Consider the following 56,559-nt stretch of genomic DNA (forward strand, 5'->3'; position numbering starts at 1 on the left):
GCGAGGCGCAGGTGGTCGCGCAGCACCGCTTCGGCGTCGGCAGCGTCGTTGCAGTCGATCATCACCATCAGACTGCCCTTAGGCAGCAAGATTCCGCCCATCACCGCGAACGTACCCGGCGCCTTGGGGTCGGTCGCGATCCAGATCGCCAGCTGCACCGGCTTTTTGCCGTTGCCGCTGCCCAGTGCAATGATCTTGCTATCGACGACCGTCAGACCTTCGAGAAAGCTGGGGGGCTCTTCGCCCGCCAGCATATCAGTGATATGGTCCTGAATGTCGTCCAGGGTCAGGATCTCGCCGCCGTCTTCGATTCGGTCGGTGGCGATGAGGACATCGACATAGTGGCCATCGTCCTTCAGGCCGTAGGTGAAAAAGCGCAGATCCTGGTCGATATCGGTAGCGTCGTCTGGCCCCAGCGTCATGGTGTAGGTGCCATCGGCGGCAGTGAAGGTGCGCACGCCGTTGATGTCGACCAATTGGCCGCGGTTGGCCGTCGGCGCCGGGACGACCTCATAGGCGGTCTGGGCAAAAGACGGAGAGGCGATCAGCACAAGGGTGGCGGCGGCAAGGCCGGTCAGCAGGCGCATGGCTTTATCCTGAAGAAATTACTTGGTTTCCGGCGCCTTGGTCGGCGGGCCTTCGGCAGGCGCCGGAGTCGCCCCCTCGCTACCGAACTTGGCCAGGAGATCGTTTGGCACCTCGACGCCGAAGATTTCGGTCGGCGCTTCCTTGGCGCCCATCTCTTCCCGAACGAAGTGCCAGGCCTTTTCGTTCGCGCAGCCGCAGACGCGCAGCTGGTCGTTCTTGTCGCGCCAGATCAGCAGCGGGTAGCTGGTCGTCACCTTGTTGCGGCGGAGAAGCTCATTGAGTTGATCGTTGAAACCGCGGCCGGCACCGACCACGGCGGTGCGAGCCAGGCTGTCGTCCGCCACCGGCAGGCCCTCAGCCGTCCAGGTCTCATCGGTCGACATGCGCCAGGCCTTGTAGAAGTTCCAGTTCCGCGTCAGCCACAGCTCAGCAATCGTCGAGCGTTCGGCCGGAGTCGAACGGATGGCGCCAGCCTGGTCGGGCAAGGCAAAAACAACGATGCGGGTTTCGATGTTGGCCGCCTGGAACTTGGGCAGTTCTTTGTCTTCGTAGTCGTTGCAGGTCTTGCAGCTGCGGTAGGTGATCAGGTACATCGACTTGTCCTGGGCGCCCGGAGTCAAGTAGTCGACTTGATTCAGCAGCTTTTGGATGCGTGGCAGGTCCTCGGCGCTGGTGACTGTGACCGGGGCATAGCGGATGAACTGGTCCCAATAGATCCAGTAACCCGTCCCGATCACAGCCGGGACAAGCACCACCAAAGCCATAAGCCACAACAGGACTTTCCTGTTCATTCAAACCCCCGAAGCACTTCTGCCCGATGTGCAATCCGGCGACACTATAGTCGCTAAAACCCCCGCCGCATAGCTTAACCATATTGCAGCAAATTCATACAGATTTACAAATGGTTAATGTCAAAAATCCATTATTTTCTGCTGCCGCGCCGCTTCAGGCCTGAATTAGCATGGCAATCAGTGCAAAAATCACACACAGCAGGGTGACGGCCCACAGCATCAGGTAGGGCACCATCGCCTTGGGCCGGCGGCAATCTTCGCTGGGCGTGGTGTGTGTCGGATCGGTCATGCAAGGAGGTTAGCACCGCTGACCCAACTTGCCAAGCCAGGCAAACCCGTTCACATCGAGCAGTCATGGCCAAGCTGCATATCATCGATGAACTGATCTATGAACGCGCGCCGCGTCTGGTGGCGTCCCCGCTGTGGCCGGTCGTCAGGCCCGTGATGTATACAATTTTGGGTTACCCCAAGGCGCGCAGCATGGCCGATGCCATTGCCGCCATGCCGGGCGCCCAGGCGCTCGACTATGTTTCGAACCTGTTGTCGCTGGATGTCCATGTCCGCCACGCAGAACGTATTCCGGCTTCGGGGCGTTGTGTCGTGGTGGTCAACCATCCGACCGGGATTGCCGACGGGCTGGCGGTCTATGATGCCCTTCTCAAGATCCGGGACGATGTCATTTTCTTTGCCAACGCCGACGCCTTGCGCGTCAATCCACGTTTCGGCGAAGCCCTGATCCCGGTAGAGTGGGTCGAGGCCAAGCGGACGCGCGAAAAGACCCGGACCACCCTGGCCGGGGCCAGGGCCGCCTTCGAAGCGGAGCGCTGCGTGGTGATGTTCCCGGCCGGGCGGCTGGCGCGGCGCAATGCTCAAGGTGATTTGGTCGACCCGCCGTGGGCGCCAACGGCGGTGTCACTGGCCCAGAAGTATCTGGCACCGATCGTGCCTATCCATTTAAGCGGGCCGGAGTCTTTCTGGTTCCACCTGTTTAACCGGTTTTCGCAGGAGCTGCGCGACATCACCCTGTTCCATGAATTGCTCAACAAGGCGGGCAAACGGTTCGATCTGACGGTGGGCCCGGTAATTGCTCCAAATACGGATGGATTGGCTATCGACAATCTGAAAGCCTATGTGGAGAGGACGTTGGCGGGGTCTGTGGATATTGCCTATGGCTGATGTGTTTTTGGCTGACGAAGCGGCAACCTCGGCCTTGGGGGCGAAAATCGCTCCACAGCTCAAGACCGGGGATGTGGTGTATCTGACGGGTGCGCTGGGTATTGGCAAGTCGTCGCTGGCGCGCGGTTTGATCCGCGCCCTGACATCAGCCGACCAGGACGTGCCGTCGCCGACCTTCACCCTGGTCCAGGCCTATGAGGCGGCCGATTTCACCCTGCTGCACCTCGATCTGTACCGGCTGGAGTCGCCGGACGAGGCCTATGAGCTGGGCCTCGATGACGCTTTGCCGTCGTCCGTTCTCGTAATCGAATGGCCCGACCGGCTTGGGCATCTCGGCTACGACGACCGTCTGGACATAGTGCTGGAACTGGCCGATAAGACCAATCCTTCTGCGGGCCGGGTCGCCAGACTGATTCCGCGTGGTAAATTCGGGAGTTAGGATGACCGCTGCTGTACCGGACCGCGAGGCGATCAAACAGCATTTTCTGACCGCTTCGGGCTTCGGCGCGGCCGAGCGACAACCCCTGCCGGGGGACGCTTCGACGCGCCGGTATGAGCGCCTGATCAGGGACGGCCGGTCCTACATGCTGATGGATCAGCCACCGTCGGTGGAGACCCAACCCTGTCGGCCGGAGCAGGTGCAGGCGGATCGCGTGCAGTCGGGCTACAACGCCATGGCGCGTCTGGCCGCCGGCCGGATCGAGGCGTTTGTTGCCGCCGCCGGATATCTGCGCAGCCAGGGTTTATCGGCGCCGCAATGTCATGAGCTGGATGCTGAGCAGGGCCTGCTGATTTCGGAAGACCTGGGCGACGATCTGTTTGCCGCCCTGATTGCCAAAGGCCAGGACGAACAGCCATTGTATATGGCGGCGATCGAGGCGTTGGCGCAACTGCATGAGCTGACACCGCCGGCGGTGTTGCCCGGGCAGTTGGGGACCGAGGGCTGGCCGTTACTGAGCTATGACGATCTGGCGCTGAAAACCGGCGCCGGGCTGTTTACCGAATGGTACCCACGCTATGCCGGTGGTGACAACTTGTCGGATAAGGCTTTGGCGGAATGGGAGGCGCTGTGGTCGCCGCTGCGTCAGCGCGCCGAGGCGGGAGCGACGGCTTTTGCTCATCGCGATTATCATGCTGAAAACCTTATGTGGTTGCCGGGCCGCACCGGGGTTGCCCGGGTCGGCATGATTGACTTCCAGGACTGCCTGCGCGCCCACCCGTCATGGGACCTGCTGTCGCTGCTGCAGGATGCCCGCCGCGATGTCTCGCCAGAATTGGAGCGGTCAGCGCTCGATCACTATTTCAGCCTGCGCCCGCATATCGACCGTGCGGCCTTTATGGCCGACTATAACGCCTTGGCGACTTTGAACGAAGCGCGGATCCTGGGCATTTTCGCCCGGCTTGTGGTACATTTCAAAAAGCCGCGTTACGCGCAGTTTATTCCGCGGATGTGGCGCCATATCGGCCGCAATGTTGAGGCGCCCGGCATGGAAGGTCTGAAAGACTGGTTCCATGCCTACGGATTCAGCGATAAGCTGGGCGGATGATTCCTGAGACGGCTTTTATCCTCGCCGCGGGTCTGGGTACCCGTATGCGCCCGCTGACCAACGACCGGCCCAAGGCTTTGGTCGAGGTCGGAGGCAAGACGCTGATTGACCATATGCTGGACCGGCTGGCGGCGGCCGGGGCAAGGCGGTTCGTCATAAATGTCCATGCCTTCGCTGATCGGCTGGAGTCCCATTTGCGGGCGCGTAGCGATCTCGACATCGTCATTTCAGACGAACGCGAGGCCCTGCTGGAAACCGGTGGTGGGTTGAAGAAGGCAAGGCTGCTGCTGGGGGAAGATCCGATCTGGGCGGCCAATATCGACAGCGTGTGGCTGGAAACCGCACCCGACGGTACGGCGCTGCGAGCTCTGTGCGACTTGTGGAGTCCGGATGAGATGGATGTGGCGCTCCTGCTGGCGCCGATGCAACGGACCGCCGGCTTCGATGGCGCGGGGGATTTCTTTATGGATGAACGGAGCCGGTTGCGGTTCCGGGGCGAGGCCTCAGCAGCGCCGCTAAACTATATGGGCGTGCACATCACCAAGCCGCAAATCGTCGATAGTGTAGGAGACGCAGTCTTCTCGCTGGCGAAAATATGGCGCGAGCTGGCGCCGAGGGGCCGGATTGCTGGGGTGGTGATGGACGGCGACTGGATGCATGTCGGCGATCCGATAGCACGTGACAACGCCGAGGCGCGGCTTGCTGTTGGATAAGCTTTTTTCTGAATCTGCCGCGTAGCGGCGACGGTATAGGGGTGGTTCCACAGATTTCTATTAAATGCCGCTTCGCGGTGGCTTCAGATGCTTAATCGAACAGTGTCGCCAGGCCGATGATTTCCAGTTGGTTCGCCAAGGTCTTGAACACCGGAATTTCGGCGACATAGCGGCTGAGACGGCCCTTGTCAGTGTAGCGCTCGCAAAAGGCGTCGGCGTCGAACAAGTCGCCGATCAGGTCCATCAGGTCACCGGTGAGGTAGATCCCGCCGCGCGCCCCTAAGATCAGTCCGACATCCGATGCCATGGCCGCCAGCCAGCCCATGCTTAAACGCACCGCTTCCTGGGCACGTGGGTCGCCGATACTGGCCAGGGCCACGATCTCTTCTGGCGCCTTGCGTACGACCTCGTCGCCTTCAAGTTCACTCAGGGCTTGCCATACCTGGACAAGCCCTTCCAGCGAGATGGCAGATTCACGGGCGACATGGCCATGGTGCTTGGCCATCATGTTGCGGACCTGCCACTCGCGATCGGTGGTGACAGGCAGATCGGAATGGCCGCCTTCGCAGGGAATCGCGGTCCAGCTGCCGGCGCCGTCAGGCGCAAGAGCGGCCAGGCCAAGCCCGTGGTGCGGACCCAGGACGGCGATGACCTGTTCGTCCATGGCGTCATCGCCGCAGATTTTTTCGACCTCGTTGGGCTTCAAACGGGGAATGGCCAAGGCGCGGGCAACAAAATTGTTGACCAGATTGACGCGTTGGACGCCCAAAAGCGCCCGAATATCGTCACGGACGATCGACATGCCCTCATGCGGCAGTTGCAGAACGCCCTTGCGTTCCCAGCCGCGCGACGAGATCGCTACCCCGATAAGATGGGGATGACCATTCTGGCCGAGAAAATCGAGCAGGGCGTCGTCGAAAGAGGCTCTGTCGGGACAGGAATAGGGGGTTGCCTCTGGCGGGCGCACGCCCGGCCGCGTCAGGGCCATTTCGACTTCAGCGCCGATGGCGAAATCACACAGCAAGAGGTGGTCTGACATAGGTTATCCTAAGCGCTTGTTGAAAAGTAACTGCCGACTGCCGGCGGCAAAGGTCGCAAATCGCTTGAAGGTCACCATGCTAGCCGATTTAGTTGTTTTTCAACGGGCTTAATCGAAAAGGGTGGCCAGGCCGATGACTTCGAGATCACGGGCGGTGGCGCGGTAAACTGGGATTTCACGAACATAGGTGCTGAGCCGACCCTTGTCACTGTAACGGGTTACAAAGGCGTCGACATCGAGTTGGTCGCCAATCATGTCCATCAGGTCGCCAGCCAGATAAACACCGCCACGTGCCCCCAGGATCAGAGCGACGTCAGACGCGAAGGCAGCAAACCAGCCCATGCTCAGATCGACGACCTGGCGGCAGCGGGCGTCGCCGATACGGGCGCGACTGACGATCAGTTCAGCTTCCGGCACGGTGGCGCCGTCTTCGCCGTCGAGCCTGGCCAGGGCTTGCCAGAGGTCGCGCAGTCCTGGGATGGAAACGACACGTTCGCGCGAAACATGTCCGTTGTATTTTTCGTGCAGGATCTGCCACACCCGCCACTCCAGGTCGGTGACCGGGGTCAGGTCCGAGTGGCCGCCTTCGCACGGCATGGCCGTCCAGTTGCCCATGCCATCGGGCGCGAGGGCCGCCTGGCCGAGTCCTCGATGCGTGCTGATGACGGCGATCACTTGTTCTTCCAGGGCTTCGCCGCCGCAGATCTCAAGGCGTTCGCTGCGATCAAGGCGCGGAATCGCCAGGGCCTTGGCAACGCAGTCATTGACCAGGTTAAGGCGCTGAATATTCAGGAATTCGCGGACCTCGGCGCGATTAAGGGTAAACCGGTGGTTTGGCATGGCCATGGTACCGCGATGTTCCCAACCGCCAGCCGAAATCGCTGCTCCCATCAGGACCGGATTGTCATGTTTTTTGAGAAAATAACGAATGGACGCCTGGAAATCGTCCCAGGTCTCGCACGGAAACTGCTCGGCGCCGTCCGGACGCTCGCCCCGGCGTGCCAAGGCGAGCTTGAGACATATTCCATTGCTGATATCGCTCAGCAGCACAAACTCGCCCATGTTGTCGCGTCCCTCAAAACACTTTTGACAACTGGCTGTTGCGCGCGCCAGCTTTGTTAATAGACAAAATTAAAATCGATTTGTTGATTTTTGCTGAAGGTTTGACCTACAGCAGGGAATTATGACTGTTTTGTCGAAAATATGCGGGATTTCTTCGCTTGGGGCTGCAAACGTGGCCGCACAAGGTGGCGCGGATTACCTCGGCTTCATCCATTTCGCGAAAAGTCCGCGCCATTTGACACTTGAGTCAATGGCACAGCTGATGCATGCGATTCGCGAAGAGGGTATTTTAACACCGCTGGTATGCGTCGTTGTTAACCCTGATGATGAACTATTGCGGACAATTACGGATTCGGTCCGGCCGGATATGATCCAACTGCATGGTCATGAGACGCCCGAGCGGACGGCCGAGGTGCGCCGGCGCTTTGGTTTGCCTGTGATCAAGGCGATCAGCGTCGAAACGGCCAGGGACATAGCCGCAGCTGCGGCCTATGACACCGAGCATCTGCTTTTTGACGCCAAGACGCCGAAAGACGCCGCCCTGCCAGGCGGATTGGGAATAAGTTTTGACTGGAGCCTGATGCGCAGCTGGAGGGGGTCCCGGCCGTGGTTCCTGGCCGGGGGCCTGACGAGCGAAAATATCGCCGATGCTCTCCAATTGAGTGCAGCTTCGATGGTGGATGTCTCCTCAGGGGTTGAATCCTCGCCTGGCGTTAAGGATGAAGAGCTTATTTCCGTCTTCCTTAAGACCGTAAAGTCGCTATAAACCCTTCTTTCTTTAAGCCGGAACCATGCCTCGCTTGATCTGATGGTGCGTGACAGACGTATCCGCCAGAGTAAATGTCGAGCCAAGATAAGGACCCTTTGCAGTGAACGATCTGCGTCTCAACACCTATTCCCAGCCGGATTCGAAAGGCCGGTTCGGGGAATTCGGCGGTCTCTATGTGCCTGAGACCCTGATGCCGCTGGTGCTGGAGCTGACCGCCGCCTGGCAAAGCGCCAAGAGTGATCCGGGTTTCTGGGCGCAGTATCACAGCCTGCTGAAGCACTTTGTCGGCCGTCCGTCGCCGCTGTATCTGGCTGAGCGCCTTACCGCCCACCATGGTGGCGCAAAAATCTACTTCAAACGTGAAGAGCTGAACCACACTGGCGCGCACAAGATCAACAACTGCATCGGCCAGATCCTGTTGGCCAAACGCATGGGCCGGACCCGGATCATCGCCGAAACCGGCGCCGGCCAGCACGGTGTCGCTTCGGCGACCGTGTGCGCCAAGTTTGATCTGCCCCTTGTCGTCTATATGGGCGCGACCGATGTCGAGCGGCAGGCCCCCAACGTTTTTCGCATGAAGTTGATGGGGGCTGAGGTTACGCCGGTCACGGCCGGCAACGGCACGCTAAAGGATGCCCTGAATGAAGCCCTGCGTGACTGGGTGACAAATGTCGACGACACCTATTACATGATCGGAACGGCGGCTGGCATGCATCCCTACCCGGAAATGGTCCGCGATTTCCAGACCATCATCGGCAAGGAAACCCGCCAGCAGATCCTGGAACAGGAAGGCCGCCTGCCCGATGCCGTCATCGCCTGTATCGGCGGCGGGTCCAACGCCATTGGCATGTTCCACCCCTTCATCGACGACGAAAGCGTAAAAATCGTCGGCGTCGAAGCCGCAGGCCATGGGCTTGAGGTCTATAACGGTCACTCCGCTTCGCTGAACGGCGGCCGTCCGGGCGTGTTGCACGGCAACCGTACCTACCTGCTGCAGGACGACGACGGCCAGATCCTGGAGGGCCATTCCATCTCGGCCGGGCTGGACTATCCCGGCATCGGGCCAGAGCATGCCCACCTGTTCAAGACCGGCAGGGCCCGTTACATCACGGCGACCGACGCCGAGGCACTGGAAGCTTTTCAGCTCACGTCGAAGCTGGAGGGCATCATCCCGGCCCTGGAATCGGCGCACGCTATCGCCCGTGTGGGTGAGCTCGCGCGCGAGATCGGCAAGGACGGCATCATTGTGTTGAACCTGTCTGGTCGCGGCGACAAGGATATCGCCACCGTGTCGAAGCATCTTGGCCTGGGAAGGATCAGCGCATGACCGTTTCACGTATCGATGCCGTCTTTGCCGGTCTGAAAGCGAAGAACCAGGCGGCCTTTATAGCCTACATCATGGCGGGGGACCCCGACCTCGACACGACGTTCGAGATCCTGAAGGGGTTGCCAGCGGCCGGCGCCGACCTGATCGAACTGGGCTTCCCGTTTTCCGATCCGATGGCCGAAGGTCCGACCATTCAGCACGCCGCGGAACGGTCGCTCAAGGCCGGAACCAAGATCCGGGACGTCTTCGAACTGGTCCGCCGTTTTCGTGAGGTCGATGAGACCACACCGCTCATTTTGATGGGTTACATGAACCCGGTCGAATTTCTGGGCTACGAAGCCTGGGCGGCGAAGATGGCTCAGGTCGGGGCCGACGGCATGATCGTCGTCGACTGTCCGCCGGAAGAGGCCGACGGACTGGCGGACGCCCTGGATGCGCAGGACGTTGCCTTGATACGCCTCGTCACGCCGACCAGCGATACCGAGCGTCTCAAGACTCTGGTCAAGCGGACACGCGGCTTTGTCTATTACGTCTCGGTCACCGGCGTGACGGGCGTCAAGGCCGTTGATGCCTCCGCGATCGCCGGCGAGGTCCGCAAGGTCCAGGACGCGGCGCAACTGCCGGTGGCGGTTGGTTTCGGCATTCGCTCGCCCGAGCAGGCGGCTGCCGTGGCGCGAATTTCAGACGCCGCTGTCGTCGGTTCAGCACTTGTTGACGAAATCAAGTTAGCGCTCTCAAGAAGCGAAGCGTTAGAGCATACCAATGCGCTCTCAGGGAGCGAAGCGCTGGAGGCAACAAAAAAGTTACCCGAATCACACGTCGCCAAAGCGAAAGTGCTGGAAAAGGTCGCAATTTTGGCTCAGGCTGTGCATTCGGCGCGTTAAGGAGTAGCAGATAGTATGGCTATGGCTGACACGACCAAGGGTCCAAAACTGCCCATGACGGCGAAACCACCTGAACGCCGCGAACGCGGAGGCTGGCTGGCCAAGATCGCCCCTGGCGTCTCCAAGCTGGTCAGCCGGCGCGAAACGCCTGAGAATCTCTGGGTCAAGGACCCCGACACCGGCGATATGATTTACCGCTCGGACCTGGAAGCGGCCATGTGGGTGACCCCTTCGGGCCGCCATATGCGCATCGGTCCCGACGCGCGGATGAAGTTCACCTTTGACGACGGCCGCTGGGAAGATCTGCCCCTGCCGGGAGTCCACGAAGACCCGCTGCATTTTTCCGACGGCAAGCCCTATTCCGAACGCCTGAAGGCGGCGCGCGCCGCGACCGGCGAACAGGACACCATGGCGGCCGGCTTCGGTGTGGTTCAGGGCACGCCCTGCGTCGTGCTGGTCCAGGATTTCGCCTTTATGGGCGGGTCGTTGGGCATGGCGGCGGGTGAAGGCTTTATCGCCGCCGCACGCCAGGCCGTGGCGCGCAAATGCCCGATGGTAGCCTTTACGGCCGCCGGCGGTGCCCGCATGCAGGAAGGCGCCTTGTCTCTGATGCAAATGGCGCGCACCACCCTGGCGATCCAGGAACTGAAGGCGGCGCAACTGCCCTATATCGTTGTTCTGACCGACCCGACCACCGGTGGGGTGACCGCTTCGTACGCGATGCTGGGCGATATTCACCTGGCCGAGCCGGGCGCCCTGATCGGTTTCGCCGGTCCGCGCGTTATCGAAACCACTATCCGCGAAAAACTGCCGGAGGGCTTCCAGCGTTCGGAGTACCTGGTCGAAAAGGGTATGGTCGACCGTGTGGTGCCGCGCTCCGAACTGCCGGAAGTGCTGGGTGCGCTGATGTCGATGCTGATGGGCGGCCGTCGTAAGGCGGCCTAAGCGGAGCGGCCGGGGGGCGATGGCGATAGAGATCAAAGCAACGCGCGTGCTGAAAAGCTTGGCCGGGTTGGGTTTGGGCGCTGTGCTGAGTACGGCGGTTGCGCTTCCCTTTACCGGCCTGGTCTCTGAAAATCCCGATCCGGAATTGAATGACGGTTACGGCACGTTGTTGTTTTTTGGATCTTTCATAGTCGCCTTGCTGGCGGTGCCGGTCGGTCTGCCCGGACACGCAGTGCTCTACGCGCTCAAACGGCACGGTCTTGTGTCCTACACACTGGCAGGTGGCTGCGCGGGACTTGCCTACATCCTGCTGGTCAGCCTGGGTGGCAATCCGGACCTGGTCAAGGACCTGATCCTGTATAGTCTTTGGGCGGCTGGGTGTGCCCTCGTGGCCTGGCTGATCCGCCGGCCGGACAAGGATGCTGTCGTCGCGCTCGACACGCACTTCTAATCGTCCTAAACCGGCGTCATGACCGATCGCCTGCTGCCGTTCGATGCGCCGCTGGAGCGCCTGAAAGCCTTGCATCCCAAGCGGATCGACCTGAACCTCGACCGTATGCTGCGGGTGTGCGAGGCCTTGGGCAATCCGCAGGACCGGCTGCCGCCCGTGGTCCATGTCGCCGGTACCAACGGCAAGGGTTCGACCCTGGCCCTGCTGCGCGCCATGGCGGAGGCGCAAGAGCTTTGTGCCCATGTCTATACGTCACCGCATCTCGTGCGGTTTGCCGAACGCATACGCCTGGCCGGGACGCTGATTTCCGACGAGACCTTAGCCGATGCGCTGGACCGCGTTGAAAAGGCCAATGGTGGCGAACCCCTGACCTTCTTCGAAGCTACGACGGCGGCGGCGTTTCTGGCCTTTTCGGAAACACCGGCCGACCTGTTGCTGCTGGAGACCGGGCTGGGCGGGAATCTGGACGCGACCAATATTGTGGTCCGGCCGAAGCTGACCTTGATTACGCCGATCGATTACGACCACAAGGACTTCCTGGGCGAAGAGTTGTCCCAGATAGCCCGGGAAAAGGCGGGTATCTTCAAGCGCGGTGTGCCGGCCGTGTCGGCGCGCCAGGCCGATGAGGCCCGCGCCGCGCTGGAGCGGCAGGCTTTGAAATTGAATGTAGCGTTGGAATTTGCCGGTGAAGGTTTCGACGCCTGGCGCGAAGGCGATCGGTTGGTGTTTCAGGACGAGGACGCCCTGCTGGATTTGTCATTGCCGCGTTTGCCAGGCGAGCATCAGATTGGCAATGCCGCGGTCGCCATCAAGGCGGCGCGGCTGTTGGACTGGTCGCCGGAAGCCATTGACGCGGGATTGCAGACCGCGGTGTGGCCGGGACGGTTGCAGGCACTGAAAGCCGGGCCGTTGTTCGACGCCCTGCCCCACGGGTCGGATCTGTGGCTGGATGGCGGGCATAACCCCCATGCAGCGCGGGCTTTGCGCGATTTTTTAGACCGGATGCAGGCGCGGGATGCCAAGCCGTTGCACCTGATCTGCGGGCTGATTAACACCAAGGATGCTGGTGAGTTTTTCGCCGCTTTTGCCGGGGTGGAGGCCGACCTTGCCTGCGTTGGTTTCTCCAGCGAGGCGGTGATCGCGCCTGACGTATTGGCTCAGGCTGCGAGAGCAAAAGGGCTCAGGGCGTTTTCCGCCGAGAGCCCTTTGCAGGTTATCAAGTCTTTACCAGCTGAGCCTTGCCGTGTGTTGATCTGCGGTTCGCTGTATCTGGCGGGGGATGTGCTGGCCATGTCGAAGAAGACGTGGCCGAGATGAGCGCTGTAGAAACCCCTCTCCCCGTTCTTCACGGGGAGAGGTTAGGGTGAGGGGCAGGGGCGTCTTCCGAGAACTCCGTCCTCTACAGGCCCCTCAGGCTCGCCGCCCCTCACCCGATCGCGTTCACTTCGTTCCGCTCTCGTCCTCTCCCCGCAGGCGGGGAGAGGTAAAATAAGGCTTAACCCACGCCTGATTCGTTAAGCCATTCCAGCAGCTTGGCCTTCGGCAGGGCGCCGACCTTCATCGCCGTCATCTGACCGTTCTTGAACAGCATCATCGTCGGAATGCCACGGACGCCGAAGCGCGACGGCGTCATCGGGCTGTCCTCGATATTCAACTTGACGATCTTGATCTTGCTGCCCAGGCCTTCCGCCAACTCTTCCAGGATAGGGGCAATCTGCTTACACGGCCCACACCATTCGGCCCAGAAGTCCACCAGAACCGGCGTATCGGATTTCAGCACATCGGCCTCAAAGCTCTCGTCGGTAATTTTATGCGTCGCCATAGTTGGCTCCTTTCAATCTTTGTCACGAATGTAGGAGGTGTCGCAGGTGAAATCAACGCAAGCCTCAGCGAGAAAGAATCTCTTCCAGCCTCAGTTGGACTAATGTCTGCGACATCGGCGTCAGGCGCGGCCCGTCGGTCCACAGCAAGGCGGCTTCGACCGCCCGGTCGGCATAGACCTGACGTAGCAGGGCGACATAGCCAGCCATTTGGCGCTGATAGGCTACCGCGGCATCTTCGGCGCGGTCGGGCGCCGGGCGATTGGACTTGTAATCGATGATCAGGACGCGATCGGCGGTGACAACCAGACGGTCGATGCGGCCCGACAGCATGATGGCCTCGCCACGCGCATTGAGCCCGATCTGACCCGCCAGAGCGACTTCCGGTCGTGATTGCGGCCCGAAGGCCTCGGCAAAGCGGGCATCGTCGAGCACAGCCATGACCGCGCCCATCATCTCGCTGCGCTGGTCGTCGCTCAGGTCGGCCTGGCGATTGAGATAACGGCCGGCGACGGCTTCACGGTTGTCCGGTGCGATATCGGGCAGGATTTCGAACAGCTTGTGGATCAGGTTGCCGCGACGGTACCGGCTCAGATTCCCCAGGGACTGCAACGGTGATGGTGCGATTTCGGCCTCAGTGCGGTCCTCATCGCCCATCTGCGAAATGGCTGCCCAGCGCTCGGTCTCGATATCGTCATGGGTGACCATGGCCAGGACAAATTCCGGCAGGGGGATTTCGCGCTCACGAATCCGCGACTCAGCCGGCAAGGCCTCGCTGTGTTCGCCGTAAACCCGGACCAGGGCCTCTTCATATGCTTCGCCTTCGTCGAATGGATTGACCAGAGGCATCACCTCGGAGGTGGTCTCCAGCCGATCAAAGGCGTCCGACGCCAGGTCGTACCATGACGGGAAGTTGCCGGCGGTCGCCGGCTTGGTGCCCGTATAGGCGCAGACCGTCAACCGGTCGCGCGACCGGGTCAGGGCGACGTAGAAGAGCCGCAGGCTTTCCTGCTCTTCCCGCAAAGCGCGGCTGTCGCGGATATCGGCCGTCACCGCCGTATCGGCCTTCTTGCCGCCGGCGCAGAGATACATCTGGCCGTCTTCGCCAGTCAGGATCAGATCTTCCTTGCGCGCGCCATACTGCGGCCCGATCGGGACGATGACCCAATGCGCTTCCAGCCCCTTGGAGCCGTGCACCGTCATCACCCGGACGGCGTGACCGCCCTCCTCCTGTTCGCGTTTGATCTGCGAAGCCTGAAATTCGAACAGGTCGAGACAGGCGCTCAGGCCCACGGCCCCGGAGCCCTCGCCTTTCAGCGCCAGGGCCAGGGTTTCGTCCAGCACGTCTTCGCATTCGTCGCCCAGTCGTGTCAGGAAGCGCTGGCGAACGCTGCGGCCGGCAAGATCGCGGCGGTTCAATACACGCGCCAGAAAGTCGAAGGCGGTCAGTTGCCAGGCGGCCTTCTGCGCCCACAGCAGGAAGATACGGGCGTCATGAACCGGCCCTTCCGTGGCCGGGTGGTGCAGCAGGGCGGACCAAAGCGGCATTTGCCGGTCGTGGGCCAGGTCGAACAGGTCCTGTTCCGACAGGTCGCAGAGCGGCGAGCGCAGGACGCAGGCCAGGGACAGGGCATCCATCGGCTGCAGGCACACCCGCAAGAGCGCGCGCAGGTCCTGGAAAGCGATGTGGTCGCCCAGCTTCAGCCGGTCGGCGCCGGAAACGGCAACTCCGGAGACCTTCAGTTCACGGATGATATGCTCGAACAGGTGGTCGCGCTTGCGCACCAGGATCAGGACATCACCGGCATGGACGGTGCGGCGGCGTTTTAAGTCCTTGTCATAGATGGTGCGTCCGGCGGCGATCTCGGACCGGATGGTGGCGGCAATCTGTTTGGCCAGGCGCTTGGAGGGTGGGTTGCGACCGGGATCGTCCAACGCCGCCTGTTCGTCCTCATCATCAGCGGTGGTTTCCGCGGCAGCGATCGGCCGGGCCATGGGCCACAGCTCCACCACGCCCGGCGCATCGCTGCGGCGCGCGATATGTTGGATCGGGTCGGAAGAAAAATTCAACGCGCGCTGGACATCATCGGCCTTGAAAACCGCATCGACAAAGCCCAGGATTTCCGGCAAGGACCGCCAGGAGTCGATTAATTGCGGCTCGACCAGATTGGCACCGCCGTCGTGGGCGCGCTGGCTGATCTGGGCGCGGGCCTTGAGGAACTCGCGCGGGTCGGCGCCCTGGAAGCCATAGATGGACTGCTTCTCGTCACCGACGGCGAACAGGGTGCGAATCGCGCGTGTGACACCTTCTCCGGAAAAGAAGTCCGACGACAGGGCATCGACAATGATCCATTGTTCTTCCGAGGTGTCCTGAGCCTCGTCGACCAGGATATGGTCGAGGCCGCCGTCCAGTTTGTACAACACCCACGCTGCCTGGTCCGGGTCGCGCAGCAGATCTTTAGTGCGGTTGATCAGGTCGGTGAAATCGAGCGCGCCTTCACCGCGCTTTTCGCGCTGGTACACAAAGCTGAAAATTTCAAACAACCGCAGGGCATCCAGCGTGTTGCTGGCGATTTCCACCGCCTTCAGCCGGTCGGCAAGGGCCACAACCTCCTCGGCCATGCGGTCGAGATAGCGCGCATCGGCCGGGGCGGTACCCTTGGTGTAGATATTTTTGCGCGGCGTGCCGGCTTGCGTCAGGAAGATGCCCCGGATGTCTTCGAATTCGAACGGCCGGCCGGAAATCTTGCTTTCATACAGGTCCAGGAAGGCCTGGCCGGCCTTTTGGTTGGTGGCGGTAGTCCCGCTCAGAAGCGTCTGACCGAGATCTTCCAGGAGGTGCCATTCCAGGGTGTCGGCGTAGGCGTCGAGGCATTCTTGCGTCGTGCAGACACCGTCCAGACCCAAGCTGTGAAACAGGGCGGTCTGCCAGTCCTCCGATTGGCTTTCGAGATGTCTATAACGCTCCTGCAGGGCATCGTGCTGATGGATGAACTGGCCCAGCAGCTTCTCGAAACCCATGACCTTCAGCTTACGGATCAAACGGTCGCGCGTCTCAGCGACAGCTTCGAGACCGGGCGCGTCCAGGGTCAGGACGGCGGTGCTGGCCTTGTCCGCCAGGTCGTCGGCGAGCAGATCGTCCAACACCTTGAAGGCCGGCGACAGCTGCGCTTCGAGCGGAAACCGGCGCAGTAGCTTTTCACAAAAGGCGTGGATGGTCTGGATCTTCAGCCCGCCCGGTGTCTCCAGCGCCCTGGCGAACAGGGCCCGGGCGCGCGGCAGATCGTGGGTCGGCTCACCGATGCGTTCCAGGTCGTCGATCAGCTCATCGTCCTCGGCAACGGCCCAGCCTCCCAACTGTTGGAACAGGCGATCCTGCATTTCGGCGGCGGCGGCCTTGGTGTAGGTGACGCACAGGATATGCGCCGGATCGGCTCGGCTGAGCAGCAATCGCGCCACGCGGTTGACCAGGGTGGAGGTCTTGCCCGATCCGGCATTGGCGGTCAGGAAGCACGACGCCTTCGGATCGGCGGCTGTATTTTGCGGATTGGCATTCATACCTCCTCCTCCGCGGTGTCTTCGGCGTCTTCCGTGCCCAGAACATACCATTCGTACAGCCGCGCCAACTGGTCGTAGTCGCCGGCTCGGGTCTTGAGGAACTGCGGCGCGGTCCACGACAGATAGCCCTTGTCGACTTCGGCATAGGCGAAGATTCGCCGGCGCAGGCTGCTGAGCGCCGCATCGGCCAGATCATGGGCGAAGAGGCCCTTCTGTACGGCCGATTGTGGCTTGGTGACATCCGGCGCCACCCGGACATAGAGCAGGTCGCCCAAGGGGCGGTCGGCGCGGATGTCGGCAAAGCCACCCTGTTTCAGGATGGCCGCCGTCAGGGTGAGTTGCGGATAGAAGCCGGCTGCCACGGCCTTGGCAGAGGGGGCGGGGCCGGTCTTGAAATCGAGAATATCGACGCCATCGTCGCGCAGTTCGATGCGGTCGGCCTTGGCTACCAGCGTGAAGTCGCCGATCTTCAGTTCGCCGCGCTGTTCGATATGCAACTTCGGGCGGTGGGCACGCCGATCAGCTTCGAAGCGGATAAATTCAGCCGCCATGCCGGGCAGCAGCGGCTTTTGCAGCGCCATCTGCGCCGGCGAGAGGCGGGTGGCCGCCAGTTCCTCGTGCAGCAGGTCGCACAGGCGGTCGATGCCGGCCTTACCAAGCTGGGTATCTTCGGTGACGAAGCGCTCCAGGCTCTTGTGGATGGCGGTGCCGCGCTGACGCCCTTCGACGGGCTCGTTGGGCCGATCCAGCGGCCTTAGGGCCAGGACGTGCTTGGCGTAGATGGCGTAAGGGTCGCGGATGAAGACCTCGACCTCGGTGACCGACAGCTTTTTGGGCCGCGCCTCGACCGGCGGCTTGGGGTTGGGCCGCACCGCGGGTTTCAGCGCCGGCGGTTTGTTGCTCAGGCCACGATCCAGCGCGCGCGCCCAGTCCAGCCACCTGCCATCGCTGGGGATATCGACCTTGGCGCCTTTGCACAGGGTTTGCAGCCGCCATAGCCAGCGCGACTGCACCTGGGGTTCGCCCTCACGGCGGTGGCGGGTCACCAGGAAGGTTTCCGGCGCCGAGGCGGCCTGGACGAAGTCGTGGGCCGACAGGCCGGTACGGCGCTCCGGCGAGGGCAGGCCAAGGGCTGCGCGCATCGGCCGCGACAGGAAGGGGTCAAGATCGGGCGCCTGGGGCCACACACCTTCTTCCAGCCCGGCCAGGATCAGCCGATCGGCCGTGACCATGCGGGCCTCGATGGCCCCCAGGATGAGCAGCCGCGGATGGGTGTTGCCACCGGTGCGGACCTTGCCGTTGCGGATCAATTGACCCAGGATATCGGCAACATCGCGCAGGGTTTCGACGGTGTAGCCGGTACCTTCACGGATCAGCCCTGCCAGCAGTTCGGCGGCGCTGGCCCCGGCCGCCCCCGCCCACAGGGCCTGGCCGTCGTCGAGACTTAAGCTTTCCGCCAGGCGGGTAATGCGGGTCGCGGCGTCGCCGAGGTCGGAGATCGGCATCTTGGCGACCGGCAGGATGGCCGCGGCGTAGCGATCCCACAGGTCGGTGTCCTTGTTACGCTCCACCAAGGCGGCGCGGACCGAGTCCATATCGTTGGGTGTGGCGCCACGCAGACCGTACATCTCGACCTGGGTGCGTCCAGGTTCAGTGGCGAAAATGCAGGCGGGATGGCCCCATAGCGACAGGATGGCGACGGGGTCGCACGGGGTTTGCAGCAGGGTCATCAGGTCGAGGAGGAAGCGGCCGGTGAGACTGTTGGCCAGGGGCTCACCGGCGGAGGAATCGGCCTGCAGGCCCCATCGTGTCAGCCGCGCCGACACGCGCCGCGCCAGGGTCAGATCGGGCGTCACCAGGGCCACCGTCTTGCCCGGCGTTTCCAGTGTCTCGCGCATCAGCAGGGCGATGACGGTAGCCGCTTCTTCGTCGCGGGCGGCGTTGATCTCGGTCAGACCATCGAGGCCGTCGCTGATCGCGGCGGCGCTTTCGGCGCGCAGGGCGGCGATCTGGTCGCGCCAGTCCTTGGTGGCCTCGGCCGGGCGCAGGGCTTCGTTGAGCAGGCGGCGACGGGCATTGGACTTGCGGCTGTCCGTCTCCAGCGACACCGGCCAGACGCGGACAGTGGCGCGTGGGACGTGGTGGCGGTCCAGCAACCGCTTCATCGTGCCCTGGGGGTGGGACTCCTCGATCTGGTCCCAGGCATCGTCGGCCAGGGACAGATCGAGCCCGGGCAGGACCACGGCACCCATAGAGGCCGCGGCGACGACCTTGGCCAGATCGGCGGTGGACGGCGCCGATCCAGTGGTGCCGGCCAGGATCAGGGGCGTTTTGGGCGGATGCTCCGTCCACTGATCAATCAGGCGGCGTATCAGCGTCACCTGGCGTTGGGATGGATCCATCATGCCCAGTTCGTCGAGTCGTTTGGGCCAGGCTTCGACAGCGATGGACAGGAACCGTGCCGAGACCTGCCAGTGCTGCGCCCAGCTATCGAGGCTGTATTGATCACCGCCCTGGCCGGTGACCAGGCTGTGCAACCGATCGGTGGCGTCGACCTCTTCGAGGGCCAGGGAGTCGAAGAACTTGGCCAGGCTATCGGCCAGTTCCAGGGCCAGCTTGCCCGAGACATTGCGGCCTTCCAGACCCCTGTAGTGTTCGGTGATCAGCCGGGCCAGCTCGAAGCGGCGACGCAGGGACGAGATGGCCGACGGCAAGTCCAGACCCAGGGCTTCGAGGTCGAAGGGTGGTTCGCCTTCGTCGAGATCGCCGATGGCGCGGATCTGGGGCAGCAGCAGGGCGCCGCCGCGGGTCTGTGTGGAAAAGGCCCGGGCCATGGCGCGGGCGCCGCGCCGGGTCGGGGTAAGAATCTGGGCTTCGGGGAGGTCTTTACCCAGCGACCGGCACAGGCCACGCGCCAGGTCGTCGAGGAACGGCCGTCCCGACGGAATGGTGAACCAGCGCGGGTCCGCTGACGGCGCAAAGAGATCATCGCTCATGGCGACTAAATGGCGTGAGTCGGTGTTGAGATGCACCGCTTTTTACCTCTCCCCGCTTGCGGGGAGAGGACGAGAGCCGAACGAAGAGAAGGCGATCGGCGCGGGGCGGCGAGCCTGAGGGGCTTGTAGGATGATTTCGAGAAACCGTATGGTCCGCATGCCCCTCACCCTAACCTCTCCCCGCGAGCGGGGAGAGGGGCTCTACCCCGCGTTCTTTTTCTTCAGCTCGGCCAGAATGCCGGCCAGCAGTTCTTCCTGTGACGGGCCGGTCGGGGCCGGGGGAGCCGCCGGCGGTGGCGGCATCAGCTTGTTGATCGCCTTGACCACCAGGAAGATGGCTGTGCCGACGATCAGGAACTGGATCAGGGTGTTGATGAACAAGCCGTAGGAGATAGCGGCTTCGGTCGCGCCGGTGGCGGCATTGGCCGGGACCAGGACCCATTTCAGGTCGGAAAAGTCAACACCGCCGGTAACCACGCCGATCGGCGGCATGATGATGTTTTCGACCAGAGAGGTCACGATCTTGCCAAAGGCCGCGCCGATGACAACACCGACCGCCAGGTCGATGACATTGCCGCGCAACATAAAGGTCTTGAATTCAGAAACAATACTCATGGCCTCAGTCTCAGTCTGGAGTTAGTCCTCGTTATCGTCGCCGCCGAGGTTGAGGCGCTCTCGCAGCTCCTTACCGCTCTTGAAGAAGGGAACGTGTTTGGCCGGTACGTTGACCGCCTCGCCGGTGCGGGGATTGCGACCCGCACGGGCCGGCCGCGAGCGGACCGACAAGGCGCCGAAGCCACGCAGTTCGACGCGACCGCCCTTTTCAAGGGTGGAGATCATCGATTCGAGAATAAGATTGACCGCCCGCTCGACGTCTTTTTGCGTCAGGTGCGGGTATTCGGAAGCCAAACGTTCAATCAGTTCCGATTTCAGCATTGGTCTCTCCCCCAGCAAGTGAACCTGGAATAATGAGCATGATCGAAAATTAAAGCATGTTCAAGGGGTTGTCGATAAATTAACGTGCTGATACCGCTACCAAACTGAAGTTTTTTCAACTTTTGGGAAGATTGTGCGCGGATTCGCCACGCGTCAAACCACGACGCATATCACCTAAGTTTCGCATCTGCAAACAATTCGAAAAAACCTTTTGATCCTGTGACTTAAACGAAGCAGCCGCAGCATTAACTACGTCGTCTGCCAAAAAGGAATAGATTGGTATTTTTCCGGTAGCGAAGAGGGCTCAGGTCGTTTTCTGCGGCTCGTTGAACGCCCAGTGGACACCGTAAGGGTCCTTTAAGGTGCCGAAGCGATCGCCCCAGAATTCGACCTTCAGTTCCGATACCACCTCGCAGCCGGCCTCGACGGCGCGGGTCCACCAGGGGTCGATCACGTCGTCGACAATCATCATGGTGAAGCTGTGCGACGGCTGGTGCGGATAGCCGAACTCGGGGAAGGCATCGGAAAGCATGAGCGAGCCACCATGGATCTTGAGATGGCAGTGCATCAGGCGACCATCGTCGGCCGGCATGCGGTTCAGTTCCTCTGCCTCGAATGCCTTCTTGTAGAACTCGGCGGCGTCGGCGGCGCCGACGACATTAAGATAGGCGATGACGCCGTTGTACAGGGCGGGATCAATAACGGGGGTGTCGGTCATGATAAGCTCCTATGTGTTGGCTGCTGGCTGAGAACGAACGCGCCCGGCGCAAGCTACATAATCCCCCGATAAAAATCTGACAGCAGGAAACTGGGCCTCGGGAGGGACATTCGTACATAAAAAAACCGGAACCTTGCGGCTCCGGCTTCTTATGAGTTTATAAGTTATCGCTTTAGGGCGGGATGAGTTTTGATGGAATCAAAACCCCGCTCTAAGTTTTTATCTTGGCGCAATTTTTCCGAAAAGTGGTGCCCACTTTATCGGATTGCGCTTTAGTGCGTAAACACCGTAGCGATTCCGGGTGCTAGCTCCTAGGACCCTTGCTTGTCGCGCAGGGCGGCGCCCAGGATGTCACCCAGCGAAGCGCCGGAATCCTGCGAGCCGTACTGTTCGATGGCTTCCTTTTCAGCTGACATTTCCAGGGCCTTGATCGAGACGGAGACCTTGCGGGCCGCCTTATCGATATTGGTAACCTGGGCGTCAATGCGGTCGCCGACGGCGAAGCGCTCGACACGCTGTTCGTTGCGGTCGCGCGAAAGGTCCGACTTGCGGACGAAGGCAGACATGGGCGCGTCATCTTCGCCGAACCTGACCTCGATACCGCCCGTGGTGACTTCGGTCACAGTTACGGTAACGGTCTGGCCCTTCTTGAAGGTGTCGCCCGTCATCGGATCGTTGCCGAGCTGCTTAATGCCCAGCGAGATGCGCTCCTTGTCAACATCGACATCCAGAACCTTGGACTTGACGACATCGCCCTTCTTGTAACGGCCGATAGCTTCTTCGCCCGGAACATTCCAGTCGAGGTCGGACAGGTGCACCATGCCGTCGATGTCGTTTTCGAAGCCGACGAACAGACCGAATTCGGTCGCGTTCTTGACTTCGCCTTCGATGGTCGAGCCGATCGGGTGCTGACGCAGGAACTGATCCCAGGGGTTTTCCTGGGCCTGCTTCAGGCCGAGCGACACGCGGCGCTTGGAGGCATCGACTTCGAGGACGACAACCTCAACCTCTTGAGAGGTGGAGACGATCTTGCCCGGGTGGACGTTCTTCTTGGTCCAGGACATTTCCGACACGTGGACCAGGCCTTCGACGCCCGATTCCAGTTCGACGAAAGCGCCGTAGTCGGTGATGTTCGTGATACGGCCCGAGAACTTGCCGCCGACCGGATACTTGGTGTCGACGTTTTCCCACGGGTCGCTCTGGAGCTGCTTCATGCCCAGCGAAATGCGTTGTGTGTCCGGATTGATCTTGATGATCTGGACACGGACCGCGTCGCCGACGTTGAGGACTTGCGACGGGTGCGAAACGCGCTTCCACGACATGTCGGTGACGTGCAGCAGGCCATCGATGCCGCCCAGGTCGACGAACGCGCCGTAGTCGGTGATGTTCTTGACAACACCGTCGCGGATTTCGCCCTCGGCCAGCTGGCCAACCAGTTCAGTGCGCTGTTCGGCACGGGCTTCTTCCAGAATAGCGCGGCGCGACACGACGATATTGCCGCGCGGGCGGTCCATCTTCAGGATGGCGAAGGGCTGTTCCTTGCCCATCAGAGGCGCGACGTCGCGCACCGGACGGATATCGACCTGGCTGCCAGGCAGGAAGCCGGAAGCGCCGTCCATATCAACGGTAAAGCCGCCCTTGACGCGGCCGACAATGGTGCCCATGACCGGTTCGCCTCGGTTAAAGATGGCTTCCAGACGAGTCCAGGCTTCTTCACGACGGGCCTTTTCGCGTGAGATAACGGCTTCGCCCATGGCGTTCTCGACGCGTTCCAGATAGACTTCGACGGTGTCGCCGACCTTCAGCGCCGAACCTTCGGTGCCGAATTCCTTCAGGGAAACGCGGCCTTCGGTCTTCAGACCGACATCGACCGTGACATAGTCCTTATCGACTGCGACGATCAGGCCGTGGATGACCTGGCCTTCGAGCATGTCGCGGCCGTGCATCGATTCGTCGAGCAGGGCGGCGAAATCTTCACGCGAGGGGTTGTATTCGCTCATGTAATCTCTTGGTGTGTTGGCGCGTGTCCGTCAAACGGGAGTCCCTGCGCACCTTTTGAGGCAAGGGCGCAGAGGCGTTCGCACGGGGTGCGGCTTTGGATTTTTCAAAAGGATATTTGGGAGGCAGGCTTATGCCGGGCCCCAAGGGGTAGACTGCGAGCTTCCACCGTTAGTGGTCGCACTTCTTATCCGAAAAGTGGTAGCCACTTTTCGGGAAGTGCTTGCGCTCCAAAGACGTCCCTGTTGTGTGTGCCTCAATAGACCGACGTTGGAATTTGGCGTCAGATGTCGCCACAACGGTCTTTCACAAGGGATCGCGCAGCCGCGATGGCCGCTTCTATACCCAAGTCGGAGGTGTCCAGCAAGAGGGCATCGCCAGCTTTTTCCAGGGGGGCACTTGACCGCGACGAATCACGTTCGTCGCGAATTCGGATATCGCTCAGAACGTCTTCGAACGTCAGGCCTGGATTGCTTTTGACCAGTTGCTTCCAGCGGCGGTTAGCCCGTATCTCCGGCGTGGCGGTGACGAAGAGTTTCACCGTGGCGTCCGGAGCGATGACGGTGCCGATATCGCGACCATCAAGGACGGCGCCCGAAGGCTGATAGGCGAAGTCGATCTGGAACTGTTTCAGCGCCGCGCGGACGGCGGGAAGGGCGGCGACCTGGGAGGCGCGCTCTCCGGCCACACGACCACGCAGGGCCTCGTCGGCCAAAAGTTCAGGGGTAATACGCGCAGCGGCCTGCGCCGGGTCGATGCCCTCGACGTCTGCAAGATAGCCAGCAGCCCGGTACAGCAGGCCGGTATCCAGGAACGGCAGGCCGTAGTCAGCGGCAATCACCGAGGCCAGGGTGCCCTTGCCCGAAGCGGCTGGTCCATCGAAGGCGATTATGAGCGGGTGGGACATGGGCCGCGTTTAGCCCGATGGCCTCCCGGCCGCAAGGCCTTGCCAATCCAGACGAGCGGCATAAGATTCTGGGACGAATGTTAACTACCTGCACCTGATGGTTTCCGATGCTTCCTGAAATGCCGGCGCCTTAGAGCGGAATGTGATTTGATGGAATCAGTATTCCGCTCTTAGTTATTGTTTTGTCCCGCACGTTATCCGAAAGGTGCTGCGCAATTTGTCGGATTGCGCTCTAGCTGGCGGAAACGGCCTGAACATATCCCGCCTGAGCGTAGGTGAAAATGGTGTGGACTTCGGTTACCAGAAGTGCGTTCAGATGACGGGCAGTCACAACGATCATACGATCGGCAGGGTCAGCATGGAAATCGCCAGGCAAGCGGTTACTGGCGACTGAGATTTCCGGCGACAGTGGCACGACAGTAATGCCAAGCCTATGTGCGGTCGCGTTGATCCACTCACCCACATCCATAGGCAAGGCAAGGCGGCCCTTTGCGGTCAGTATCGCGATTTCCCAAGGTGTTATGGCCGCAACGCCAAGCTCATCGCGATTGGCGGCCTGTTGAATGCGCTCGCGTTTTGCGGGGGAAAGGCGGTCGACGCCTTGGATGAGCCACACCAGGACATGGGTGTCGAGCAGAACAAAACTCAATTGGCCGCGTCCCAGGGCGCGTCGATCGGGGAAATAATATCACCCTCGTAATAGACGCTGCCCTTTAACGCGCCAAACAATGCGCGTTTGGGCTCCACAGGGACCAAACGCGCAACGGGTTTGCCGTGTTTGGTAATCGTAAGCGGTTGCCGCGTTTCGACGACCTGATCCAGCAGCTTCAGGCACTTCGCCTTAAAGTCCCCGGCGCCGATTGAAGACGAATTATCCATTTTTATGTCCATGGTCACGTACTATGGTCATAATGGCCCGCGAAACGTGACAATCCAAGCTCAACCTGGCCCTAAACCGCTTCGTATGGCTGCCACAGTTAGATCGGGTTAACTTCCGGATCATGGCTGCGGGCAATGCAGCCCACGCCCGGCATATCCACTCCGACTTCGTTACCTAGATCCCAGCGAGTCGACAAACTCAGTCGAATGCCATCTCAACACCCACGCTGTGCAGGTCGCGCCAGTAACCGGGATAGGTCTTGGCCGTGCAGCCGGGATTGAGAATACGCAGGCCGCCGATGACCAGGCCCGCCAGGGCAAACGACATGGCGATACGGTGATCGTGATAGGTCTCGACATCCACCTCGACCGTGCGGCCGATCAGGTTCCGATCCGGCGTAATCAGCAGATCGTCGGTGATTTCCTCGGCCAGGCCGGGCTGGATCCGGTTCAGCTCAGAGGCGACGGCGTTGATCCGGTCGCATTCCTTGACCCGCAGGTTGGCAATACCAACAAAACGGACCGGCCGGTTGTTGAAGGCGGCCAGGACGGCGATGGTCGGGATGGCGTCCTGCATCTGGCTGCCATCGATTACCGCCGGCAGGTCGGGAAACTGCTTTATGACATCATAGGCCTTGGCGTCCGGCTGCATCATGGCTTCCGGCGCAATGCCGATATCGAGGCTGGCGCCGGTCAGAGCATTGATCCCCCAGATATAGGTCGCCGCGCTGGCGTCGGGTTCGACCCAATAGTCGCGCGCCCTATAGGGGTGATTGGCGATGTCCCAGCTCAGGGGGCCGGTTTGGGTGATATCAGCACCAAAGTCGCGCATGCAGGCCAGGGTGATATCAATATAGCCACGCGCACCGATGTCGCCGCCCTTTACGCGCAGGCTGAACGGGGTGTCGCCCCCCGTTCCCGCCATCATCAGGGCGGAGACATACTGGCTCGACAGGCTGGCATCGACATCAATCGACCGGGTTTTGAACCCGCCTTCGCCGTTCACCGTGACGGGTGGGCAGCCGGTGGAGGCCTCAACCATGACGCCGGCAGCGCGTAGCGCCGCGACCAGAGGTGCGATCGGACGTTTTTGCATGTGGGCATCGCCGGTAAGCACGCTTTTACCGTGGATGTTGGCCGTTGCGGCGGTAAGAAAGCGGACCGCTGTGCCGGCATTGCCAAGAAACAGAGGGTTTTGGGACGCGATCAGTGTCCCGGAGCTCTCGACCAGGAACTCCGTATCACCGGTATCGCCGACCTTCGCGCCCAGTTGTTCCAGAGCTCGCGCCATATACTGGGTGTCGTCGCTCTTGAGCGCGCCGGTTATGCGGCTGGTGCCGCATGCCAGTGCTGCTATCAGCAGGACCCGATTGGTGATCGATTTTGACCCTGGAAGGGCGATCTTTCCTGTGAGCTTGTCGCGCGGAGGTACAAGTCTTACGGCAGTTGGGGGGTCAGGTATCATGAAACGTCGGCAGAATGGTCTGGGTTCGGACAGCAAAAAATTCCGGCGAGAAAATTTGATACCGGGCGGGATTTAACCTTTTGACAGGAGGCCTATCTAGTGGCAAGGGGGCCAAACGCAAACGCTTTTTTTCTATTCTGAATGATTAAGGAAGACACGTGGCTGATCCCGCCCTTGGCACCAAACAGATTTGCCCTAATTGTACAGCCAAGTTCTACGATCTTGGCAAACGCCCGGCGCACTGCCCGCGCTGCGACTTCGAATTCGATCCGGAAGAAGCCATCCGTACCCGTCGTTCGCGTGTTCGCACCGCGGCGCCCGACTATGAGGATACCGACGAGGAAACCGAAGACCTGGCCAAGGCCAAGGCTATCAGCGAGGACGAAGACGAGGAGCCTGAAATAACTGCCCCCGAAATCGACGAAGTCGTGGTCGACGATACACTGCTTATTGACGAAGATGAAAACCTCGACCCGGCCGATCCAGCGCGCGTCGGTGCGCCTGGCGATGCCGTTGATATGGATATCGAAGACGCAGACCTGGTCGACGATGACGACACCGATGACGTGCCGTTCCTGGAAGACGATGACGACGCCGACTTCGACGAGGAAATCGACGGCCTGCCCGGCGCCGATGACGAAGACCGCTAACGCATTAAAGGTCGCCGGATGATCCGGCGGCCTTTTTTACTTATGGAAACTGTAAAGTTTTCGCAGCGTGCGCGGAACATCGCCCGACCGTACCGGACGACGCATCATCAGGATCAGGGTCGCCAGGTCGACGACGAGCGGCACGCCAATCCCACCCGTCCGACATAGGCGAAAAGCGAACAATGGGCTGCCTGCGTCGTCATCTTCAGTGTCGACGGGTGCTGTTTGGCCGTTGGCAGGGCATCAACAAGAAATCGGAAAAATGTTTGAAAAAGGGGCTTGCGTGGCGGCGAGGCTTGACATAAAAGTCGCCGCCTTAACGGGGGTGCCCCCGTCAGACCATCGCCAAGATGGGGCTATAGCTCAGTTGGTAGAGCGCTTGAATGGCATTCAAGAGGTCAGCGGTTCGACTCCGCTTAGCTCCACCATCGCGCCCCGGATGGTCATAATTTTCCACCCCTCCCGTCAAACAGATCCGGATACGCCGCAGGTCCGGTTACACTTGTGCCATTGGACTTGAGCGCCATCTGAATTTCGTGCCGTCCGGATTCGTGCGATAGGGGTGAAGGTAACGCATGACATGGGGATGAGATGACACGGTATTGGATCGCGAGGTATTCCCGTCCTTCGATCCGGCCACCGGGACCTCATGCCTGACGTCGTGGCTGTATCTGGGGGCGTTGCGTGACGCCGCCGACCTGGAAACGGCCGTGGGCGAGCCTGTTCGCGCCCACGACGCTAAGGCCAAAGCGGAGCGGCGCCGGGACATCCTGATGCGCGTTACGCGGGCGCAGGGTATCGAGGCCCCGATGGCATGCTGGAGACAAGCTACTATTTCTCTTGGTATCTCGTTCGCGCTTTCGAACACGCCGGTCTCGAGGATCGCTACCAGGGCATGTTGCAGACCTGGCGCGGTCTGACCGCCTTAAACTTCAGCACAGGGCCGGAGCAGCAGGGCCGGAGCAGCAGGGCCGTACCCGCTCTGACAGTCATGCCTGGAGCGCCCATCCCACGGCCGACCTGATCAGTTTGGTGGCAGGAATAAAGTCAGGCGCGCCCGGATATCGGTGCGTGGTTGTCGAGCCCCGTCTGGGTGGTCTGACGCAACTGGACGCGGCGGCGGCCACACCGTCGGGCCTGGTGTCTGTGTCTTACAGCTACGACACTGCCAAGAGGCTGAAGGTGACGATTGCCAAGCCGGAGGGGTTACCGGGGGTGTTCGTCTGGAAGGAGCGAGACGGCGCAGATAGAATCGCCATCTTGCTCCGGGTATTTGCTTCGCCGCGCAGTTTTTCCGAAAAGTGGCATCCACTTTATCGGATTGCGCTAGGCACAGCGGCGAAAAAAAGTCTAACCTGAGCGCCATGCCGGCTCCAAAACCCATATCCCAACGCGCCATCGCCTCAGGGCTGCGCAATCCGCAACTGATGCAGGCGGCTTTGGCCTTGCACGATAACCGACTGGGTGAGGCCGAGCCGATCCTGAAACGCCATCTGCATGCCCATCCGCTGGATGTAGCCGCAATTCGCATGCTGGCCGAGCTGGCAGCGCGTATCGGCCGGATGAAGGATTCCGAAGGCCTGCTGCGCCGGGCGCTGGAGATTGCGCCAGAATTCGGCGCTGCCCGCGCCAACCTGGCCACAGTACTCTACCGTCAGAACCGCCCAGGCGAAGCGATCATTGAGCTCAACCACCTGATCGTCGATGATCCCGACCATATCGGCTACAGCAACCTCAAAGCGGCGGCATTGGGCCGGATTGGCGAGTTCGACGAGGCTCTGGTCCTTTACCGCGAGGTGCTGAAACAGTGGCCACGCCAGCCCAAGGTGTGGATGAGCTACGGCCACATGCTGAAGACGGTCGGCCAGACCGCCGAGGGTGTTACCGCCTATCGTACGGCGCTGGAGCTGTCGCCGCATTTGGGCGAGGTATGGTGGAGCCTGGCCAACCTGAAAACCGTCAAGTTCACCGCCGAAGATGTCACCGCCATGCAAGCGGCGCTGGAAACGCCGGATCTCAGCGACGAGGACCGTTTTCACCTTGATTTTGCGCTCGGCAAAGCGTTGGAAGACGCCAAACAGCCGGAGGCCGCCTTTGCGCACTATGCCGCCGGGAATGCCCTGCGCAAGAGGGGGCTGGACTATGACGCCGGCGACATCGAGCGTCTGGTCACGGCAGGCTGTAATCTGTTCACGCCGGAGTTTTTCGCCGAACGGGCCGGAAAGGGCTGTCCCGCACCGGATGTGATCTTCGTCGTCGGCATGCCGCGCGCGGGCTCGACGCTGGTAGAGCAGATCCTGTCAAGCCACAGCCAGGTCGAAGGTACGTCGGAACTGGCCGACATCCCCAACCTGGCCAAACGCTGGAACGACTATCCGCGCCGTCTCGCCAGTCTGACGAGCGACAATCTGCGCGAACTGGGGGAGGAGTACCTGGAGCGTACCCGCATCCAGCGCAAGACCGACCGGCCGTTCTTTATCGACAAGCTGCCGAACAACTGGCTTCACACCGCCTTTATCCACCTGATCCTGCCAAATGCCAGGATCGTCGACGCCCGCCGCCACCCGCTGTCATGTTGTTTCTCCAATTTCAAACAGCATTTCGCCAAGGGCCAGGCCTTCAGCTACGACCTGACGGACCTCGGTCGTTACTATCGGGACTATGTCCGGCTGATGGCCCACATTGACAACGTCCTGCCAGGTCGCATCCACCGCGTCATCTATGAACGCATGGTCGAGGATACGGAAAGCCAGGTCCGCGGCCTGCTCAGCGCCTGCGGTCTGGACTTCGAGGAGTCCTGCCTGCGCTTTCATGAAACGGAACGAGCCGTGCGCACGCCGTCGTCAGAACAGGTGCGCCAGCCGATTTTTAAGGATGGCACAGAGGCATGGCAGAGCTTCGAGCCGTGGCTGGAGCCGCTGAAAACGGTGTTGGGTCCCGTATTGCACCATTACCCGGATACCGCCAATCAGTCGTTGTAACTCTAGGGAAACCTTACCGTTCTGTAATCGATTCCGTGACAATTCCGTCACGTTGTCTAAGCCAATTCTCGCGTCGCACCATTGCCGATTGACGCGCAAGCCCATCAGTCACAATCATGTCACATTCCATCTTTCCGGGAGACAGACATGAGAACGCGGATTTTGTCGGCAACCCTGCTGACCACCACCATGCTGACGGCCCTGCCGGCCGTCGTACAGGCTCAGGATACATCACCCCGTAACGAAGATACGGTCGAGGTCATCGTTACCGCCCAGAAGCGTAGCGAACGCCTATCCAATGTGCCGATCGCGATTACGGCCCTTACGACCAAGAAGCTGGACCAGCTGAATATCGGCAACTTCAACGACTACGCGTTGCAGCTTCCCAGCGTGTCGTTCCAAACCTCCCAGCCGGGGTCGACCAATGTCTATATGCGCGGCGTCGCCTCCGGCGGCGACGGCAACCACTCCGGTTCGCTCCCCAGCGTCGGGGTCTATCTCGACGAACAGCCGGTCACCACGATCGGCGGCGCGCTCGATGTCCACATCTATGACGTTTCGCGCATTGAATCCCTGGCCGGGCCCCAGGGCACACTGTACGGCGCCTCGTCCCAGGCCGGCACCATCCGCATCATCACCAATAAGCCGGACCAGTCCGGTGTCTACGGCCGCTTCGACGCCGAGGCCAACAGCATTACCGGCGGTGAGACCGGCGGCAAGCTGGAAGGCATGCTAAATGTTCCGCTCAGCCCGGGCGTTGCCCTTCGGGTGGTTGGCTGGACCGAAACGACCGGCGGCTATATCGACAATGTGCCGGGTTCACGTAGTTTCCTGCCGGCCGCGGGCGGTATCACCGTCAACAATGACGATCTTGTTGAAAACGACTTCAACGATCTTAGCCTGTCAGGCGCACGCGCCGCCTTGAAGATCGACTTCTCGGAGGACTGGACGGCCACGGCCTCGCTGATGGGTCAGACTCAGAAGACGACCGGCATTTTCGGTATGGATGAAGATCTCGGCGACATGAAGGTTCAGCGCTTCTATCCCGACTACGCCAAGGACCGGTTCGCGCAGGCCGCCTTGACGGTAGAGGGCAAGATCGGCAATTTCGATGTCACCTATGCCACCGCCCATATGGATCGCAAGTCGTCGTCGAACTCGGACTATACCGACTACGCCGAAGCCTATGATGAAATCTACGCCGGCTCCGGCGGACTGGCCGGCTACTTCTATCTGTACGACTCCAATGGCGACACAGTCGACCCCCGTCAGTACATCAACGGTTCTTATGACTATGGCAAGACCAGCCATGAACTGCGCATCGCCTCGCCGTCGGACGGCAAGCTGCGCTGGATCGCGGGCGCCTTCTATCAGGAACAGACCAACCATATCTTCCAGAACTATATCATCCCGGATCTGGCGGCGGACGTGTCGGTCAATGGCTGGCCGGAAACCCTGTGGCTGACGCTTCAGGACCGTGAGGACAAGGATACGGCCGTCTTCGGTGAAGTCACCTATGACTTCACGCCCACCCTAAGTGTAACCGCTGGTCTGCGTCTCTATGAATATGAAAATTCGCTGATCGGCTTCTTCGGCTTTGGGCGCAACCCGAACGGTCCGCCCTGGAACGGTGCCGGATCTTCACGCACCGGTGTTGCCGCGTGCTTCACCACCACGGGTACCGTCCGTGACGACTATAATGCCAACAGACCCAGCACGCTGCTGACCTCGGGTGGTGTTGCAGGCACCCCCTGCACGAACTTGGGTGAAGTCAGCGGCAATGCTGTTGTACCGAAAGTCGCCAAGGGAGACGGCTCGACCTATCGTCTGAACCTGAGCTGGAAGCCGAAGGCCAACCGCCTGTATTACGCGACCCTGTCAACTGGCTTCCGGCCGGGCGGCATCAACCGTCGTGGCGACTACGATTACGAGCCCGACTACCTCACCAACATGGAGGCCGGGTGGAAGGTTAGCCTGGCGGACGGCACTTTGCGTTTCAGTGGCGCTGTTTATCAACAGAAATGGGAGAATTTCCAATTCTCCTTCCTGGGTGAAAACAGCTTCACACAGATTCGCAACGGTGTTGACGCCACGATCAACGGCGTGGAAATGGAAGCGACGTGGGCTCCGACCTCGCAACTGACCCTGACGAGCAGCGCAGCCTTTACGGACGCCAAGACCGACGAACCCCTGTGCTCCGATATCTTCGCCGACTGTCAGAACCCGGGCGATCTGGCCCCCTCCGGAACCCGCCTGCCGGTCACACCGGAAGTCAAGCTGAGCGGCAGCGCGCGCTACACCTGGACGAACAACGAGTTCCGTCCCTACGTTCAGGGCGTCTTCGCCTATCAGAGCAAAGCCAGTTCGGATCTGCGTCTGGCGGATGCGGCCACCGTCGGTGAAATGCCCAGCTTCGCCACCATTAATCTGTCGGGCGGCTTCGAATGGACGACCTGGACGGTGGAAGCCTATGTCAGCAACCTGACCGACGAGCGCGGTCAACTATCGCGGTATGTCGCTTGCTCCGTCTGTACCCGTCCGTATGCGGTTATCATCCAACCGCAGACCGTCGGTATCCGCCTCGGCTCGAAGTTCTAAGACATAGAACACGTCAGTCCAAAATGGATCGCCGCGCATCATCCGATGCGCGGCGATTTATTCAACAATTTCGTAACGTTGTTCTTAAACATTTCCTCATCGTATTTTGATATCCTGAAACAGTACATAGCTGTGTGGCCGGGCCGGTGGGTCCGGTGATTCAGAACGACCATGATGGGTGTCACGTGATGATTAAGGTCAATGCCGTCAATTGGATTGCTGCTGCCCGGCAATTCGCTCCGCAAGCTTCCCTGCCCGTTTCGTCGGCAGCGTTTGCCCGCCCGGTGACGCAGAAACCCGACCTCATCGCCAAGCGTTTAGCCTGAAAGAGTCTGGCTTGAAAGATTCTGGCTTGAAAGAATCTGGCCTGATCCCCGATCTGGAGCGCCACTGGTTCGACCTGGCTGCCCGGCTTGGCTTGGCTGAGCCAGGTTTCCTGTGGGGCGACCTGTCGGCTGCCTATAGCGAGCCGCATCGCCATTACCATACCTTAACTCACATCGCGGCGACGGTGGTGCAGTTCAATAGTGTGCGTGACCGTTTCGACGAGCCTGACCAGGCGTTGCTGGCCCTTTTCTATCACGACATTGTCTATGATCCGGCGCGGCGCGACAACGAAGCCCTGAGCGCTGATCGTCTGCGCGACAGCCTGCCCGGCAAGGATACGATACGCGCCTGCCGCCACATCCTGGCGACCCAGGCCCATCTCAAATCAGATGACCCCGACACTAACCTGGTGCTCGACATCGATATGTCGATCCTGGGGGCGCCCTGGCCGGAGTATCTCGCCTATGCCCGCGGGGTGTGGCGCGAATATGCGCCGGTGTACGGGCCCCTTGCCTATGCAGCCGGCCGCGTGGCCATCTTTCTGACTCCCACCCTCGAGCGCGACCACATCTTTCTGACGCCGGCGTTTTCCGATCTTGATGCCACGGCGCGGCACAATCTCGGGGCTGAGCGCGACCTGTGGCAGAGCGGTGAATTTGAGGCTATAGATGCGGGCCAGACTCAACGGAGGCCCCCATGGGACAGATGATCAGCCTGAAACGCCCGGACGGCAGCGGACTTGACGCCTACCAATCCGATATCGACGTCTCCCGCCCCGGCGTCATCGTCCTGCAGGAGTGGTGGGGCCTAAACGACCATATCAAGACGATCGTCGACCGCTTTGCCGGCGAAGGCTTCAACGCCGTTGCGCCAGACCTGTACCATGGTCGCGTGACCGGGGATGCCGACGAGGCCTCACACATGATGAACGGTCTCGACTTTCCGGGCGCGGTCCATCAGGACGTCGCCGCGACTTTCGATCATCTGAAAACAGTCAATGAACGGGTAGCGGTGATGGGCTTCTGCATGGGAGGTGCCCTGGCTCTGGCCTCGGCGGCGCGGTTGGAAGGGTTTGCCGCGGCGGTCTGCTTCTACGGTGTACCGCCCAAGGCTTTTGCCGACCCGGCCGATATTCGCATCCCGTTCCAGGGCCACTTCGGTACCCTGGACGATTGGGTGACACCGTCGGTGGTGGCCGACATGGAAGCTGCGATGACGGCGGCCGGCAATTCACCCGACTTTTATAGCTACGACGCCGACCACGCCTTCTTCAACAAGACGCGGCCGGAAGTCTACAACCCGGAAGCGGCCGAGCTGGCCTGGAAGCGGATGATGGCCTTCCTGCGCGCCAGCCTGTAGGGAAGCCCAAAGATTGACCTTTACCTCGTTCGGGTTTAGCGAAAACCAGCACCGTTCAAAATCCAGGGTACCGACAAATTGACCGTATTTTACCACGAAGGCGATCTGCCGGCCGCCCTTGACCTGGGCAAGAGCGTCGCCATCGACTCCGAGACCATGGGCCTGCGTTTTGGCCGGGACGACCTGTGTGTCGTCCAGCTGTCCGCCGGCGACGGCCACGCCCATGTCGTCCGCCTGAACCGACCGGCCTATGACTGCCCGAACCTGAAGGCCCTTTTGGTCGAACCTTCAGTGCTGAAACTGTTTCACTACGGTCGGTTCGACATCGGCATGTTCGCCCTGCACCTGGGCGTGGCGACGACGCCGGTCTATTGCACCAAGATCGCCTCGAAACTGGCGCGGACCTATACCGATCGCCACGGCCTGAAAGATCTGGCGCGCGAACTGCTTGGCGTAGACATGTCCAAAGCCCAGCAGAGCTCGGACTGGGGGGCGGCCACCCTGTTGCCGGAACAACTGGCCTATGCGGCCTCGGATGTTTTGCACCTGCACGCCCTAAAAGACCGGCTGGACGCGATGCTGGCGCGCGAAGGCCGCGCCGCCCTGGCCCAGGCCTGTTTCGAGTTTTTGCCGCAGCGCGTCAAACTGGATTTGGCAGGATGGGAAGATTGCGATATCTTTGCCCATAGCTGGATATAGTTTTGCTTCAACGCGCCCTTCCAGGGCGCCAGGCCAGCCTAGGACACCTTGAATGGATCTGACAGAGATCAACGCACGGCTTGCGCAGGACGATGCGACCATCGAGGTCGATGAGCGCAATCAACGCCTGGGCAAGCAGGTCGCCGCCGTGCGCCGCCGTTCACGCCTGATCCATAGCCTGCGTACCCTGTTTCCTGCCGCCATTATCGGGCTGGTCGTCCTCAATTTCGGCTGGATCATTGTTACCAGCGTCCTGAATTCGATGAATGTCTATAGCGGTAATTCCAATGAAATTCGCATGACCAATCCGCGTTATCACGGCCAGACCGGCAAGGGCGAGCACTATACCATCAGCGGGCTGGAAGCCGTCCGCCGCGGCAAGGACTCGACCACAGTTATCCTGAAATCGCCCGTGATGGAGTTCAAGGGCAACAAGGATGGCACCACGCGCATGGCCGCGACCAACGGCGTCTTCGACCAGCAGACGCGCAAGTTCACCATGACCGGCAATGTGGTACTGATCACCGGCGGTGCGGACTTTACCTTCAAGACGCAGGAAGCCATTGTCGATCTGAACAATTCGACCGTTTACGGCGACAAACACGTTGAAGGAAACAGCTCTGTCGGTCATATAGTGGGCGAATCCTTCGTGATTTCCGACAATGGCAACTCGGTCCGCTTCCAGGGCAGGGGCGCTGCCCAAGTCAAGGCAGAGATGAAGTAGAGGGTTAAAGCGATGACGACGAAACTTTTCCTGGCTGCGATCTTCGCTGTAGGTGTTGGCTTGACGAGCCCGGCCATTGCCCAGGTGGCGCAGGAAGGTGGGCCGGTCATGGTCGGCGGAGACAGCTGGCATGCCGATGAGAACGCCCTGACCCAGACCTGGGAAGGCCGTGTCGAGGTCGTGCAGTCCAATTCCCGCCTGCGCGCAGACCATGTTGTCATAAGCCATGCCTCGGGCGGCGAGGGCGAGAACAAAGGCTGGGGCGAGGTCACCCGGATCGAAGCCACGGGCAACGTCTATTACGTTACGCCGGAAAATACGGTGAAGGGCAATACAGCCGTCTATACCAAGTCCGACGACACCATGGTCATTTCCGGTGACGTCGTGCTGAAGCAGGGAAAGAACGTCATGTCAGGGACGCGGCTTGTCGCTGCGATTGGCGCCGGAACGACCACAATGGACGCCGCGCCGGGCTCGACGAACAAAGGCCGCGTCAAGGCTGTGCTGTATCCGGACGAAAAGCAGGCCAACCAGGCGGCCGGTAACTGATCCCATGGCTGTAGCAGAAGACGTCATCACCACAGCGCCCAAGCCGGTGGCGGGCGGCGGTATCGTCGTCGAAGGCATCGGCAAGACCTACAAGGACCGCGCCGTCGTCAAGAGCGTGTCGCTAAAGCTGGGTCGTGGTGAAGTGGTCGGTCTGCTGGGGCCTAATGGCGCCGGCAAGACAACCTGCTTTTACATGATTACAGGCCTGATCGAGGCCGACTACGGCACCATCGTGCTGGATGGCCAGGACATTACGCGCCAGCCGATGTATCAGCGCGCCCGCATGGGGATCGGCTATCTGCCCCAGGAGGCCTCGATCTTCCGTGGCATGTCGGTCGAGCAGAACCTGCTGGCGGTGCTGGAGTTGAACGAAAAGAACCCGGCCAAGGTCCAGGAGGACGCGACGAAGCTCCTCGAGGACCTGCGCATTACCCATATCCGCCAATCGCCGGCGACAGCCCTGTCGGGCGGTGAGCGCCGCCGTGTCGAAATCGCCCGCGCTCTGGCCGGTAAGCCGTCCTTCATGCTGCTGGACGAGCCGTTCGCGGGTATCGACCCGCTGGCTATCTCGGACATCCGCGAGGTCATCATCTATCTGAAAAGCCGCGGCATCGGAATTTTGATCACAGACCACAATGTCCGCGAAACGCTTGAGATTGTCGACCGCGCGTCGATCATCCACTCGGGCGAGGTGCTGTTCGAAGGCACCGCTTCTCAGATCACCCACGATCCGGAAGTCAAGCGGGTTTATCTGGGCGACTCGTTCAACTGAACCTACTGAACCTATTGAAGGTTCGGACCACGAACAGACTCGAACTTCCGGGCCTGCCTGCGAGTTTGCAGCGAAGCCGGCGCAAACGAGACCTCCTTCGCGACGGTTTTTTGAAATCCTGAAGTTCGTGTCGTTCGTGGTAAAAATTCTTTCTTCCCAACATCAGACCCCATTTATCCACAGGGCATTTTTTGCCGCATTAACCTTTTCCAAGCAGTTACTCCCGCACTCTGCGCTCCATGTTGTTTTGCGCCCGTCAGTGGGCCGCCGTGGCAAAAATTGTCTGCGGATAAAAGAAATAGTGACGAATTTCGCGCAGTATGGCGCGAAAATCGGATCAGGTCTTACGTATGGCGCTCGGACAAAGGCTGGAACTCAAACAGGGGCAGGGGCTCGTCATCACGCCCCAGCTGCAGCAGGCTATCAAGCTGCTGCAGTTGTCCAACCTTGAGCTGGAAGCCGTCATCGAAGCCGAGCTGGAACGAAACCCTTTGCTCCAGCGCGACGACGCCGACCCCATCGGCGACAATAGCGACGTCGACTCTCCTGTCGAAAGCCGCGAGGAACGCGGTGAACTGACGCTCGGAGATGGCGACACAGCCGCAGCCAACAACGACATGGATGTGTCCCGCGACGACTCCTATGGTGACGATGAACCGGTGGTGCGTGAAAAAGAAAGTGCCATGGCGTCCGACTCCGACGGCCCGATGGTCGACTGGAGCAAGGCCGGCAAGGGTGGTTCAGGCTTCGATGGCGACGAGGATGGACTTGAACGGTCGCTAACGCGCGAAAAGACCCTGGCCGAACACCTTACCGACCAGGCGATGATCGCCCATTTCAGCGCACCGGAAATGGCCATAGCCCAGATTCTGATCGATGCCGTCGACGACGCCGGCTATATGCGCACATCGCTTTACGAAATCGCTGACCGCCTGGGCTGCAGCCTTGTCCTGGTCGAGGCCGTCCTGCGCGCCTGCCAGGGCTTCGAACCGACCGGCATCATGGCGACCTCGGTACCGGAATGCCTGAAGCTGCAGCTGATCGAGCGCAACCGCTTCGATCCTGCCATGGCGGCGCTGATCGACAATCTGGAACTGCTGGCGAGACGCGACCTGTCAGCGTTGCGCAAAGTGTGCGGTGTCGATGACGAAGACCTGGCCGAAATGATTGCCGAGTTGAAGTCGCTGAATCCGCGTCCTGGTGCCCAGTTCGGCGTTGAAATGTCTCACACGGTGGTGCCCGACGTCTTCGTCCGGCCCGATCCGTCAGGTGGCTGGCGCATCGACCTCAACTCCGATACCCTGCCGCGCGTCCTGATTGACCAAAAGTACCATGCAAAAGTGGCAACTGGTGCTCGCTCGGACGCCGAGAAGTCTTATCTGTCGGAATGCCTGAACCAGGCCAACTGGCTTATCAAGAGCCTGGATCAGCGTGCGCGCACCATCTTGAAGGTCTCGGCCGAGATCGTCCGCCAGCAGGACGCCTTCTTCGTCTACGGCGTCGAATATCTCAAGCCGTTGAACCTGAAGACGGTCGCCGAAGCCGTCGGCATGCACGAATCGACGATATCCCGCGTTACTTCAAACAAATACATCGCCACGCCACGCGGGGTGTTCGAGTTGAAATTCTTCTTCACCTCATCGATTGCGTCGTCCGACGGAACAGCTGCCCACTCGGCCGAATCCGTCCGTCACAAGATAAAAACCCTGATCGACGCCGAAAAGACTTCAGGCGAAATTCTCAGCGACGACCGCATTGTCGAGTTACTGAAAGAGGCCGGCGTCGACATCGCCCGCCGCACCGTCGCCAAGTATCGCGAAGCCCTGCGCATTCCGTCATCTGTCGAACGTAAACGTTTGATAAAATAAGGCATTTCGCAGGCACTCTTTACACAGTTAAGTGACTTTTCACCGGCCCAGAAGAGCGTACAGTTTCTTCAGGGCCGGTGGGTCCAATCCGGCGTTGGTAATGCAGCCCACGCATGGGTTCTTTTTTGAGAACGGAGCGACATATCGCTATGCATATTCAAGTAAGCGGAAAACAGTGTGAAGTCGGTGACGCCCTGCGTCAGCGAATCGAAACGGAACTGGCCCAGGGAATCGAAAAGTACTTCGACCGCGGCGGCGCGGCCGATGTGACCATTTCCAAACAGGGTCACATGTTCAGGGTGGATTGCCATGTCCGCCTGGCTTCAGGGCAGGCCCTGGTATCCCATGCCTTTGGAGGGGATGCGCACTCGGCCTTTAACGGCACGCTCGACAATATCGAAAAACGTGTGCGACGATACAAGGGCAAGCTTAAGCAACACCACTTCGGCACCCCGCAAAAGGAAGAAACGGCCAATGTGACCGTACTACGTGCGGTCGACCTGACTGGTGAAGACGTCGATGGCGCCGATATTGATGACGGCATGGATCACAGCACGCCGCACCACTCGATGATCATCGCAGAAACAGAGGCGCCCTTGCGCACCATGACAGTGTCGGCAGCCGTCGCGGAAATGGAACTCAGCAACTATCCGGCCATGATGTTCCGCAATGCCGGCCATGGCGGCTTGTCGATGATCTATCGCAGACCTGACGGCAATATCGGCTGGGTTGATCCCGAACGCACCAATGTTCGCAAGGCGTCCTGAGTTTGTTCTAACAGCCTGAGGGCGCGGGTTGACGCGCCCGGCTTGTCCCTCTATGTGAACGCGCGATCGTGCCGGTGGGGACCACCGGCACCCGGCCACGGATGTCTTATGTACCTCAATTCCCTGCTCGACAGACGCGCTATCTTGGGCGCTGTCAGCGTAAACTCCAAGCGCCAGGCCCTGCAAATGATCGCCGATCTGGCGTCGCGGTTGCTCAATCAGGATTCTTGCGTCGTTCAACACGCGCTGCTGGAACGCGAAAAGCAGGGTTCGACCGGTGTCGGTATGGGCGTAGCCGTGCCTCATGCAGCCCTGCCGGGCTTGGACCGCATGCATGGGATCTTTATCCGACTGGAATCGCCAGTGGCCTATGACGCTATCGACGATGCCCCAGTGGACCTGATCTTTGCACTGCTGGCGCCGGAAGACGCCGGTACGGAACATCTGCGCGCCCTTGCGAAGGTATCCCGCCTCCTGCGTCAGAAGGACTTGCGCGAGCAACTGCGCCGGATCGAGAACGCCGATGCCATCTATGCCCTGCTCACGGGCTACGCCGACAGCAACGCAGCATAATCGTTCCAGAGCGTGGTTTTGTTTTGTCGCGCACTTTTTCCGAAAAGTGCGTCACACTTTATCGGATTGCGCTCTAGCCATTTACCTGGATCGGTATGCGCCGGACCTCATCGCTGGCCGGCGGGCGAACAAGGTCGATATGCAACAAACCATAGGCCAGGCTCGCCCTGGTGACCTCCCAGCCCTCCCCAAGCACAAAGGCGCGATTGAAGTTGCGCAGGCCGATGCCGCGGTGGAGGAATTCCCGCGACGCTTCGTCGCCGCGCTCTTTACCGGCCATAACGGTGAGATGGGCGCCCTTGACCTCGACGGCCAGCTGGTTGGCGGTAAAGCCCGCCACAGCGATACTGATCCGAATATCTGCCGGTCCCAGGGCTTCGACATTGTAGGGTGGATAGTTGTCATGACCGCGCCCGACTCGCTCGATCAGGGCGCGCATGTCGTCGAAGCCGAGCAGATAGGGGCTATCGAATATTATGGTACGCGTCATGTCCACCCTTTCGCCACAAAGCCAGATATGGGAGGGCGTCGCGCGGCCGTCTAGAGCGCAATCCGACAAAGTGGGCTCCACCGCACGGGCGTCCCCGTTTTCGGAAAAATTGCGCAACAAGCCAAAAAAACTTAGAGCGGGGTTTTGATTCCATCAAAACTTATCCCGCTCTAGCCCTGCGACTCCATAAAATCGCAGACGGCGGTGAACGCCTGAGGCTCGGTCAGTTGCGGGGCATGACCAACATAGTCAATATCGACGCGGGTGAAATGACGCGCTTGCACCGCCATGGCCTTGACCGCCGAGGCGTCCAGCACGTCGGAAAGCGCGCCACGCACCAGGAGAATTTTGCGATCCTGAGCCAGGCTGGCGTAGCAGGGATCGAGGTCATGGTTGGCCGAAGCGGTCGTCAGACTACGGAAGGTTTCGGTAATGCGTGAATCGTAGGCCAGACGCAGCATGCCGTCCTTGCCCTTGATAAAGGCACGCCGCGCCAGTCTTAACCATTCCGCCTGGGTGTAGTTTGGGAAGGTCAGCTTGTTCTGTTCGGCGACGAAGACCGAAGCGTCATGCCAGTTGCGAAAGGCGACAGGCTTCATGGCAGCAAAGGCATTGAGCCGCGCCAGCCCCTTGGGCGACAACACCGGGCCAACATCGTTCAATACAGCCGACACCACGAGGTTTGGTCTCAGGGTCGACAGCACCATGGCGACCAGGCCGCCCATGGAAGAGCCGACAAATATGGCCCGGCCGATGCCAAGGGCGTCGCACAAACTCAGCACGTCCTTGGCATAGGTCCAAAGATGATAGTTGGACGGATTGGCATCATATTCCGAAAGGCCGCGGCCACGCAGGTCCGGCACAATGACCCGGCGGTCGAGGCGTGAAATATAGGGCGCCACCTCTTCGAAATCCGCGGAATTGCGCGTCACCCCATGCAGACAGACGACCGGCAGACGCACGCGTCCGGCACTGGCAGCATAGTCGCGGGCATAGAGGCGCAACCCATCCTCGGTGAACCACCACCGGTCGGCATAGGCCGGCGTCTTTCGCGTGACGGCGGCACGATCGCTCTGATCGGCACTCGCGGCCTCGTGGCTGAAGCTGACCGGCTGCTGCATGGTATCCTTGAGACGTATCAAGCGACTGCCTTGAAAACGTGGCGCGAAACCAGGAAATTAACCCTGTTCGCCGATTCCTCTACAACAAATCTGCCGGTTTGCGACAAAAAAGTGCACCTGCGAACAAGCCGCGCCCTAAACCCGCGAGATCAGGCGGTGCATCGGACGTTTGGCAGTACCCGGGACACGGTTCAGCTTTATCAACCCTTCGGGCTCGCCCCACAGATCGTAGGCATCGGCGCGCGTGACACGGGCTTTCGCATAGTCTCCGGCTTTCAGGCCCGTAAAGCCCTTCAGGAAGATATGGCCGTCAATTTCCGGCGCATCGCCGCGGGTACGCGCTACGGCGGTACCGTCACTGCGGATCTCATCGACAAGGACATCTTCGATACGACCGACCTTAGCGACCAGCTTTTGCGCCGAAATACGCGAGGCAACGGCCATGAAGCGGGCCAGGCGGTCCTGCTTGACCTCTTCGGGGACATGGTCTGGCAGCAGTTTGGCTGGTGCGCCCTCGACGTTTTCGTAGGCAAAGGCGCCAACGCGATCAATTCGGGCGGCTTCCATCCAGTCGAGCAACAGGTTGAAATCGGCTTCGGTCTCACCGGGGAAGCCAACAACAAAAGTCGAGCGCAGGGTCAGATCGGGGCAAATCTCGCGCCAGGACTCGATGCGTTGCAGTGTCTTGTCCTGATTGCCGGGGCGTTTCATCGCCTTCAGGATCTTGGGGCTGGCGTGTTGGAAGGGAATGTCCAGATAGGGCAGGATCTTGCCGTCGGCCATGAGCGGCAGGACGGCGCTGACGTGCGGATAAGGGTAGACATAGTGCATGCGCACCCAGATACCGAGCTCGCCCAGGGCCCGCGACAGGTCTTCGAACGAAGCGGCCCAGTTTTGACCGCGCCATTGCGACTGGGCGTAGCGAATATCGAGGCCATAGGCGGAGGTGTCCTGGCTGACAATCAGCAGCTCCTTGACGCCGGCTTTCGCCAGGGCTTCAGCTTCGCGCAAAACCTCGGCGATCGGACGCGAGGCCAGGTCGCCACGCAGGGTCGGGATGATGCAAAAGGCACAGCGATGGTCGCAGCCTTCGGAGATTTTCAGGTAAGCGTAGTGTTTCGGCGTCAGGCGAACACCTTCGTCGGGAACCAGGCTTCGGAAAGGGTCAGGCCTGGGCGGGACGATGGTGTGGACCGCGTCCAAGACGGCATCATACTGGTGAGCGCCGGTAATGGCCGCGACATTGGGGAAGCGCGCCCGGATCATGGCTTCCTCACCGCCCAGGCAGCCGGTGACGACGACCTTGCCGTTCTCGGCCAGGGCCTCGCCGATGGCGTTGAGGCTTTCTTCCTTGGCCGAGTCGAGGAAGCCGCAGGTATTGACGACTATGACATCGGCGCCGGCATAGGAGGCCGAGGTGTCGTAGCCTTCGCCCTTGAGGCGGGTCAGTATCCGTTCAGAGTCGACCAGAGCCTTGGGACAGCCCAAAGACACGAAGCCGACCTTGGGCGCTTCGGATGTTTTGGGCACGGCGGGGGCTGCAGGTTCACGCATGAATAAAAGACTTGAATTGGGGGGGAGATCGCGATTTAAGCCGTCCTACTCGAAATTCAAGCCGGTTGAAAGCCCCGGCTCCGCCATCAAGGATATTCTCATGCTGTTGTTTGCCGATACTGCCGACACGAAGCTGCTGACCGAACTGGCCGAAACCGGTCTGATTGACGGGTGCACGACCAATCCAACCCTGATCGCCAAGTCGGGCCGCAACATGGCCGAAGTCATCAAGGAAATCTGCGACATTATCGAAGGTCCGGTTTCGGCCGAGGTTGCGGCAATAGATGCGCCGACCATGATCAAGGAAGGCGAGAAGCTGGCCAAGATTGCGACCAACGTGGTGATCAAGGTGCCATTGACCCTGGAAGGGCTGAAGGCAACCAGGGAGCTGTCGTCGCAGGGACTGATGACCAATGTAACCCTGTGTTTCTCGGTCAACCAGGCGCTGCTGGCGGCCAAGGCGGGGGCGACCTTTGTGTCGCCGTTCGTAGGGCGTCTGGATGACCAGGGTGCGGATGGCATGCAACTGATCCACGACATTCGCACGCTGTACGACAACTATGACTTCGACACAGACATTTTGGCGGCGTCCTTGCGAACTCCGGCCCATGTGCAGCAGGCGGCTTTGGCGGGTGCCGATTGTGCCACGCTGCCGGCGCAGACCTTCAAGGATATGTTCAGGCACCCGCTGACGGACAAAGGTCTGGAGACCTTCCTGGCGGATTGGGCAAAGACCGGCCAGTCGATCCTGTGAAACACCGGCGTTTGGGGCACGCGAACCCAAACGCCAATTGTTTTTTTGCACGGTGACGGGCAAACCAATATCCATGCCGGCGGAACCTTTCTTCAACATCCTCATCAATGCCAAGTCCGGCACGGTCCTCAACATGGGCCAATCCGCCATCGAGAGCGCCATCGAGGCCAGTGCCATTGGGGTAGCCGAACTGTGTTTCAGCGAACCTGAGGATATGCAGGACCATCTCGAACGGCTCAGCAAAGACCAGAACCCGCTGCTGATTGGCGGTGGTGACGGCACTATCCGTGAAACCGCCAAATACCTCTCAACACACAACAAGAAGCCGTTCGGCGTCCTGCCTTTCGGCACAATGAACCTGCTGGCCCAGGACCTCGATATTACCACGCTTCAGACCGCCTTGAATGCCTATTCAGCCGGAATCCGTGAAGCAGATGTCGACGCCGGCTATGTCAATGGCGAGATCTTCCTCTGCTGCGCCTCGGTCGGCACCATGCCCGAGGCCTCGCTCTTCCGGGAAGAAAACCGCGACCAGGGCAATCTGCTGCTGATGCCGCGGATGTTCTGGTTCGTCTTCGAAAGCCTGGATCGGCACAAGCAGGAAAGAGTGGTGCTTCAGATCGACGGCAAAATGCATAAGTTCCGAACCCCGGCCGTGGTCATTTCCAACAATCGATTCAAAACCACCACCAAGCTCACCGAAAGCAATTTCAAGCGCGCCTCCCTGACCGGAGGACGCCTGGCCGCCTACATCCAGACCACCAAGACACGCCTGGCCCATCTGCGCTTTCTCGTCCGGCTGTTGATTGGTAACTGGAAGCAGGACCCCGACCTGGAAGAGCTCACCGGACGCCACATCACCCTGTGGAGCAAGCATGGGAAGGACCTGGTGTCCATCGACGGCGAAGTCGAGGAAATGCGCACGCCGCTCGACTTTGTTATCAAGCCAAAGTCGATCAAGCTGCTGGTGCCGGCCGATCCCCCGGTGCAATCATGAAGGCACGACTGCTGAAATACATGCCCAAGCCCCTGAGACAGGAATGGCGGGCCCTGGTCTTCTTTGCCATGATCCTGATCGTCATGGCGGGGCTGTTCTTCGAAATCATGGAGGAGGTTTTCCGGGGAGGCGACCCCTTGCTGGTCATCGATAGCGCCACATTCCGCCGGCTACAGGACATGCGCAGTCCGGTGCTGGACCCCATCATGGTGGTGATCACCGAACTGGGCGATACCTGGGTGGTCGTCGCCGTAACTCTGGCCGTCGCCGTCTGGCTGGTGCACCAACGCCACTGGCGTGTGCTGGTTTTTTGGCTGACAGCGATCGGCGGCGGGTCGCTGATCAATTCCGCTATCAAATTGGCCATGGTGCGAACACGCCCCGGCGACCTGCATTATAAAGGGGTCAGCGTTTTTTCCTTCCCAAGCGGACACAGTACCACCAATGCGGTTCTTTACGGCTTCCTGTTGATCATCCTGGCACGCGAAGTACCGTTCGTCTGGCATGTCCCGATCGTCATCGTCTGCGTCACCCTGGTCGCCCTGATCGCCTTTTCCCGGCTGTATCTCGGTGCCCACTGGCTCTCCGACGTCGCCGGCGGCCTGGCCTTCGGCTCCGCCTGGCTGGCCCTTTTGGCCCTGTTCTACATGTGGCGACCGGTCGGACCCGTGGATCCAGTCCGCCTTATCTGGGTGGTCGCTGCCACCCTGCTTATTGCCGGGAGCTTGAACATCGCTGTCAATCACGCCACCGATATGGCCCGATACGCCGCCGTCCCGGAGCCATCGTCATGAAGATCGCCCACATTTCCGACCTGCATTTCGGCTCCCTGTCACGGCCAGCAACCGAAAGCCTGATCCGCCATTTCCACGATGACAAGCCCGACCTGGTGGTGGCCAGCGGCGACATTACCCAGGACGCCACCTGCACCGAATTCGAGGAGGCCAGGGCTTTTTTCGACCTTCTGCCCATGCCTGTCTTCTGCATTCCTGGCAATCACGATCTGCCCGGCATGGATTTAGAGCGGTTTTACGATCCATGGGGTCGCTACAAGCGCTTTATTGCGCAAGACCTGGAGCCGGAACTGAGGACCGATCTGGTCCACCTCAAGGGCATCAATACGGCGCGGCGGGTCCTGGCGCACTGGAACTGGGCCAACGGTTCGGTCAGCCAGCGCCAGTGCCGCGATACCCGCCGCGCCTTTGCCGCCTCGACGGCGCCCTGGCGGGTTTTCGTCATGCATCATCCCGTTATGAATGCACGGGAAATGCCGTTGCAAGTCGCCCTGTTCAATCGCAACCGCCTGCTGCGGTGCCTCGACGATACCAGGGTCGATATTGTCCTGGCCGGACACCAGCACCACGCCTATATCGAAAATCGGCTGACGGACGGCCATACCACCTTGTTTCTAAACGCATCGACGACGACATCGCTGCGTATCCGCCGCCAGCCGAATGGCTTCAACATGCTCAATTTCGGCGAAAAAAGCGTCCGCATCGACCGGATGGAACTGTGCGGCGATGTCTTCAAGATTGTCTCAGCCGAAAGCCATACGAAAGCGTGATTTGGGGCTTGATCTGGCCAAACGCCGAATTACCATGCTATCGGCGGTGCATGTCTGCCGTCGATCCCGCCAAATACTATGCTTTCCTTGTGGCCATGGCCCTAATGGCTGTCTCGCCCGGGCCGGCCAACCTGTTCTTCATCCGGACGGGTCTTTCGGGCCGCAAGCGTAATGTCTTCGCGGGCGTCGCGGGCGTAAATGCCGCTACCCTCGTGTGGTTCATCGCGGCCGCAATGGGGCTTCAGGCGCTGATGCTGACCTTTCCCCTGGCCTTTCAGATCATGACAATCCTGGGCGGACTCTATCTGGGCTGGTTGGGGTTTTCGACCGCCTTGCACGCCCTGAAACCGGACGATGAGCGCGTCGACCCGCGGTTTCTTGCCGCCCCGGAAGCGTCAGCCATGTCTTCGACCCTTCGCGACGGTTTCGTTGTCCAGATGCTGAACCCCAAGGTCCTGCTGTTCTTTTCGGTGGTCCTGCCGCCGTTCCTCGACATTGGCCGCCCGATGCCCGCTCAGATGTCGGTCTTCGCCGCCACGGCCATCGGCATGGATATCCTGTCAATGACGACCTATGGCCTGCTGGCCCTGACCTTGTCCCGGGTGGTGCAGCAACCGCGCAACCGGCGCCTGTTCGACATCGGCGCCGGAGCTGTGCTGGTTGCCATTGCAGTCCTAATTCTGGGACACGGTGTCTGGGACATGCTCCAGACGTAATTTGACCATATTGACGTTTAACTATTTTACCCAGAGAATTAACCCCAGAGAATTAACCCCAGAGAATTAACCTCTGAATATCCGTACAGGTGGGAAGCAATTATCATGAACAAGAAACTTCTTCTGCCCGCGGCCGCAATGGCAGTCCTGACCCTGCTGTCAGCCTGTGCCACCACGCCGACGCCCTATGCCCCGGCCGACATGACGTCATCGCGCAACTACCGCCCGGGCTTCTCCGAATCCAAGCTGGAAGAAGGCCGGTTCCGCCTGACCTTCGCCGGTAACGATCTGACCTCGCGCGATACGGTGGAGACCTATCTGCTGTATCGCGCCTCAGAATTGACCCTGCAGGAAGGCTATGACTGGTTTGAGGTCGTCAACCGCGATACCGATAGCCGCAGCCGCACGGTCTATTCCGATCCCTTCCCAGGTGCCTTTGGCGGCCTTTCCTGGCGCTATTATGGCCGCAGCCGTTGGACCGGCTGGGGCATGGGTTACGATTCCTGGGACTCCCAGCAATATACCCGTTACGAGGCCCGTGCCGAGATCGTAATGCACAAGGGCGCCAAGCCCGGGAGTGACCCCAATGCCTATGATGCCCGATCGATCCGCGGCAACCTGGAATCGCGCATCGTCCGCCCGACGGCTGACGACCGGCGCTAAGGCTTGGAGCGCAATCCGGTAAAGTGTGCAGCACTTTTCGGATAAATTGCGCGAGAAAACAAAAACTTAGAGCGGGGTTTTGATTTTACCAAAACAAATCCCGCTCTTATGTCCAAGTAAGATAACGGGCGCCCTTTGGCGCCCGTTGTTTTTTGGCGTGCTCTTATTTTTTGTTGCGAATGACCTTGGGCACCTTTAGGCGCCGGCGGTTCATATGGTCACCCTCATGCGGAACCATGGCGCCTTGGGTTGTCGGCTTTTCGCCCTTGAAGTAGAACTTCTGCCAGCCCAGCTTGACCGCTTCAGGATCGCGGGCATTGAGCGACTTGTTAAACTCGTCGCGCATCGACGCCCAGGCCTCGAACTCTTTCTTCAGCTCCGGATCGGTGTCCAGCCCTTTGATGATGGGCTGAATCTCATCCATCTTCTTGTGTTCGATGACCTGGAAGAAGCAGAAAGGTTCGCCCTTCTTAAATGTAACCATGCCGGGCCGGGTCATGCGCCAATTCATGGTGAAAGGAAAGGGCAGCCAGTCAGTTTCAACCAGGCCGGTAAGGGGCTGGATACCGTCTTTGATGAAGTTCGGTGCGCCGGTGGCCCAAACCGCATAGCCAGGTGGCGTGCGGAACAGGTAGCCTGTGTGGAAGGTCAGCACACCATGGGTGAAATGCGAGGTGCAAACATGCTCCATGTTATAGCCAGGGTTTTCGTCGCAGGTAATAACCAGGTCGTTCTTGCCTGGTCCTCCGTTCCACACCACAGTGAAATCGACCGGCACCAGGATTTCCCACCCGGTGGTGTTGGCCATGACCAGCGGCAGGCAGCGGTACGGGAAGCGCTGGTGAAACTCATCCATCCAGTCACGGTCGGGCCGTCCCGGCACGATTTCCGGCGGATAGGTGGTCATGACGAAGCACTCTAATTCCATTGCCTATTTCCCGGTCTTTGCGCTATGGCGGCTCCATGACCGAACCACCGTACACGCCTGATAAACTGCTCGAAGCCTTAGACGATTTGGGCCTGAAAACAAGCACGCTGTGGCATGAGGCGGTATTCCGCGTCGGTGAAGGCGAAGAGATCAAGGCCGCCTTACCCGGCGCCCATACCAAGAACCTGTTTCTGAAGGACGACAAGAGTCAGCTGTGGCTCATTTCGGCGGAGCAGACCACTCAAATCCAGCTCAAGATCCTGCCCAAAATCATCGGCTCGGGCCGGTTGAGCTTCGGGTCGGAAGAGCGGCTTTACAGTGCGCTCGGGGTGCGGCCAGGTTCAGTGACGGCATTCGGGCTCGTCAACGATCCGGATAGAAAAGTGAAGTTTGTGTTGGACAAGGCTCTGTTCGACGCCGAAATCGTCAACTTTCATCCCTTGACCAACACGGCGACCACGGCTTTGAGCCAGGCGGATTTCCGCCGGTTTATCGAATGGCTGGGCCGGGAGCTGGTGGTGGTGGACTTCGTTCAACTGTCCGCTTGACTCCTTACACGTGCGGGGCCATCTCAGGTCACACGAGAACCCAAGCGAGGGACCCATGGCCAGCAACGACCCCAACATCATCGACGGCACCGAACAGAACTTCATGAAGGACGTCATCGAGACATCGATGCAGACTCCGGTGATCGTCGATTTCTGGGCGGAATGGTGCGGACCGTGCAAGCAACTGGGCCCGGCGCTCGAAAAGGTCGTTGCCGAGGCCAAGGGCAAGATCAAGCTGGTCAAGATTGACGTCGACAAGAACCAGGGTATTGCCGGTCAGTTGCGCATCCAGTCGATCCCGACCGTCTACGCCTTCGTCAATGGCCGGCCCGTCGATGGCTTCATGGGCGCCAAATCCGAAACGGAAGTCCGCACTTTTGTCGAAAAGCTCGGCATCAACGAATCCGGCCCGACGATTGAGGAAACCCTGGCTCTGGCCCAGCAGTCGGCAGATGACGGCGACGTCACCAGCGCCCTGGAAGCCTACAGCTTCATCCTGGAGCAGGAACCTGAAAACACCAAGGCTATTGCCGGCGTCGCCCGCCTGTACCTGAAGGTCCAGCAGCCCGACCGCGCCAAGCAGTTCCTCGACATGGCCCCGGCCGACACCAAGGACACCGAAATCCAGGGCCTGCGCGCTGCGTTGGAACTGGCCGAAGACGCGCCGACCAATATCGGTGAGCTGCACGCCCGTCTGGCTAATGACCCGCGCGACTTCGACGCCATGTACGCCCTGGGCCGCGCCCTTGCCGCCCAGGGCGAGATGGTCGATGCGGTCAACCAGTTACTGGAGATCGTCAAATACGAACCGGAATGGAACAACCAGGCGGCCCGGACCTACCTGTTCAAGATCTTCGCGGCCGTCGGCAATGGTTCGGAACTGGCCAAGGCCGGCCGCCGCCGCCTTTCGTCCATGCTGTTCTCATAAAGCGCCCCCATGAACGATATCAGCGCCGCCCCTAAACCCGTCCTCGAAGTCGATCCGCGTCTGCTCGAAGCCCTGGTCTGCCCGGTAACCCGCCGGCCACTGACCTACGACCGGGCGGCACAGGAACTGGTATCACCGACGGCGGGCCTGGCGTTCCCGATTCGCTCGGGCGTGCCGATCATGCTGGTAGACCAGGCGCGCAAGTTCGAGCCCCTAAAGAACTAAAGGACAATCCGATAAGGTGGACGCCAGTTCTCGAGAAAATTACTCTTTAAAACAACAGTTTAGAAAAGCGTTTTGATTCGATCAATACGCATTCATCTCTAAAGAGCAGCGTTAGACCAGCTCACCGCGCAGCAGTTTCGGCAATTCACCGGTGGCCGCACCTGCGTCTTCCATCACGAACTTGCGCAAAGCCGGCACACGATTGAACAGACCCATACCGACGTCGCGCAGGGCCCGCAGCAGCGGATTGCCGTTGGAAAACAGGTGGACAAAACCGTCCATCACCACCGATGTCGAGACATTGTCGAACCGCCGCCACTTGGCGTAGCGTTCCAATACCAGCTCGGTGCCGATATCCTCGCCCAGCCGCGCCGCTTCGATGAGCACCTCGGCCAGGGCGGCCACGTCCTTCAATCCCAGGTTCAGCCCCTGGCCGGCAATCGGGTGAATTCCGTGGGCGGCATCCCCCAACAGCGCCAACCGGCCCTTGTGCATCTCTTCGGCCAGGCCCAGCCCGAGCGGGTAAATGAACCGCGGCCCGACCAGCTCGATCTCACCCAGGAATTCACCGAAGCGCGCCAGCAGGTGGTCATAGAAGAAGCCATCCGTCGCTCCCATCAGGGCTTTCGCCTTGGCATGGGTTTCCGACCAGACGATGCAGGCGCGGTTCTCGGTCAGCGGCAGGATAGCGAATGGCCCCGACGGCAGGAAATGTTCATAGGCGACATGGTTGTGCGGCCGTTCCATCTTCACCGTGCAGACCACGGCGCTCTGGGGATAATCCCACGACACATGGCCGATGCCCGCCTTCTCGCGCAAGGACGACTTGCGGCCCTCCGCCGACACCACCAATGGCGCTCGCAAGATCTCGCCTGTGTCCAGGTGAACCTCGGCAAAGGCGCCGGTTTCGCGATGATCGACGACTGCCGCCGGAACTTTCAGCATGATGCCGCGTTCGGTGACGGCGCGATGCAGCACCTGGCGCGTCATGCGGTTCTCGACCATGTAACCGAGCGGCTCATTCCCCGTCCGGTCGGAAATCTCATCGGCGGCGAAATGGAGGAAGAAGGGCAGCGGTTTCGGGCTAGCGGCGCCGGGCAGGTGACCGTCGGTCACGAAGATTTCATCCATGCGGCAGGCATACTGCTCCAGATCGTCACCGACACCCAGCGCCTTCCATTGTCGGAAACAGGCATAGGCTATGGCCGAAGCGCGGCCGTCAAAACCGGCATCCAAGATCTGGTCGAAGGGTTGTTTTTCGACCAGGGCGACGTCGAGTCCGCCCTTTTCCAGAGCCAGGGCCAGGGTCAAACCGGCCATGCCGGCGCCGACGATGATGACGTCATAGGTTTCCATGGCCGCCATCATAAACCGGACCCGTTAAAGCGCAATGCGGCGGACGGACGCGGACGAAAAACCCCTCTCCCAGCAAGCGGGAGAGGACGAACTATGCGCGATCCCTCCGGTGCAGCGAAGCCCATGGAACAGCGCTTCAGTGATTCAGGGTCCTGGATGCCTCGCACCCTGGTAAATGGGGTTTTAACCATTTGCATGGCATCTGGGGAAGGAACCGCCCCGACTGCCGTGCAGAACCGCCCAGAGACGCCTAAAGAGACGCCTTACCTATGTCCAGCTTAACTCTCTCCGTTTGGAACGCCTTTGAATCGCACATGACCGCCGTCTGGCGTTCGGCGATTATAGCGCGCTTGCGCGGCGCGTTTGTCACCTTGACAGGCCTCGCCTGGATTGTCGCCCTGGCAACCTACAATTCCGCCGATCCCAGCCTGAATTCGGTCAGCCACGACCCCATCCGCAACGCCCTGGGCGGTTTTGGCGCTATCATCGCTGATATCGGAGTTCAATCGATCGGCCTGGCCGCCTGGCCAGCTGCCGCGCTGATGCTTTGGTTCGGCCTGCAGCGCACCTTCCATCACGACCCCGACCAGACGCGAAAGAAGCTCCGGCTGCACGCCCTGTGGGCGACCCTGTTCGTCCTGGGCTTCAGCGCGGCTATTGCACCAATCATGAATTCGGCCGATCCGGTACTTCAGCAAAGCATCGGCGGGTTCTGGGGATCGGGCATCAACGACCTGCTGCAAAGCCTGTTCGACTTCATGCGCATGCCGCAAGGCGTCGGTATCGTGCTGGCCAGCGTGATTTTTGCCGGCATCGCCGCCTATGCCTTCAACCAGACCCTGGCCCTGAAGCTGAACCACTATGCTCGTCTGGGCCAGACCCTGAGCGGCCTGACCGGTCGCGGCCTGGAAGCCATGGGCATGAACCGGACCGCCATGGACATCGCCGCCAAGGCTGTTCGCCCGGCCAAGGTCAAGGCACCCAAGGCCAAACAGGTGGAAACTTTTGTCGACGACGAAGCGTTCGAAACCGTCGATTCGCTGGATCCGCCGGCAGCACGGGTCAATCTGGCGCCCGCTCCGCGCAAGGGCCCGGAGCCGCTTATCCGTCCGAAAATCGAACGCGAAGCAGTTTTCGACGACGATGATGTGGATGACCTGCCTCTGGAACCCGGCATTCGGGTCGAGCCGCCCAAGCCGGTCAAGCCATCGCCGCGCATCGAGGCTGAAAAGCAGCCGGTGTTCGACTTCCTCCGGCCGGGCAATTTCCGCTTGCCGGAACTGTCGATCCTGGCCAAGCCCAAGCCGCGCAGCCACACCGTCGACGAAGACAGCCTGCGCCAGAACGCCCGCATGCTGGAAAGCGTCCTGGCCGAGTTCGGCGTCCGCGGTGTCATTGATCAGATCCGTCCCGGCCCGGTGGTCACCCTGTACGAACTGGCGCCCGCCGCCGGCGTCAAGGGCGCCCGCGTCGTCGCCCTGGCCGACGACATCGCCCGCAACATGTCCGCCCGCTCGTGCCGCGTGTCGGTGGTTCAGGGTCGCAACGCCATCGGTATTGAACTGCCGAACCAGGTGCGCGAAACCGTCTATCTGCGCGACCTGCTGGCTTCGGCCGAGTTCGAACGCGCCACCCATACCCTGCCAATGGCGCTGGGCGAGTCGATCGGCGGCGAGCCCTACATCACCGACCTGGCCAAGATGCCCCACCTGTTGATCGCCGGCACCACCGGTTCGGGTAAGTCGGTCGGCGTCAATGCCATGATCCTGTCCATCCTGTACCGCCTGGATCCGGAACAGTGCAAGTTCATCATGATTGACCCCAAGATGCTGGAACTGTCGGTCTATGACGGCATTCCGCACCTGCTGACGCCGGTCGTCACGGATCCGAAGAAGGCCGTCGTCGCGCTGAAATGGACCGTCAAGGAGATGGAGGACCGCTACCGCCGCATGTCCAAGATCGGCGTGCGCAACATCGCCTCCTTTAACGAACGCGCCCGCGCCACCGCCGCCGAAGGCAAGAACTTTGTCCGCAAGGTCCAGACCGGCTTCGACGAAACCGGCCAGCCCGTCTACGAGTTCGACGAGATGGTGCCCGAGCCCATGCCCTACCTGGTCGTGGTGGTCGACGAAGTCGCCGATCTGATGATGGTGGCCGGCAAGGACATAGAAGGCGCCGTCCAGCGCCTGGCCCAGATGGCGCGCGCCGCCGGCATCCACCTGATCATGGCCACCCAGCGGCCTTCGGTTGACGTCATCACCGGCACCATCAAGGCCAACTTCCCGACCCGGATCTCCTTCCAGGTCACCTCCAAGATCGACAGCCGCACCATCCTGGGTGAACAGGGCGCCGAACAATTGCTCGGCCAGGGCGACATGCTTTACATGGCCGGCGGCGGCCGCATCACCCGTCTGCACGGCCCGTTCGTCTCCGACCAGGAGGTCGAAGCCGTCGCCCAGTACCTGCGTGAACAGGGCCAGCCCAACTATCTCGACGACGTCACCTACGGCGGTGAAGACGATAGCGGTTCGGATGGCGGATCGGATAGCGAAGGCGGCGGTTCAGGCGACGACCTGTACGACAAGGCGGTTTACTTCGTGACTTTCGACCGTAAGGCCTCGACCTCCTACATTCAGCGCAAGCTGCAGATCGGCTATAACCGCGCCGCCTCGCTGATGGAAAAGATGGAACGCGAAGGCGTGGTCGGCCCGGCCAACCATGTCGGCAAGCGCGACATACTTGTGGGTCCGCCCCCAGGTCACTAGATCTCAATCCGATAAAGCGGACGCCATTTTTCAGAAAAATTGCGCGACAAAACAAAAACTTAGGGCGGGGCTTTGATTCCATCAAAACGCATCCAGTTCTGGGCAATCCGCAGCGACTTAAACAACCGCTACAGAAAACACAGGATCGCGGTCCGGGACGGTCGTAACCCGGAAGACCGGCAGAACTGGCCGCTCATCCGTCGCCAATATCCTGAACCGCGACAGCAGATGGGCCAACAAAAACTGACCTTCGACCAGGGCGAAGCTGGCGCCAATACAGATCCGCGGCCCGGCGCCGAATGGTAGATAGGCTTCGACTGTTGCCCATGGCGCATTCACTCCGGCGAAGCGATCGGGCATAAATGCCGTCGGCTGGTCCCAGAATTTTTTGTGCCGGTGCAGCACGAAGGGGCTGATCCACACCTCGGTCCCGGCCCTGATGCGATGACCGCCGACCTCATCGTCTCCCATGGCCCGGCGCGTAATATAGGCCGCTGGTGGATAGAAACGCAGCGCCTCCAGCAGCGTGTTGCGCAACCTCGGCCAGTGCGCCAGGTCTTCCATCCTGGTTACCTGATCGGGCGAGAAGGCCGCGATCTCCCCACACAACCGGTCCTGCTCTGCCGGGTCCAGCGACAGAAGATAGCTGGCCCAGAACAACATCCGCGACGTCGTCTCGAACCCGGCCGCCAGCATGGTCGAGCACTGGTCGCGGATTTCGGCGTCGCTCAGGCCCTCAGCCGTCTGCGGATCGCGCGCCGCCAGCAGCAGGTCCAACAGATCGCCGCGGGCATGGGCGGCGTCACCGCCGGCGGCCCGGCGTTCAGCGATCACGCTGTCGACCATGGCGGTCCATTTGCGGCTGAAGCTCTGCCGCGACGCCATCGCCCAGCCGAAATCGCTTTCAGTCCGCGCCATGCCGTCCATGGGATTGGGCCGGCCCGCGCCACCGAGATAATCGCGCACCATGACCGGAATATCTGCGTGATGTCCTTCGGCCTTTAGCGAAAACAAGGCCTTGAGCACGGCATCCAGGGCGGCACGATGAAAAACTTCCGAAAGACTGATCTCGCCGCCACCAGACAGGCGCGAAAGCATCTGTTCGCCCGCCGTCTGGAAATGTGGGATAAGGTCGTTGATGGCGGCCGGAGTGAACAGCGGCGCCAGCATCCGTCGCTGCCGCCGCCACTCATCACTTTCGGCAAGGAAGACGCCCTGCCCCATGGCCGGCCGGAACAGCCGAGCCAACACAACCGGCCGCCGGTAATTGCTCATATTGTCGAGCAAGACATGCTTGATTCCCGCCGGATCATTGACCGACAGGGTATCGATACCGAAGGCGCTCGACCGGGCATAGAGGGACTGGAACGCTTGTTCGGAATAGATGGAGAGCGGGTTAATGAAAAACTGCGGTAGCCACCGCCACTTGGGCAGTGGACGAGCGTGGATCTTATGGGCCGGAGGATGGATCAGTACCATCAGTCCAGTCTGCAAGTGTTTTCAGGCGGCAGCAA

57 protein-coding genes and 1 tRNA gene (1 of these 58 only partly in view) are annotated in these 56,559 nt (G+C 60.6%); 36 read left to right on the top strand and 22 right to left on the bottom strand.

The features are described 5' to 3' along the window. The 3 genes from ABAC402_RS28095 to ABAC402_RS41090 form a co-directional block, all read right to left on the bottom strand. Positions 1-587 carry the 5' portion of a hypothetical protein gene (locus ABAC402_RS28095; RefSeq protein WP_023449054.1) on the bottom strand. It extends 19 nt beyond the left edge of the window, so the window shows 587 of its 606 coding nt (coding positions 1-587); its start codon is at positions 585-587; its stop codon lies off the left edge, out of view. 18 nt (positions 588-605) lie between these two features. Beyond that, on the bottom strand, positions 606-1,379 hold the full coding sequence (locus ABAC402_RS28100) for a hypothetical protein (protein ID WP_052025286.1): 774 nt from the start codon (positions 1,377-1,379) through the stop codon (positions 606-608). Between the two features lie 154 nt (positions 1,380-1,533). Further along, positions 1,534-1,668 (bottom strand): hypothetical protein, encoded by a 135-nt coding sequence (locus tag ABAC402_RS41090; RefSeq protein ID WP_023449056.1) that lies wholly within the window; start codon positions 1,666-1,668, stop codon positions 1,534-1,536. Between the two features lie 65 nt (positions 1,669-1,733). Here ABAC402_RS41090 and ABAC402_RS28105 point away from each other — a divergent pair, with 65 nt between their 5' ends. From ABAC402_RS28105 to murU, 4 genes are read left to right on the top strand one after another with little or no spacing between them, the layout of a single operon-like run. Continuing rightward, entirely contained in the window at positions 1,734-2,555 is an 822-nt protein-coding gene (locus ABAC402_RS28105) for a GNAT family N-acetyltransferase (RefSeq protein ID WP_023449057.1), read from the top strand. Continuing rightward, a complete protein-coding gene (gene tsaE, locus ABAC402_RS28110; RefSeq protein WP_023449058.1) occupies positions 2,548-2,994 on the top strand; it encodes a tRNA (adenosine(37)-N6)-threonylcarbamoyltransferase complex ATPase subunit type 1 TsaE in 447 nt (148 codons plus the stop codon). The genes ABAC402_RS28105 and tsaE overlap by 8 nt, the downstream gene beginning before the upstream one ends. Position 2,995: 1 nt before the next feature. After that, complete coding sequence (gene amgK / locus ABAC402_RS28115; RefSeq protein ID WP_023449059.1) at positions 2,996-4,102, top strand: N-acetylmuramate/N-acetylglucosamine kinase AmgK; 1,107 nt, start codon at positions 2,996-2,998, stop codon at positions 4,100-4,102. Then, the gene (murU, locus tag ABAC402_RS28120; RefSeq protein ID WP_023449060.1) at positions 4,099-4,815 is read left to right on the top strand and encodes an N-acetylmuramate alpha-1-phosphate uridylyltransferase MurU; all 717 of its coding nucleotides are present in this window, start codon (positions 4,099-4,101) and stop codon (positions 4,813-4,815) included. The genes amgK and murU overlap by 4 nt, the downstream gene beginning before the upstream one ends. 91 nt (positions 4,816-4,906) lie before the next feature. Here the strand turns inward: murU and ABAC402_RS28125 are convergent, their stop codons facing one another. Next, positions 4,907-5,854, bottom strand: a complete 948-nt coding sequence (locus ABAC402_RS28125) for a glucokinase (RefSeq protein WP_023449061.1) — start codon at positions 5,852-5,854, stop codon at positions 4,907-4,909. Positions 5,855-5,962: 108 nt separating this feature from the next. Then, the gene (locus ABAC402_RS28130; RefSeq protein WP_023449062.1) at positions 5,963-6,916 is read right to left on the bottom strand and encodes a glucokinase; all 954 of its coding nucleotides are present in this window, start codon (positions 6,914-6,916) and stop codon (positions 5,963-5,965) included. A gap of 121 nt (positions 6,917-7,037) precedes the next feature. On the opposite strand from ABAC402_RS28130, the gene ABAC402_RS28135 reads away from it, so the two are divergent. The 6 genes from ABAC402_RS28135 (at position 7,038) to ABAC402_RS28160 (ending at position 12,609) form a co-directional block, all read left to right on the top strand. Then, the gene (locus ABAC402_RS28135; RefSeq protein ID WP_023449063.1) at positions 7,038-7,682 is read left to right on the top strand and encodes a phosphoribosylanthranilate isomerase; all 645 of its coding nucleotides are present in this window, start codon (positions 7,038-7,040) and stop codon (positions 7,680-7,682) included. A 103-nt stretch (positions 7,683-7,785) separates the two neighbouring features. Then, complete coding sequence (gene trpB / locus ABAC402_RS28140; RefSeq protein WP_023449064.1) at positions 7,786-9,012, top strand: tryptophan synthase subunit beta; 1,227 nt, start codon at positions 7,786-7,788, stop codon at positions 9,010-9,012. Then, positions 9,009-9,896 (top strand): tryptophan synthase subunit alpha, encoded by an 888-nt coding sequence (trpA, locus tag ABAC402_RS28145; RefSeq protein ID WP_023449065.1) that lies wholly within the window; start codon positions 9,009-9,011, stop codon positions 9,894-9,896. Before trpB ends, trpA begins: the two co-directional genes overlap by 4 nt. 15 nt (positions 9,897-9,911) lie before the next feature. Beyond that, positions 9,912-10,841, top strand: coding sequence for a carboxyl transferase domain-containing protein (locus tag ABAC402_RS28150; protein ID WP_031235421.1), 930 nt, complete (start codon positions 9,912-9,914; stop codon positions 10,839-10,841). A 46-nt stretch (positions 10,842-10,887) separates the two neighbouring features. Then, positions 10,888-11,292, top strand: a complete 405-nt coding sequence (locus ABAC402_RS28155) for a hypothetical protein (protein ID WP_031235422.1) — start codon at positions 10,888-10,890, stop codon at positions 11,290-11,292. A gap of 18 nt (positions 11,293-11,310) precedes the next feature. Beyond that, positions 11,311-12,609, top strand: a complete 1,299-nt coding sequence (locus tag ABAC402_RS28160; protein WP_023449068.1) for a folylpolyglutamate synthase/dihydrofolate synthase family protein — start codon at positions 11,311-11,313, stop codon at positions 12,607-12,609. Between the two features lie 178 nt (positions 12,610-12,787). Here the strand turns inward: ABAC402_RS28160 and trxA (ABAC402_RS28165) are convergent, their stop codons facing one another. The 11 genes from trxA (ABAC402_RS28165) to ABAC402_RS28215 all read right to left on the bottom strand — a co-directional run bounded on the left by trxA (ABAC402_RS28165) (position 12,788) and on the right by ABAC402_RS28215 (position 26,569). Further along, positions 12,788-13,114: a thioredoxin gene (gene trxA / locus ABAC402_RS28165; protein WP_023449069.1), complete on the bottom strand. Its 327-nt coding sequence runs from the start codon at positions 13,112-13,114 to the stop codon at positions 12,788-12,790. 64 nt (positions 13,115-13,178) lie between these two features. Continuing rightward, entirely contained in the window at positions 13,179-16,670 is a 3,492-nt protein-coding gene (addA, locus tag ABAC402_RS28170; protein WP_023449070.1) for a double-strand break repair helicase AddA, read from the bottom strand. After that, complete coding sequence (gene addB, locus ABAC402_RS28175) at positions 16,667-19,666, bottom strand: double-strand break repair protein AddB (RefSeq protein ID WP_031235423.1); 3,000 nt, start codon at positions 19,664-19,666, stop codon at positions 16,667-16,669. The genes addA and addB overlap by 4 nt, the downstream gene beginning before the upstream one ends. Positions 19,667-19,867: 201 nt before the next feature. After that, positions 19,868-20,281 (bottom strand): large-conductance mechanosensitive channel protein MscL, encoded by a 414-nt coding sequence (mscL, locus tag ABAC402_RS28180; protein WP_023449072.1) that lies wholly within the window; start codon positions 20,279-20,281, stop codon positions 19,868-19,870. A 21-nt stretch (positions 20,282-20,302) separates the two neighbouring features. Beyond that, positions 20,303-20,602: an integration host factor subunit beta gene (locus ABAC402_RS28185; protein WP_006270967.1), complete on the bottom strand. Its 300-nt coding sequence runs from the start codon at positions 20,600-20,602 to the stop codon at positions 20,303-20,305. A gap of 304 nt (positions 20,603-20,906) precedes the next feature. After that, the gene (locus ABAC402_RS28190) at positions 20,907-21,320 is read right to left on the bottom strand and encodes a VOC family protein (RefSeq protein ID WP_023449073.1); all 414 of its coding nucleotides are present in this window, start codon (positions 21,318-21,320) and stop codon (positions 20,907-20,909) included. Positions 21,321-21,631: 311 nt separating this feature from the next. After that, positions 21,632-23,320: a 30S ribosomal protein S1 gene (gene rpsA / locus ABAC402_RS28195; RefSeq protein WP_023449074.1), complete on the bottom strand. Its 1,689-nt coding sequence runs from the start codon at positions 23,318-23,320 to the stop codon at positions 21,632-21,634. 281 nt (positions 23,321-23,601) lie between these two features. Further along, positions 23,602-24,225 carry a d(CMP) kinase gene (locus ABAC402_RS28200; protein ID WP_023449075.1) on the bottom strand — a complete coding sequence of 208 codons (624 nt, stop codon included), beginning with the start codon at positions 24,223-24,225 and terminating at the stop codon, positions 23,602-23,604. Between the two features lie 232 nt (positions 24,226-24,457). Continuing rightward, the gene (locus tag ABAC402_RS28205; protein ID WP_023449076.1) at positions 24,458-24,874 is read right to left on the bottom strand and encodes a type II toxin-antitoxin system VapC family toxin; all 417 of its coding nucleotides are present in this window, start codon (positions 24,872-24,874) and stop codon (positions 24,458-24,460) included. Continuing rightward, the gene (locus tag ABAC402_RS28210) at positions 24,871-25,116 is read right to left on the bottom strand and encodes a type II toxin-antitoxin system Phd/YefM family antitoxin (RefSeq protein WP_031235424.1); all 246 of its coding nucleotides are present in this window, start codon (positions 25,114-25,116) and stop codon (positions 24,871-24,873) included. The genes ABAC402_RS28205 and ABAC402_RS28210 overlap by 4 nt, the downstream gene beginning before the upstream one ends. A gap of 187 nt (positions 25,117-25,303) precedes the next feature. Beyond that, positions 25,304-26,569, bottom strand: coding sequence for a 3-phosphoshikimate 1-carboxyvinyltransferase (locus ABAC402_RS28215; RefSeq protein ID WP_031235425.1), 1,266 nt, complete (start codon positions 26,567-26,569; stop codon positions 25,304-25,306). A 158-nt stretch (positions 26,570-26,727) separates the two neighbouring features. Between ABAC402_RS28215 and ABAC402_RS28220 the strand changes: the two genes are divergently transcribed. From ABAC402_RS28220 to ptsN, 16 genes are all read left to right on the top strand, one after another. After that, the gene (locus tag ABAC402_RS28220; RefSeq protein WP_023449079.1) at positions 26,728-27,219 is read left to right on the top strand and encodes a TIGR02300 family protein; all 492 of its coding nucleotides are present in this window, start codon (positions 26,728-26,730) and stop codon (positions 27,217-27,219) included. A gap of 352 nt (positions 27,220-27,571) precedes the next feature. Further along, positions 27,572-27,647, top strand: a tRNA-Ala gene (locus tag ABAC402_RS28225). A gap of 386 nt (positions 27,648-28,033) precedes the next feature. After that, entirely contained in the window at positions 28,034-28,243 is a 210-nt protein-coding gene (locus ABAC402_RS40440; protein WP_162148514.1) for a hypothetical protein, read from the top strand. 8 nt (positions 28,244-28,251) lie between these two features. Next, positions 28,252-28,578, top strand: coding sequence for an alpha-L-rhamnosidase C-terminal domain-containing protein (locus ABAC402_RS40445; RefSeq protein WP_255346307.1), 327 nt, complete (start codon positions 28,252-28,254; stop codon positions 28,576-28,578). Positions 28,579-28,583: 5 nt separating this feature from the next. Further along, positions 28,584-30,200 (top strand): sulfotransferase, encoded by a 1,617-nt coding sequence (locus ABAC402_RS28240; RefSeq protein WP_023449083.1) that lies wholly within the window; start codon positions 28,584-28,586, stop codon positions 30,198-30,200. A gap of 147 nt (positions 30,201-30,347) precedes the next feature. Continuing rightward, positions 30,348-32,798, top strand: coding sequence for a TonB-dependent receptor (locus tag ABAC402_RS28245; protein ID WP_023449084.1), 2,451 nt, complete (start codon positions 30,348-30,350; stop codon positions 32,796-32,798). A gap of 188 nt (positions 32,799-32,986) precedes the next feature. Then, on the top strand, positions 32,987-33,124 hold the full coding sequence (locus ABAC402_RS40170; protein WP_155847352.1) for a hypothetical protein: 138 nt from the start codon (positions 32,987-32,989) through the stop codon (positions 33,122-33,124). A 26-nt stretch (positions 33,125-33,150) separates the two neighbouring features. Further along, positions 33,151-33,834, top strand: a complete 684-nt coding sequence (locus ABAC402_RS28250) for a hypothetical protein (protein WP_023449086.1) — start codon at positions 33,151-33,153, stop codon at positions 33,832-33,834. After that, positions 33,822-34,484 (top strand): dienelactone hydrolase family protein, encoded by a 663-nt coding sequence (locus ABAC402_RS28255; RefSeq protein ID WP_023449087.1) that lies wholly within the window; start codon positions 33,822-33,824, stop codon positions 34,482-34,484. Before ABAC402_RS28250 ends, ABAC402_RS28255 begins: the two co-directional genes overlap by 13 nt. Before the next feature lie 78 nt (positions 34,485-34,562). After that, a complete protein-coding gene (locus ABAC402_RS28260; RefSeq protein WP_023449088.1) occupies positions 34,563-35,183 on the top strand; it encodes a ribonuclease D in 621 nt (206 codons plus the stop codon). Positions 35,184-35,235: 52 nt separating this feature from the next. After that, positions 35,236-35,907: an LPS export ABC transporter periplasmic protein LptC gene (gene lptC / locus ABAC402_RS28265; protein WP_023449089.1), complete on the top strand. Its 672-nt coding sequence runs from the start codon at positions 35,236-35,238 to the stop codon at positions 35,905-35,907. 12 nt (positions 35,908-35,919) lie between these two features. Further along, entirely contained in the window at positions 35,920-36,456 is a 537-nt protein-coding gene (locus tag ABAC402_RS0119995; protein ID WP_023449090.1) for an LptA/OstA family protein, read from the top strand. 4 nt (positions 36,457-36,460) lie between these two features. Beyond that, on the top strand, positions 36,461-37,228 hold the full coding sequence (lptB, locus tag ABAC402_RS28270; protein ID WP_023449091.1) for an LPS export ABC transporter ATP-binding protein: 768 nt from the start codon (positions 36,461-36,463) through the stop codon (positions 37,226-37,228). A gap of 350 nt (positions 37,229-37,578) precedes the next feature. Continuing rightward, complete coding sequence (rpoN, locus tag ABAC402_RS28275) at positions 37,579-39,096, top strand: RNA polymerase factor sigma-54 (protein WP_023449092.1); 1,518 nt, start codon at positions 37,579-37,581, stop codon at positions 39,094-39,096. A gap of 149 nt (positions 39,097-39,245) precedes the next feature. Further along, complete coding sequence (hpf, locus tag ABAC402_RS28280; RefSeq protein ID WP_023449093.1) at positions 39,246-39,863, top strand: ribosome hibernation-promoting factor, HPF/YfiA family; 618 nt, start codon at positions 39,246-39,248, stop codon at positions 39,861-39,863. A 108-nt stretch (positions 39,864-39,971) separates the two neighbouring features. Then, complete coding sequence (gene ptsN, locus ABAC402_RS28285; RefSeq protein WP_023449094.1) at positions 39,972-40,436, top strand: PTS IIA-like nitrogen regulatory protein PtsN; 465 nt, start codon at positions 39,972-39,974, stop codon at positions 40,434-40,436. A 73-nt stretch (positions 40,437-40,509) separates the two neighbouring features. Here the strand turns inward: ptsN and ABAC402_RS28290 are convergent, their stop codons facing one another. From ABAC402_RS28290 to rimO, 3 genes are all read right to left on the bottom strand, one after another. Beyond that, complete coding sequence (locus ABAC402_RS28290; RefSeq protein WP_023449095.1) at positions 40,510-40,926, bottom strand: Hsp20 family protein; 417 nt, start codon at positions 40,924-40,926, stop codon at positions 40,510-40,512. Positions 40,927-41,096: 170 nt separating this feature from the next. Beyond that, positions 41,097-42,068 carry an alpha/beta fold hydrolase gene (locus tag ABAC402_RS28295; RefSeq protein WP_235079934.1) on the bottom strand — a complete coding sequence of 324 codons (972 nt, stop codon included), beginning with the start codon at positions 42,066-42,068 and terminating at the stop codon, positions 41,097-41,099. 114 nt (positions 42,069-42,182) lie between these two features. Next, entirely contained in the window at positions 42,183-43,601 is a 1,419-nt protein-coding gene (rimO, locus tag ABAC402_RS28300; protein ID WP_023449097.1) for a 30S ribosomal protein S12 methylthiotransferase RimO, read from the bottom strand. Positions 43,602-43,701: 100 nt separating this feature from the next. Here rimO and fsa point away from each other — a divergent pair, with 100 nt between their 5' ends. The 6 genes from fsa (at position 43,702) to ABAC402_RS28330 (ending at position 48,295) form a co-directional block, all read left to right on the top strand. Continuing rightward, complete coding sequence (gene fsa / locus ABAC402_RS28305; protein WP_023449098.1) at positions 43,702-44,355, top strand: fructose-6-phosphate aldolase; 654 nt, start codon at positions 43,702-43,704, stop codon at positions 44,353-44,355. A gap of 73 nt (positions 44,356-44,428) precedes the next feature. Continuing rightward, complete coding sequence (locus tag ABAC402_RS28310; RefSeq protein WP_023449099.1) at positions 44,429-45,352, top strand: diacylglycerol kinase family protein; 924 nt, start codon at positions 44,429-44,431, stop codon at positions 45,350-45,352. Then, the gene (locus ABAC402_RS28315; protein ID WP_023449100.1) at positions 45,349-46,146 is read left to right on the top strand and encodes a phosphatase PAP2 family protein; all 798 of its coding nucleotides are present in this window, start codon (positions 45,349-45,351) and stop codon (positions 46,144-46,146) included. The genes ABAC402_RS28310 and ABAC402_RS28315 overlap by 4 nt, the downstream gene beginning before the upstream one ends. Next, the gene (locus ABAC402_RS28320) at positions 46,143-46,916 is read left to right on the top strand and encodes a metallophosphoesterase (protein ID WP_023449101.1); all 774 of its coding nucleotides are present in this window, start codon (positions 46,143-46,145) and stop codon (positions 46,914-46,916) included. Before ABAC402_RS28315 ends, ABAC402_RS28320 begins: the two co-directional genes overlap by 4 nt. A 50-nt stretch (positions 46,917-46,966) precedes the next feature. Next, a complete protein-coding gene (locus tag ABAC402_RS28325; protein ID WP_023449102.1) occupies positions 46,967-47,632 on the top strand; it encodes a LysE family translocator in 666 nt (221 codons plus the stop codon). 105 nt (positions 47,633-47,737) lie between these two features. Continuing rightward, a complete protein-coding gene (locus ABAC402_RS28330; protein WP_023449103.1) occupies positions 47,738-48,295 on the top strand; it encodes a hypothetical protein in 558 nt (185 codons plus the stop codon). Between the two features lie 163 nt (positions 48,296-48,458). On the opposite strand, the gene ABAC402_RS28335 is transcribed toward ABAC402_RS28330, so the two are convergent. Beyond that, positions 48,459-49,223, bottom strand: coding sequence for a DUF6065 family protein (locus tag ABAC402_RS28335; protein ID WP_031235431.1), 765 nt, complete (start codon positions 49,221-49,223; stop codon positions 48,459-48,461). A 35-nt stretch (positions 49,224-49,258) separates the two neighbouring features. On the opposite strand from ABAC402_RS28335, the gene ABAC402_RS28340 reads away from it, so the two are divergent. From ABAC402_RS28340 to ABAC402_RS28350, 3 genes are read left to right on the top strand one after another with little or no spacing between them, the layout of a single operon-like run. After that, a complete protein-coding gene (locus ABAC402_RS28340; RefSeq protein ID WP_031235432.1) occupies positions 49,259-49,771 on the top strand; it encodes a prolyl-tRNA synthetase associated domain-containing protein in 513 nt (170 codons plus the stop codon). A gap of 55 nt (positions 49,772-49,826) precedes the next feature. Next, on the top strand, positions 49,827-50,699 hold the full coding sequence (gene trxA / locus ABAC402_RS28345) for a thioredoxin (protein WP_023449106.1): 873 nt from the start codon (positions 49,827-49,829) through the stop codon (positions 50,697-50,699). An 18-nt stretch (positions 50,700-50,717) separates the two neighbouring features. Continuing rightward, positions 50,718-50,924: a Trm112 family protein gene (locus tag ABAC402_RS28350; protein ID WP_040409889.1), complete on the top strand. Its 207-nt coding sequence runs from the start codon at positions 50,718-50,720 to the stop codon at positions 50,922-50,924. A gap of 111 nt (positions 50,925-51,035) precedes the next feature. Here the strand turns inward: ABAC402_RS28350 and ABAC402_RS28355 are convergent, their stop codons facing one another. Next, positions 51,036-52,280, bottom strand: a complete 1,245-nt coding sequence (locus tag ABAC402_RS28355; RefSeq protein ID WP_031235433.1) for a UbiH/UbiF/VisC/COQ6 family ubiquinone biosynthesis hydroxylase — start codon at positions 52,278-52,280, stop codon at positions 51,036-51,038. Between the two features lie 269 nt (positions 52,281-52,549). Between ABAC402_RS28355 and ABAC402_RS28360 the strand changes: the two genes are divergently transcribed. Then, positions 52,550-55,045 (top strand): DNA translocase FtsK, encoded by a 2,496-nt coding sequence (locus ABAC402_RS28360; protein WP_031235434.1) that lies wholly within the window; start codon positions 52,550-52,552, stop codon positions 55,043-55,045. Positions 55,046-55,162: 117 nt separating this feature from the next. Here the strand turns inward: ABAC402_RS28360 and ABAC402_RS28365 are convergent, their stop codons facing one another. After that, positions 55,163-56,524 (bottom strand): cytochrome P450, encoded by a 1,362-nt coding sequence (locus ABAC402_RS28365; RefSeq protein WP_023449110.1) that lies wholly within the window; start codon positions 56,522-56,524, stop codon positions 55,163-55,165. Between the last annotated feature and the right edge of the window lie 35 nt (positions 56,525-56,559).

The sequence above is a fragment of the Asticcacaulis sp. AC402 genome (assembly GCF_000495835.1).
Classification (GTDB): domain Bacteria; phylum Pseudomonadota; class Alphaproteobacteria; order Caulobacterales; family Caulobacteraceae; genus Asticcacaulis.

Bases quoted from the DNA above. Each gene is read 5' to 3' on its own strand.
- ABAC402_RS28100 (WP_052025286.1), bottom strand. From the start codon at position 1,379: ATGAACAGGAAAGTCCTGTTGTGGCTTATGGCTTTGGTGGTGCTTGTC.
- ABAC402_RS41090 (WP_023449056.1), bottom strand. From the start codon at position 1,668: ATGACCGATCCGACACACACCACGCCCAGCGAAGATTGCCGCCGGCCC.
- ABAC402_RS28105 (WP_023449057.1), top strand. From the start codon at position 1,734: ATGGCCAAGCTGCATATCATCGATGAACTGATCTATGAACGCGCGCCG.
- tsaE (WP_023449058.1), top strand. From the start codon at position 2,548: ATGGCTGATGTGTTTTTGGCTGACGAAGCGGCAACCTCGGCCTTGGGG.
- amgK (WP_023449059.1), top strand. From the start codon at position 2,996: ATGACCGCTGCTGTACCGGACCGCGAGGCGATCAAACAGCATTTTCTG.
- murU (WP_023449060.1), top strand. From the start codon at position 4,099: ATGATTCCTGAGACGGCTTTTATCCTCGCCGCGGGTCTGGGTACCCGT.
- ABAC402_RS28125 (WP_023449061.1), bottom strand. From the start codon at position 5,854: ATGTCAGACCACCTCTTGCTGTGTGATTTCGCCATCGGCGCTGAAGTC.
- ABAC402_RS28130 (WP_023449062.1), bottom strand. From the start codon at position 6,916: ATGGGCGAGTTTGTGCTGCTGAGCGATATCAGCAATGGAATATGTCTC.
- ABAC402_RS28135 (WP_023449063.1), top strand. From the start codon at position 7,038: ATGACTGTTTTGTCGAAAATATGCGGGATTTCTTCGCTTGGGGCTGCA.
- trpA (WP_023449065.1), top strand. From the start codon at position 9,009: ATGACCGTTTCACGTATCGATGCCGTCTTTGCCGGTCTGAAAGCGAAG.
- ABAC402_RS28150 (WP_031235421.1), top strand. From the start codon at position 9,912: ATGGCTATGGCTGACACGACCAAGGGTCCAAAACTGCCCATGACGGCG.
- ABAC402_RS28160 (WP_023449068.1), top strand. From the start codon at position 11,311: ATGACCGATCGCCTGCTGCCGTTCGATGCGCCGCTGGAGCGCCTGAAA.
- trxA (WP_023449069.1), bottom strand. From the start codon at position 13,114: ATGGCGACGCATAAAATTACCGACGAGAGCTTTGAGGCCGATGTGCTG.
- addA (WP_023449070.1), bottom strand. From the start codon at position 16,670: ATGAATGCCAATCCGCAAAATACAGCCGCCGATCCGAAGGCGTCGTGC.
- addB (WP_031235423.1), bottom strand. From the start codon at position 19,666: ATGAGCGATGATCTCTTTGCGCCGTCAGCGGACCCGCGCTGGTTCACC.
- mscL (WP_023449072.1), bottom strand. From the start codon at position 20,281: ATGAGTATTGTTTCTGAATTCAAGACCTTTATGTTGCGCGGCAATGTC.
- ABAC402_RS28185 (WP_006270967.1), bottom strand. From the start codon at position 20,602: ATGCTGAAATCGGAACTGATTGAACGTTTGGCTTCCGAATACCCGCAC.
- ABAC402_RS28190 (WP_023449073.1), bottom strand. From the start codon at position 21,320: ATGACCGACACCCCCGTTATTGATCCCGCCCTGTACAACGGCGTCATC.
- rpsA (WP_023449074.1), bottom strand. From the start codon at position 23,320: ATGAGCGAATACAACCCCTCGCGTGAAGATTTCGCCGCCCTGCTCGAC.
- ABAC402_RS28200 (WP_023449075.1), bottom strand. From the start codon at position 24,225: ATGTCCCACCCGCTCATAATCGCCTTCGATGGACCAGCCGCTTCGGGC.
- ABAC402_RS28210 (WP_031235424.1), bottom strand. From the start codon at position 25,116: ATGGACATAAAAATGGATAATTCGTCTTCAATCGGCGCCGGGGACTTT.
- ABAC402_RS28215 (WP_031235425.1), bottom strand. From the start codon at position 26,569: ATGATACCTGACCCCCCAACTGCCGTAAGACTTGTACCTCCGCGCGAC.
- ABAC402_RS40440 (WP_162148514.1), top strand. From the start codon at position 28,034: ATGCTGGAGACAAGCTACTATTTCTCTTGGTATCTCGTTCGCGCTTTC.
- ABAC402_RS28240 (WP_023449083.1), top strand. From the start codon at position 28,584: ATGCCGGCTCCAAAACCCATATCCCAACGCGCCATCGCCTCAGGGCTG.
- ABAC402_RS28245 (WP_023449084.1), top strand. From the start codon at position 30,348: ATGAGAACGCGGATTTTGTCGGCAACCCTGCTGACCACCACCATGCTG.
- ABAC402_RS40170 (WP_155847352.1), top strand. From the start codon at position 32,987: ATGATTAAGGTCAATGCCGTCAATTGGATTGCTGCTGCCCGGCAATTC.
- ABAC402_RS28255 (WP_023449087.1), top strand. From the start codon at position 33,822: ATGGGACAGATGATCAGCCTGAAACGCCCGGACGGCAGCGGACTTGAC.
- lptC (WP_023449089.1), top strand. From the start codon at position 35,236: ATGGATCTGACAGAGATCAACGCACGGCTTGCGCAGGACGATGCGACC.
- ABAC402_RS0119995 (WP_023449090.1), top strand. From the start codon at position 35,920: ATGACGACGAAACTTTTCCTGGCTGCGATCTTCGCTGTAGGTGTTGGC.
- lptB (WP_023449091.1), top strand. From the start codon at position 36,461: ATGGCTGTAGCAGAAGACGTCATCACCACAGCGCCCAAGCCGGTGGCG.
- rpoN (WP_023449092.1), top strand. From the start codon at position 37,579: ATGGCGCTCGGACAAAGGCTGGAACTCAAACAGGGGCAGGGGCTCGTC.
- hpf (WP_023449093.1), top strand. From the start codon at position 39,246: ATGCATATTCAAGTAAGCGGAAAACAGTGTGAAGTCGGTGACGCCCTG.
- ptsN (WP_023449094.1), top strand. From the start codon at position 39,972: ATGTACCTCAATTCCCTGCTCGACAGACGCGCTATCTTGGGCGCTGTC.
- ABAC402_RS28290 (WP_023449095.1), bottom strand. From the start codon at position 40,926: ATGACGCGTACCATAATATTCGATAGCCCCTATCTGCTCGGCTTCGAC.
- rimO (WP_023449097.1), bottom strand. From the start codon at position 43,601: ATGCGTGAACCTGCAGCCCCCGCCGTGCCCAAAACATCCGAAGCGCCC.
- fsa (WP_023449098.1), top strand. From the start codon at position 43,702: ATGCTGTTGTTTGCCGATACTGCCGACACGAAGCTGCTGACCGAACTG.
- ABAC402_RS28310 (WP_023449099.1), top strand. From the start codon at position 44,429: ATGCCGGCGGAACCTTTCTTCAACATCCTCATCAATGCCAAGTCCGGC.
- ABAC402_RS28315 (WP_023449100.1), top strand. From the start codon at position 45,349: ATGAAGGCACGACTGCTGAAATACATGCCCAAGCCCCTGAGACAGGAA.
- ABAC402_RS28320 (WP_023449101.1), top strand. From the start codon at position 46,143: ATGAAGATCGCCCACATTTCCGACCTGCATTTCGGCTCCCTGTCACGG.
- ABAC402_RS28325 (WP_023449102.1), top strand. From the start codon at position 46,967: ATGTCTGCCGTCGATCCCGCCAAATACTATGCTTTCCTTGTGGCCATG.
- ABAC402_RS28330 (WP_023449103.1), top strand. From the start codon at position 47,738: ATGAACAAGAAACTTCTTCTGCCCGCGGCCGCAATGGCAGTCCTGACC.
- ABAC402_RS28335 (WP_031235431.1), bottom strand. From the start codon at position 49,223: ATGGAATTAGAGTGCTTCGTCATGACCACCTATCCGCCGGAAATCGTG.
- ABAC402_RS28340 (WP_031235432.1), top strand. From the start codon at position 49,259: ATGACCGAACCACCGTACACGCCTGATAAACTGCTCGAAGCCTTAGAC.
- trxA (WP_023449106.1), top strand. From the start codon at position 49,827: ATGGCCAGCAACGACCCCAACATCATCGACGGCACCGAACAGAACTTC.
- ABAC402_RS28355 (WP_031235433.1), bottom strand. From the start codon at position 52,280: ATGGAAACCTATGACGTCATCATCGTCGGCGCCGGCATGGCCGGTTTG.
- ABAC402_RS28360 (WP_031235434.1), top strand. From the start codon at position 52,550: ATGTCCAGCTTAACTCTCTCCGTTTGGAACGCCTTTGAATCGCACATG.
- ABAC402_RS28365 (WP_023449110.1), bottom strand. From the start codon at position 56,524: ATGGTACTGATCCATCCTCCGGCCCATAAGATCCACGCTCGTCCACTG.